The following is a 56,885-nucleotide window of genomic DNA, read 5'->3' on the forward strand; positions in this document are numbered from 1 at the left end:
GTTACGCGTAACGCTGCGAAAATACGCTGGTAAACAGAGATAGTTACTATCGTTACGCGTAATGCTGCGAAAATACGCTGGTAAACAGAGATGGCTATTATCGTTACCCGTAACGCTGCGAAAATGCGCTGGTAAACACAGATAGCTATCATCGTTATGCGTAACGCTTCGGAAACATGTAGGTTGAGGTTGGTAGCACCTACTATTAGGCGGGACGTATGAGATTGGCATCCTGATTTCGAACGATTCCAATTGCACTGTCAATCTTGAACCATTCAAAAGCCTCCGTGGGTGTGCCTTGAAACAGCGCCATCTGCTCGGCACGTTCATCCGGCGTTTTTAGGTCTAACCATTCCCGATCCATTTCTGGCGAGAGCGTCACGGGACGCCTATCGTGGATGTCTACCATACCGTCGGCGCTGTCGGCGGTGATGATTACAAAGCCGTCGTGCTCGCCCTGGTCCGGGTTCGGCAGTTGTCCAATTGAGGCGAAGAGGATAGGGGAGTCGTCGCAGTGCCGGATGAGGTAGGGCTGTTTCTTGGACCCGCCCTCATCGACTCATTCGAACCAACTATCGATGGGGCAGATAGCACGGTGCGGCCAGATCTGCCGAAAGAATGGGCCATGGGCCACTTTCTCGACGCGCGCATTGACTGGTGCGGAGCGGTCGGTTGCCCAGTGTGGCCGCCATCCCCAGCGCACTGCATCGGCGTGTAGTTTGTCTTCGGCGATGTGGAAGAGGGCGAGCTGCATTGTTGGCGCTGCGTTGTAGCGCCCCAGGGGCTGGTCCCCGACCCTGTTAACCAGGGCCCCCGGCATGCTAAGGGCTGCAACAAAGTCGTGAATGCCGCTGTATTGTGAAAGTCGTCCGCACATAGTTCGCCCGCCTATCAGATTTCTCCTACATGAAATTGACCGCAAGCCATCCACAAAGTTAACTGTATATTCGTACAGTTATAAGAAGTCGTGCGTCATGTGCTATGTCATTTTAGGTGCTGTTTCCGAAGGCGGCCTCAAGCTGCCCCTTTGTCTATTCCAGGTGCCCGCTGGTTTTCCTTCTCCTGCAGCGGATCACATCGAGGCACATATCTCACTTGATGAGATCCTGAATATTCGTGCGCCGCACGTTTACCTGATCTCCCTCACTGGGGACAGCATGCAGGGAGCAGGCATTTTCGAAGGCGACCTGGCGGTGGTTGACCGTTCGATTGAACCTATCCATGGCCACATCGTTGTGGCGTTACTGAACAACGACCCGGTGTGCAAGCGACTGTGCAAGCGTGGGGCGGAGGTGGTCCTGCTGTCGGAAAACCCCAAGTACCCCGCCCGCTACATCCTTGAGGGTGATGAGCTGTCGATCTGGGGCGTGATCACCAGCACTGTACGCAGCCATGCCTAAACACAATGAGCCGGTGTTTGCCCTGATCGACTGCAATAGCTTCTATGCCAGTTGCGAGCGAGTGTTCCGCCCTGATCTGGCAAAGGTGCCGATTGTTGTTCTTAGCAATAACGACGGTTGTGTCATTGCGCGCAGCTACGACGCAAAGCCCTTCATCAAAATGGGAGAGCCGTATTTTCAGATCAAGAACAAGCTGAGGCAGAACGGCATCGTTCCGTTCTCATCGAACTACGCGCTTTATGGTGACATGAGTGAGCGAGTGATGACGCTGATCGAGTCGATGGTGCCGGCGGTCGAGGTCTACAGCATCGATGAGGCCTTCGCTGATCTTACGGGGATCAATAGCCTTGAGCAGTTCGGCCGGCAGATCCGGGCCCAAGTGCTGCGCTGTACGGGCATTCCGGTCGGTGTAGGAATCGCACCTACAAAGACACTCGCCAAGTTGGCAAACCATACTGCCAAGCGTCTACAGGCGCAGACTGGTGGGGTTGTAGACATCACCGATTCAGCTAAGCGGGATTGGGTGTTGCGAAACACTGATGTCGCCGAGGTGTGGGGTATCGGCCGGCGGATGAAGGTTCATCTGGATGGGATGGGAATCAAGTCTGCTATGGACCTGGCCAGGGCCGATCCGTGGACGTTGCGCAAAAGTTTCAGTGTCGTGATCGAGAAGACGGCGAGGGAACTGGCGGGCACACCGTGCCTGGAGCTGGACGAGCCTGATCCGCCGAAGCAGGAGATCTGCTGTAGCCGGATGTTTGGGAAGCGGCTAACCGAGTTGGCTCCTATCAAGGAAGCGGTTGCCACTTACATGATGAGAGCCTCGGAAAAACTACGGGCTCAGAACTCTTTGTGTAAGAAAATTCGCGTCAGCATTCGCACGGGTATGTTTAACCCCGAGGAAGCCAAGTATGCAAATGGTGTCCTGGTAGAACTGCCGTATCCAACCAACGACGTTAGGCTCATGACGAAAATGGCTGTGGAAGCGCTGGACCGTGTCTTCAGGCCGGGTTTCAAATACAGCAAGGCCGAGGTCATGTTGTTGAACCTGTGCCAGCCAGGCGAGTACACAGGCGATCTCTTCGCCGTGGCGCAACCATCGGAAACCGACAAGGTGATGAAGGTTCTGGACCAGATCAACAGTCGCTGGGGGAGGGGCACACTCCGTGCTGCCAGCGTCCCTACCAACCCCGATTGGGGTATGCGGCGGGAGATGATGAGCCAGAGCTACACGACGAAGCTTGATCAGCTTTGGAAGGTGTCCTGCAACTGAGGATGTCGTGGGGCAAAAATGGGTCAATCTCTACGTCAATCAATGCCATTTAATGCCAAGCAACCCTATACCCAGATGCGTCGAAAAAGCCCTGTAGCCCTTGTTCTTCTGGGCTGTGGGGCTTTGTTGCGTTAATACCCGAGCACAAGCGGTGTACGTTCGTCTCCTCTTTGCCCGAAACTGCTTTTTGCTAAGCCAGCTAACGGCCAATACCTACCTTTCATGAAATGCAGGTAGGCCTACACGACGCTGGTGTTGTGTTCTGTATTGTCATTTATGGACAGGAAGTCAATGCCCCAGTCCGAGGACAAGAATCCCGTAGCGCGACAGATACGCACTAAAATAGTGAGCCTTTAATGTGAAATAAATATCTAAATTCAAGTGCAATCATGCAGCAATATAGTCAGATCCTATAAGGTGCAAGAGAATAACTTGGCTATGAGGATCTCCATCCTCATCAAGACACTTAATTTCCAAAGATATCTCTTGGGGACGTTGATTCCCTCCGAATGCGAGGGTGAATGAATTTGAACCATGCCGATTTATGTCTTTCAACTCAATAGGTTGTGGCAGGATAGAGCCCGACACTGCAACATTAAACGCCTTGCCACCGCTGTTCGTAACTTTAAAGTCATGGTCTTTCACAGGTTTGTTTCCACCTGTAAAACTCATTCCTGTCTGTGTCAATGTGAAAGCTGGTATTTTCAGCTTATTTTTTTTGCTTTCAGACTCTAGTGTTTCGGGTGGTGATGCTACTTTTTTGAGATGCTCCGCCGTCATCTTTCGAGATTTTATTTTTTTGTATATAAAAGCCGATAATGAACCTATGAGTGTAATAACAAAAAGCCCCGCCCCACTGAACAGTACATCAAATTTGTCTATAACAAAGTTTACTATTTCATTTAGTAATTCCATCATTGCTTTTCTCGTCCATGTTTAACTTTGCTATCCGCGAGGCCTTTTGAGATAAGGAGGGGGTTCGAATCCCTATGCTGGCGGTAAGACTGAACAGTATATTGACCATGCATGGTCGAGGGGGCTCCATAGATCGCTTCGACCATCAGTTTAGAACAAGGCGCTCACCGCCTGATTTCAGGGGAGGAGAGCGCCTTTCTCGTTAATGCTCAAGGACAGTCAGAGTAAAAGGACCGACTCAGGAAAACATCTTTTCTAAACTGTCCCTAGACCAGATCAGTTGAGCGAGGTCCGAGTAAAATTTTGCACGACTCTCAAGAGCTGTGTCGTCTGTGTGAGGGGTAGGTTCATACTTGATGTTGTTATCTGCGGCAAATTTCCCCCAGTTTGGCTGATTTAAGTAGAATTCACTCGTTAGGGTTTGAGCAAGAACGTTTTCGCCTGCGTATCGTTGGCGTTTAACGCTGTAGGGCAGGTCTTTCATGGATCTGTTTCTACTGCGAGGCAGCAATATCAGGCCGGCAATCCTGTTGCGGGAAAGGAAAAACTCTGTGTGGTTACCAAAAGCTTTGCCACCATTTTTAATGATGTCATCATTAGTCTCTGCCATTTTATTTGGCATAAGATGTTCGATGTCAAAGGTCCGGGACTCACGCGCACGACTTGCATAGTCGGCGAAACCTACTCGGTTTGCAAAGTCTAGCGAGTGCTCTAAGAAATCAGAAAGACGTCCAAGGAGGTGCAGCAAATCTTGACGCTTCAATTGTAAGTATGAGCAGGATTTTATTTGGTCTACTTTGTCTTTTTCATTGTCAAAGCGCTTCAAAAGAGCCGTTTTTAAATCGGCGACAGATAAGTCTCTGACTTCTTTGGTGAGTTCGAATATGATGTCTCGTATATTGTCGTATGTGTTCTCCTTGCCATTTATCACGCGAGCTGTGGCAAGATGATCAAGGTAATATGAAATTGACTTGATCTTTCGATTTGCTTCTGAGTTTGTATCTGATGGTTTGATGGCGCTGAAAATTACCATCGATTGAAGCGTTAGGTCTCTAGCGCCGTTGTAGTAGACGTGAGGCAGACTGGATTGAAATGCTTTCTCGCTTCTCTTGACTTTGCAGTAAATTTCTACGTAGTAAGGTAGGGTGCCCGTTAATAAGTTGGTGAAGTCATCGCTTGTCTTTAAACCGAGAGTTTCTTTGTTGTCCATTACCCAGCGGTGGTAGCTATCGCCTATGACTTCAAAATCTCCCGGCGCATCGCCTCGCTTTTTGCCGCGACTAGTGTTTGCGTATTTTGCACGGATCCAAGTTTTAAAAAAGTTTGAATCTTCATCTGATCCTAGGGACTTTAGGTTGCTGATGCAAGTGTTCCAAGCAGTATGCGCAGACTTATTGTCCGCATCATTGGAAATACTCGAAAGCAAGAACCCTTTAAGTAGGTCGATAGGGCCGAGTTTAAGCCCGCGATCATTCATGGTCACAAATACTTTGTGTCCGTCTTGCTCGCGAGGTACACCAATTTCAAACATGTAAACGCAATCGGTAATGAAATCAAATAGGTGTGGTAGTAGTTTGTTATCTATAACTTCAGAGGCAAGAGCTGTCTCGATCTCTTGGTAGAGTTCCCATAGGCGTTCTGTCCCAGGGTCCTTATTTACAATGTCGTCAACCGCATTGGCAAGATCTAGCTCGTCTTCTGGGCCATCGATGAGGATGTTGAAAAAATCATGTCTCGAAGCATCGAGATCTAAGTTGTATTCGTTTTGTCCTGCTACCTGTCTTCTGATGGCTTGATCGACAGGTGAGATCTCAGGGTTTTTCTTTCGAAGTCTATGGATATAGGCAAAAATAAGAATTAACGTAGTGACTCGCTGCTGCCCATCAACAATTGCTTTGCCGCCTTGTGCAACTTGGGTGGTAATAATGGTTCCGAGGAAGTATGGGTCATACCCTAAGATATCTTTCCTGCCGTGAGTAGATCTCCAGCAGGAGAGAAAGGACTCTTGGATATCAGAAAGTAGCTCGTGGAGATGCTTGATTTCCCATTTATAGTCGCGCTGGTAAGTAGGTAAAACAAACTTTTGTTGAAGGCAGTTATTAACTGTTTTCCTGTCAAAAGTTATTTGCATCACACCGCTCCATCGGGTTTAAAGGCGGCTCACACAGCCGGCAAGGGCACAACGATATCATGGCGGTGCAATCGTTGGGGATGGGGGAGGGCACTTGTATCTGTAGGTGGATTGGCGGTTAAGCGGTTCAGGCCACGTTCCGACCTCAAAGAATGGCGGGCGTGGAGGGTGTGGTTGGTAAAAAAAATGGTACTGCCTGTTTTTTTGTGCTCGAAAGCCAGCGTTCTCGGGGTTTACAAGGAAAATATCTCCAATCCATCATCGGAGTGATACAGCAACTACTTCCGGCCAGTAGCTGCTGGCCGTAGCGTGTGGCAAGAATCGGCCATCCTGAGGTTAGCAAAATCCAGGACAGCACCCAGGTCGGACCACAGGTTTAGGTGTTCTGTCGGCAGGGTGCCGTAGGAGGGTGGTTGCGGAAACTAAAGAAATGATGCGGAAACGGCTAGGTGGGGACCGTAAGCAGCAGGAACAAAAAAGCCCTGATAAATCAGGGCTTTCTCGTTGAGATTTGGCGGAGGCGTAGAGATTCGAACTCTAGGACCTGTTACAGTCGGCGGTTTTCAAGACCGCTGCCTTAAACCACTCGGCCACACCTCCAGATCGCATTGCGGGCGCCATAATACCCGAATGAAACACACTGTCAAACTCTCTGCATCGCGAGTTACAGAGCCTCTGTTATCATCCTTGCCACTAAATGTTTCCCCCAACAGGAGTGTCGCCATGCGCGAACAGGATTACGCAGTTAACAACGGCGTGCAGGCCGAGCAGCTAGAGGTTAGCCGCGTCCTGCGCAACACTTATGGCTTGCTGGCCCTGACCCTCGCGTTCAGCGGTGTCATGGCTTATGTGGCGCAGCAGATGCGGGTCGGCTACCCGAACATCTTCGTGGTGCTGATCGGCTTTTACGGTCTGTTCTTCCTCACCAACAAACTCCGTGACTCGGCCTGGGGCCTGGTCTCGGCGTTCGCCCTGACCGGCTTCATGGGCTTTTTGCTCGGCCCGATCCTCAACCGTTACCTGGGCATGCAGGGCGGCGCTGAAGTCGTTAGCTCGGCCTTCGCCATGACGGCGCTGGTGTTTGGTGGTCTGTCGGCCTATGTGCTGATCACCCGCAAGGACATGAGCTTCCTCGGTGGTTTCATCACCGCTGGTTTCTTCGTGTTGATGGGCGCCGTGCTGGCCAGCCTGTTCTTCCAGATCAGCGGTCTGCAGTTGGCGATCAGCGCCGGTTTCGTGCTGTTCTCCTCGGTGTGCATCCTGTTCCAGACCAGCGCCATCATCCATGGCGGCGAACGCAACTACATCATGGCCACCATCAGCCTGTATGTATCGATCTACAACCTGTTCGTCAGCCTGCTGCAGCTGTTCGGCATCATGGGCCGCGATGACTGAATCCGGTTGTTGAGCCAATAAAAAAAGCCCGCTTCGGCGGGCTTTTTGTTGTCCAGGTTTCAAGCGTGACAAGGTTTCAAGGGCTGTGCAGCTGCAAGCGTGCGCTGGCCATGGCGTCCTTGTTGACCTCGATGGAGAACGACAGCACGGCGACTTGCTGCTGCTCCAACTGGTCGATCCAGGTGATCAGGCCATTGAGAGGCCCCTCCAGACTGAGGTTGACCCGTCCTTCATCCTCCTGGTCCATGCGTTCCAGGTTGAGCCCGGCCTGGCTGCTGGAGCGTGCCAGCATGCCCGGCAGGGCATCACCGGAAATGACTGGGCCACGAAGTGCGGAAGTGCTGACGGGCAGCCGTTGTAGATCTAAAAGCAATTGCGTTTCCTCGGTATAGCGTTGCTCGGCCAGGGCCAGAGCCTGTTGTTGCGGTTGCCAGAGTAGATAGAGGCTGGTCAGGCCAGCGAAGACCACGAGGGCTTGTACCGCCCGTTGTTCGCGCTTTGCCAGACGCTGCCAGCGTTGTCGGAGTGGGGTCGCCAGGGCGGTCCTGGTCGGAGTCGTGGCGCTGGATGGGTTCACGTCTTACTCCTTGATTTGAAAACGCGCGGAGACGCCTTGAGCGTCCCGCACGGATGAGTCGGTGCTGACGCTCAGGCCCTGGTTGATCAGGCCCTCGCGCAGCATTTGCAGATCGGCAAAGGCCGGGGCGCTCACTTGCAGGCTCCAGCCTTCCTCGGCCTGGTAATCCAGACGCTGGATCATCGACAGCGCGCCGCCACTGGCGACCCATTGCTCCGCCAGTTGCGACAGACGCAGGGCTACGCCCGGTGTTTCCTGCACCTGTTGGCGTTGCTTGAGCCGCACCTGACGCGCCAGATCGGCGGTAACCGGTTCATCGGCAAAGCGCTCTTGCCACAGACTCTGGCTGGCGGCGTGCAACTGGTCGCTGCGTTGCTCCAGGTACAGCCGGTGCCCGATGTTCTGCAGCAGATGGGCGCCGCCGGCAATCGCCAGCACCAGTAGCGTCAGGCGCCAGGGCTTCGCTTTACGGGTGCGGCGCTGGAATTGGCCCTGGCACAGGTCGATTGCCTGCAGGCTGCCCTGGCTGAGCACTTGCCAAGGCTGCTCTTCGACCTGCCAGTGCTGCGGTTCCAGGCCGTCGATGCCCGGGGCCTGGGCGCCTTGCCACAGCAGCCCGTCCGGCACCAACCGGCTCAGGTCGCCGAGCTCCTGGTCGCTGAGGGTCAGGCGCAGTGGGGCGCTGCCGCCCAACAGCCAGCGGCCGTCCCAGGCCAGGGCTCGTGGCCGGTCTTGGGGCAGGCAGTCGGCATCGATGTGCATGCGCGCCGGGTGCAGTCCGTGTTCGGCCAGGCGCTTGAGGCAACGCTGCAGGCGCTCGCGATTGATGACCAGCACCGAGCAGTGACGTCGCTCGCGCAATGGGCCATGGGCCATGTGCAAGTGCTCGACGTCGTCGATCAGGTGTTCTTCCAGGGCACTGTGCAGCGCCTGGCGCAACCAGCGACCGCTGCGGGCCGGGACGCTGACTTGATGAAAACTGGCCATTTCCATCGGCAGCAGCAGGACAAATCCATGCTCGCGAAGCTGTTCGGCGGCCTGTTCCAGGCTGCCTTGCTGGGGCGTGCTGCCGGCTGACCACCAGTGGCAACGCCACGGGGTGTCGCCGGTGGTATGGGGCGAAAGGTAAAGCCAATGGCTCATCAATGGTTACTCGGTAAGCAGATGGGCGTTGGACGGTCCGGGGAGCAGCGTGCGCTGTTGCACTCGGACCTGTTCAGCGTTCATGACGCGCAGGTCGCTGACCAGGCGCAGGCGTCGGCCATGCAGTTCAACGTCGATGGTGGCGCGGAACTGGCGACTGTTGACGCTCAGCCCGCGAGGGGTAATGTCCCGGCCCTGGAGCATGGGGTTGGCGAGGAACGCGGCGACCGTGGGATAGCCCTTGCTCGGGCGCGATTGGGCCAGGGTCTGGGCGGTCGGCAGGTCGATGCCTTCGATGCTGGCCAGCACCAGGGCGCTGGCGGTATTGAGGTTGATGTGGGCTTGTTCATAGGCCGCGACCAGTGGCGACAGGCGTAGCAGGGTGGCGCGATCGACTTCCGGCAATTGTCGCAGCTCGCTGATGTCGCTCAGGGGTAATGGGCGGCCCAGGCGATCAAGAGGGCGCGACAGCGCCGCCGGGTCGTGGGGCTTGATCTGGGCCAGGGCCAGCAGCCGCTGGTAGCGGGCACGGGGGATGACATCGTCCTGCACCAGCGCGCTGTTGAGATTGAAGCGCGCGCCCAGATCGACGATCTGGATCGCCATCCTGCCCCCTTCGATCGGGAACGCCGGGGCCGGTCGGGCCCAATGCTGGCCCAGATGGGTCACCAGCAGGCCGCCTTCGCTGCGGGCATCTTCCTGCAACTGGCTACGGGCCCAGCTTTCGCCACTCAGGGCCAGTTGCCAGAGCTGCTGGTGTTGCACCAGGTGGCTGCTGCTGGCGAGGCTGAGCCGCTGACGGGCGAGCATATTGCTCACCACCAGGGTCACCAGCGCGGTGATCAGCAACACGCTGAGCAAGGCAACGCCGCGCTGTGCACGAGGCTTATTCACGGGGGGCGTCCTCGTCCACTTCGGCGCCGCCGGGCAGCAGAATGACCCGGCGGATATGCGGGAAGCCGGGCGCGCTCAGCTCAATGTCCACGGCGGCCGGCAGGCTCAGGGCCTCGCTGCCGATGGGCCAGCTGTCATGGGGCAGGCCCAGGGCGTCGATGAAGCGCAAGTGGACCAGCTCGACCCCACTGAGCAAGGGTTGCACCTGGCTAGGGCTGTCTCGTTCCAGGCCCTGGGTTTCGCGAATCCACTCGCCGTCGCTCAAGCGATGGTTGACCTGCAACAGATCGCTGCGCGGAGCGTCCAGGGGGTTGCGCCAGCCGCCGCGCAGCAGGCGCAGCCCCTGGTGCTGGCTGATCAGCGCCTGGCTATGGCTGTGGTCGTCCTTGAGGGCGTGACGCTGCACTTGCACCAGATCACGCTCCAGCAGACTCAGGGCCCGTTGCAGGTGGCGCAACTGCTGTTCCTGGGTCTGGATGCGCTGGTCGCTGCGCATCACCCGATCCAGCAACTGATAGGTCGCCAACCCCAGGAGGCTGAAGATGGCGATGGCCACCACCACTTCCAGCAAGGTGAAGCCGCGCTGGTTCATGGGTTGGCCTCGATGTAACCCAGCAGCTGCGCGCGGCTGTATTGCCGGGCCCGTTGCGGGTCCTGCTCGGCCGAGACCCGCAGGCTGACCTTGAGCAACCGCGAGTCCGGGGCCGCCTCGATCTCGCTGAACAGCCACCAGTTGCGTCCGCCAAACTCGACCTGCCGTTGCTGGCGCCCAAGGGTGCGCGGCTGCATGCCGCTGCGCAGTTCATTGAGGTAGTTGTCGGCAATCCAAGTGGCTTGGGTGCGTTCGGCCAGATTGCCGCTGTTGATGGCCACATGCTGGATCGCACTGAACAGCGCAATCGACACCGTGGCGAAAATCGCCAGCGCCACCATCACTTCCAGCAGGGTAAAACCCCGCTCAGTTCGCGGTTTCAAGTCGGGGCTCCTGTATGCCATTGCTGGACAGGGTCAGCAACGGAGTGTTGCGGTGCTCGATCCACAGGGTGAAGGCGCTGGTTTCATCGCTGGACAGCACCAGCAGTTGGGGCAGGGCCCTGCGACTAACCGCCTGGCCCAGGGCCGGGCCGGCTTCGGCAACCTCAAGGCGCAGGCGCAGGTTGTCGGGCAGGCTCTGGGGCCGCCAGTCGCGGTCGGCCAGCCACTGTCCCTGTTCATCCAGGCGCAGCACGGAGTAGGCGTCGGGTTCGATGCGCAGTCCGTAGTCGCTGTTGCTCAACACCGCCTGCTGGCGCAGCAGTTGCAGCAGCGCCAGCAGACGATCGCCTTCACGGCGCGCCTGGCGGCTGGCGGAGTCGGGGTTGATCAGGCCGATCATGCCCGCGGACAGGGCGATGATCAGCACCACCACCAGTACTTCGACCAGAGTGAAGCCCTTGGCGTGGGAGCGTTGCACCGCTCAGCGGTCCCAGTTGCCGATCTCGGCGTTCAGGCCGTCGCCGCCGAGCTTGCCGTCGGCGCCGAAGGAGAACAGGTCATAGCCCGTGCCGCGGGCGCCTGGCACGCGGTATTGGTAGGCATTGCCCCAGGGATCGATGGGCAGGCGCTTGAGGTAGCCGTCGGGGTTCCAGTTGCGTGCCGGCGGGTTGCCGCTGGGCTTGCTGACCAGGGCTTCGAGCCCTTGCTGGCTGCTGGGGTACTGATGGTTGTCGAGCTTGTAGATGTCCAGGGCCATGGCAATGGCCTTGATATCGCTCTGGGCGGCGGCGCCCTTGGCCTGGTCGGGACGGCTCATGATCTGGGGCACCACCAGGGCCGCGAGGACCCCGAGAATGACCACCACCACCATGATTTCAATCAGGGTAAAACCGCGTTGTTTGTTCTGAGTCTGCACGTAGGGGGTTCCGCATTCAGGTAATCAATTGGTTCAGGCTGAGGATCGGCATCAGGATCGCCAGCACGATGATCAGCACCGAGGCGCCCATGAACACCAGCATCGCCGGTTCGAACAGGCCCACCAGCAAGGCAATGCGGTTGGCCAGTTGTTCTTCCTGCTGCTTGGCGGCGCGTTCGAGCATGCTGTCCAGCTCGCCGGAGCGTTCACCGCTGGCGATCATGTAGAGCATCATCGGCGGGAAACTGCCGTTGAGTTCCAGGGCTCGGGTGAGGCTGATACCTTCGCGCACCCCCCGGACGATGTCTTTCAGACCGGTACGAATTTTCTGATTGGCCACCACTTCGCTGGCGATGGACAGGGCGTCCAGCAGTGGCACGCCGCTGCGTCCAAGAATCGCCAGGGTGCTGACAAACCGCGTGCAGTTGCTGGCCCGGATCAGCCGGCCCAGCAGCGGCAGTTGCAGCACCAGGGCATGCCAGCGCTCGCGGGTGGCCGGGTTGCGGACGGCGGCGCGGGCGGCCAGTACCAGGGCCGCCACCAGCAGCAGCAGGAGCAGGCCATAGTCCTGCAGGAAGGCGCTGCTGGCGATCAGGCCCCGGGTCAGCAGCGGCAGTTCCTGGCCACTGTCGATGAACACCTTGACCACGTCGGGCACCACGAAGCCCAGCAGGAAGCCGACGATGCTGACGGCCGCCAGCATCAGGATGCTCGGGTAGAGCATGGCCAGCTGGATCTGCTGACGGGCCGCTTGTTGGGCTTCGGTGTAGTCGGCCAGGTTCATCAGCACCTGACCCAGGTGTCCGGAGCGTTCGCCGGCGGCCACCGTGGCCCGGTACAGATCCGGGAAGGCCCGCGGGTAGGCCGCCAGGGCCACCGCCAGGCTATAGCCCTCCAGGACCCGGGAGCGGATGGCCAGGAGCATGCTCTTGATCCGCTGTTTCTCGCACTGCGCGGCGACCGCGGCCAGCACCTCCTCCAGGGGCAGGGCGGCTTGGACCAGGGTCGACAACTGGCGGGTGAGCAAGGCCAGTTCGGCGCTGCTCAAGCCGCCTCCGGACACCTGCAGCAAGCCTTTGCCACGCACGCGCTTGCTCTGCGCGGCGCTGACCTTGAGGATCACCAGCTGGCGCTCGCGCAACAGTTGCCGGGCATGGCGCGGGCTGTCGGCTTCCACCACGCCGGTGGATTTTTTGCCGGCGGCGCACATGGCCAGGTATTCGTAAGCGGCCATGATCAGTCCCTCTGGGTCACGCGTAGCAGTTCTTCCAGGCTGGTCTGCCCCTGCAACACCATGGCCTGGCCGTCGTCGAACAGGCTGGCGCTGTGCTGGCGCGCATGCTCCAGCAGTTGGTGCTCGCCGGCGCCGGTGTGGATCAGCTGGCGCAAGGTGTCGTCGAACAGCACCAGTTCATAGATGCCCCGGCGCCCGCGATACCCCGAGTGCTGGCAGGCGCTGCAGCCTTTGGGCCGGTACAGCTGCGGCGCTACGTCGGCGCTCAGGCCCAGGCGTTCGCAGGCGGCGGCATCGGCGCTGTGGGGCTCCTTGCACTCCGGGCACAGCAGGCGCACCAGGCGCTGGGACAACACCCCCAGCAGCGAGGTACAGAGCAGGAAGGGTTCGATGCCCATGTCCACCAGCCGGGTCACCGCGCCGATGGCGCTGTTGGTGTGCAGGGTCGAGAGCACCAGGTGTCCGGTGAGGGAGGCCTGCACGGCGATTTCCGCGGTTTCGCGGTCGCGGATCTCGCCCACCATCACCACGTCCGGGTCCTGACGCAGGATGGCCCGCAAGCCCCGGGCGAAAGTCATGTCGACCTTGGCGTTGACCTGGGTCTGACCGATCCCGGTCAGGTGGTACTCCACCGGGTCCTCGATGGTCAGGATGTTGCGTTCCAGGCTGTTGAGGCTGGCCAGCCCGGCATACAGCGTGGTGGTCTTGCCGGAGCCGGTGGGGCCGGTGACCAGGAGAATACCGTGGGGTTTGTGCAGGGCGATTTCCAGGCGCTGGCGCACCGTCTCATTCATCCCCAGGTGGCTCAGGTCGAGGCGCCCGGCCTGTTTGTCCAGGAGGCGCATCACCACCCGTTCGCCATGACTGGAGGGCAGGGTCGAAACCCGTACATCCACCTCATGACCGGCGATGCGCAAGGCAATCCGCCCGTCCTGGGGAATGCGCTTCTCGGCAATGTCCAGTTTGGCCATGACCTTGATCCGCGACACCAGCAGGGTCGCCAGCTCGCGGCGCGGGCGCAGGACTTCACGCAGCAGGCCGTCGACCCGCAGGCGCACCGACAGGTGTTCTTCGAAGGCTTCCAGGTGCACGTCGGAGGCCTTGCTCTTGACCGCCTCGCTGAGGATCGCGTTGATCAGGCGGATGATCGGCGCGTCATCCTCCTGTTCCAGCAGGTCAGTGGTCTTGGGCAGTTGCTCGGCCAGGCTGTTGAGATCGAACTCTTCGTCGAACTGCTCGCCCAGGCCGTCGGCCACCTGCTTGGCGCCGTTCTGTCCGTCGCGGTAGTGAGCGGCCAGGCGCTGGGCGAAGGCTTCGTCGTCCAGCACCTCGCTGCGCAGCAACGCGCCGTTGAAACGGCGCACTTCGGCCACCACCGACAGCGGCGTACTGGCGCGGCAATACAGCACCGCGCCGTCTGCCTGATGGTCCAGCACCACGCCGTGGCGGCGTGCGTAGGCAAAGGCCAGACGCGCGTCTTCGTGGGTGGCGATCATGGCTGGCGCTGGGCGCCGGGGGCGCGCATGTCGATCAGGCCTGCATCGCCATCGCGCTGGGCGTCGAACAGGCGGTGGGCGTCGGCAGGCAACTGGCCGCCGGTCTTGCCATCCGGGCTGCGCAGCGAGCGCATGTTGTTGTACTTGTGCTGGCTCATCTGCTCGGTGCTGGCGGCGTTGCGCAGCAGGGTCGGACGCAGGAACACCATCAGGTTGGTCTTCTCGTTGACTTCCTTGCTGCTGCTGAACAGACGGCCGACCCAGGGAATGTCCCCCAGCAGCGGCACCTTGCTGACCTGGACCTTGACGTTGTCCTTGATCAGCCCGCCGAGGACGATGATCTGCCCGTCGTTGGCCAGGATGGTGCTCTTGACCGAGCGCTTGTTGGTGATCACATCGCTGGTGTTGATGCCCGGCGGCGCGGCGGCCAGCTCGGAGCTTTCCTGTTCGACATTCAGGCGCAGGAAGTTGCCTTCATTGATATGCGGCGTGACCTTGAGGGTAATCCCCACATCCTTGCGCTCCACCGTGGTGAAGGGGTTGCTGGCGCCGGCGGTGTCGGTGGTGTAGGAGCCGGTCTGGAACGGCACGTTCTGGCCGACGAGGATTTCCGCCGCTTCGTTGTCCAGGGTCAGCAGGCTCGGGGTGGACAGCAGGTTGTTGTTGGAGTCGCTGGACAGGGCGGTGATCAGCGCGCCGAAGTTGCTGCCGCCGATGCCGATGATCGCGCCATCGGGCAGGTTCGGGCGCTTTTCGTCCTGCAGGCTGTTGAGCAGGGTGCCGATGGACAGGCCGGCGCTATTGAAGTTGGCGGCGGCGGACAGCTTGCCGCGGTTGCCGGCCCATTGCACGCCGAGGGCCTGGTTGATGTCGCCGCTGACTTCGACGATCGCCGCTTCCACCAGCACCTGGGCCCGGGGCCGGTCCAGCTCGTTGATGATGCTTTCGAAGGTCGCCAGCTGGGCCGGCGAGGCCATCAGCACCAGGGCGTTCTGGCTGGTGTCGGCGCTGACCAGCACCGGGCTGTCGGGTTTCTGGCTGTCGCCGCCACGGTTGCCGGACTCCATGCGCTTGCCAATGCCGCTGAGCAGTTCTTCGAGCTTCTTCGCATCGCTGTGGTTGAGCCGACGCACCCGCGCGGTGTCGCCGACATTGGTCGGCACATCCAGGCTCTGCGCCAGACGCTGCATCTGCTGGCGGACCGGCGCCGGGCCCACCAGGATCAGGCGGTTGCTGCGCGAGTCGCCAATGGCCTTGGCGCTGGTCATGGCACTGTTGCTGTCGGCCAGGCTGTCGGTCAGGGTCTTGGCCACTTCGGTGGCCCAGGCGTGCTTGAGCTGCACGATGCTGAACTGCCGGCCACCGGCGTTATCCAGCTCGTTGATCACCAGGCGCACCCGCTCGACGTTGTTGGCGCTGTCGGAAATCACCAGGGCGTTGGAGGTGGTGGAAGGTGCCATGTAGGCGTCCGCGGCCACCAGCGGGCGCACCGCGCTGGCCACTTCGCTGGCGTTGGCGTTGTTCAGTTCGATGACCTGGGTCACGAACTCTTCACTGGCGCCGCTGGGCTCGGCGTGGGCCTTGGTCTTGGCTTCGGCCACCGGCAGGATCAGCACCCGATCGCCCTGGTCCATGGCGACAAAACCCTGGCTGCGCAGGGCGGTGAGAAACAGCGAGTAGATGCCCTGCTGATCCATGGCGGTGCTCGATTGCACCGTGACCTTGCCGTTCAGGCGAGGGTCCAGAATCATCGTCTTGCCGGTGATCTGGCCCACTTCGTTGACCAGGTCGCGCAGCTCGGCGTCCTTCATGTTCAGGGTCCATTGCTGGGCCGCGGCGGTTTTTTCCGTGGCGTACACGGGATTGATCAGGGTGCCCAGGGTCAGCAGGGACCCGGCGATAAAGGCTCGATTCATGATGCTCCAGGGGATTGCACAGACGGTTGCAGCAGGCTCCCGCTGCCTGGCTGTGGATGGGGTTGGGCCGCGGCGGCGTCCTCTGCCTGCGGGGTCAGCAACGGCGTTGCGTGCTGGGGCAGGCTCAGGATCAGTTCCTCGCCAAAGCGTTGCACTCGCACTTGGTCGGTGCCGATCTGGCGCAGGCTGCCCCCGCCCGGCAGGGGCTCGCCGATGCCATAGAAGCGGCTGCCTTCCGGCGATTCGATCAGGGCCCGGGACTGCTCCGGGTGAGCGGCCACCAGGCTGGCCAGCAGGCTCAGCGGCACCCGGGGCAGGTCGCTTGGGTGCTCTTGCAACTGGACGCCGAACAGCCGGGCGATGGCTTGCGGGTCGGGCTGGGACCGGGGGGCCGCCGGCACCACGGCGGGCGCCTGCAGGCTCGCCGGGTTCAGGCTTTGCCGGAACTGCCAGCTGCCGTACGCCAGCCAGGCCGCCAGAAACGACAAGGCGCCGACCAGCAGGCCAGCGCGAAGCGAGGGGCGAAGGGCGCTCATAAGCACAGGCGCCTCGGCAGGTTTTCACCCTGCCGGAGCAGGGTTCTTGAATAGGGGGTTGAGCTCATGGGGGGCTTGACCGCTAACAAGGAGCGTGGCGCCGTGGCGCCACGCTCGGGTGGTTGACGCTATGGCTTACTTGGCGTTCCAGGCCGACTGCCAGGCGAAACCTACGCCCGGCTCGTAGGCGTTGGAGCCGCTGGTCCACTGGGTGCACCAGCCGGCGACGGCGCCAGGCTTGCACTCATAGGTCTTGCCGTCCTTGGGTTGCAGGACCACGGTGCCGGCCTTGTAGGATTTCAGGCCATTGGGGAACACGTAGTCGTACTTGGCGCCGCCTTCACCGCCGTTGCCGCCTTCGTTGCCACCTTCACCACCGCCGGCTTCGGCCTTGAGGGTGAAGCGGGCGGACTTTTGCAGCACTTCGCCTTTCTTCGAGGTGGCCACGACCACCAGGTCGTAGACCCCGGGGCTGACATTGTTCAGCGGCATGGAGAAGTGCGGGGTGTTGCCGGCCGGCGCTTGCTGGAAGGTCACGCTTTCGCCTTTGGCGTTGAACACGGTGGCCTTCACGGTGTAGTCGCCGTTCTTGGCGATGGCGTTGAAGTGCAGTTCGGTCTTGCCGTCTTTCAGGGTGTATTCGGACTGCATGCCGGTGATGGACAGCTCGCCCGGTTTGGCGGCCTGTTCCTTGTCGATCATCACGTTGACGATGTCGCTGCCTTTCTTGACCAGGATTTCGTTCCTGCCGAAGTTCGGCACCACTTCGTCCTTGTCGTTGAGCAGGCCCATCTGGTAGCCCTGCTTGGCGGCATTGACCTTCTTCGCCAGCTCGCGCGGCCAGACGTCGGCCTTGGCCAGTTCGGCGCTATCGATGTTCAGCACCACTTGCTTGGCGTGGAGCTCGCCCTGTGCGTTGAAGACGCGAGTCTTGACCTTGTCGCCGATGCTCAGGGCTTCAGGTTGTACCGCGCCCACGGTGTTCCAGTTCGACGGGATGATCGCGCCATTGTCGATGTTCAGGTCGACCACGCTGTAGAAGGTGGCGTCGGTGTCGTTGACTTTCCAGGTGGCCAGCAGCACGTGGTAACCGGAGCGATCAGACGGGATGTCCACGGTGTGATGGGTTTTGCCTTCGGACGGGGCTGGGACGGTGCCGGACGGCCATGGCTGATCCAGCAGCGGGGTCATCTCGAACGAGTCGCGGGTCAGTGGCTGGTTCGGGTTCCAGTCTTTTTTGGTGATGTAGAACTGCCAGTAGCGAGTGGCGTGACCGGCTTTGTAGTGCCAGGTGAAGTTCTGCGGGCCCGGCTTGATGGTGGTCTTGGCCCAGCGGGTAGCACTCTGCTCGTTGATCGGGGAGAAACGCACCAGGCCGCCGGCGGCGATGGTGCCGTTAGCCGGGCCGCATACCTTGAAGTCGCCGGTGCAGGCCTGGGCGTTGCTTGGAAAGTGCTCGAGATCGTTACGGCCAGGCACGCCGATGTACTCGGTGCTTTGTGGCTCGTACATCACTGGACCGCAGTTGACGTTCAGTCTGCCGCCATCGGAACTGCACATGAAGGCGCGGGACTTGGGGCTTTCGATGTAACCGTGGGCCGAGGCTTGCTGGGCGGCCAGTCCCGCCGTCGCCATGGCGATGACGACCGGCAGTTTGAGGAAGGAGCGAGTCCGGTTGGAGTTGATCATGCTGTATGCCTTGAGCAATTGAAAAATGAGTGTTGAAGCGCTGCGAGGAGCCGGTGATGGGGGAATGGGACACCTTGGAGGTCCGCTGTTCCGGCAGCCTTGCCAGCGAGCACAGGCTACGTGCTGCTTCCGGGTGTTCCCATGGGACGAGTACGAGAGTCAAAGGGCTCTAGAACAAGCTTTTGCTGGACTCTTGGCGGATCGGCGCGACCCGTCTGACGGGCCTTTGCTGGCGTGCAAAAGCGCGCCGGCCGGATAAAAAAATGAGCGTGACGCTTGCGCGTCACGCCCCAAGGAGCAACTGGGGAGTTGCCGGATTACTTGAGGATCCAGGCCATCTGCCAGTGAGAGCCGGTGCCGGGTTCGTACTGGGTCACGCCGGCCTTCCACTGCACGCAGTAGCCGCTGTACGGGAACGGCTTGCACTGGTAGGTCTTGCCGTTCTTGGGCTGCAGCACCAGGGTGCCGGCCTTGTAGGACTTCAGGCCTTCAGGGAACACGTGGTCGTACTTGGCCGGCGTCTCGGGAGTGGTGCCGCCCTCGTTGCCACCGCCGCCCGGGGTTTCCTCAACCTCTGGCTCGGCCTTGAGCTTGAAGCTGATGGTCTCTTGCAGCAGCTCGCCTTTCTTCGACTTGGCCACCACCACCAGATCGTATTGGCCCGCTGTCACGCCTTTGAGCGCGAGGCTGAAGTGCGGCGCATTGTTGCCACTGTCGGCTTGCTGGTGAGCAACGGTTTCGCCCTTGGCATTGACCACGCTGGCGGTGATGGTGAAGTCGCCGTTCAGAGCGATGGCGTTGAAGTGCAGGTCGACCTTGCCGTCCTTCAGGCTGTACTCGGACTGCATGCCGGAGACCTTGAGTTCAGCTGGCTTGGCGGCTTGTTCCTTGGCGATCAGCACGCTGTTGATATCGCTGTTCTTGTTGACAAAGATGCTGTTCTTGCCGAACTGCGGCACCACCTGGTCCTTGTCGTTGAGTTCGCCGATCTGGTAGCCGAGCTTGGCCTGGTTGACCTTTTCCGCCAGCGCCTTGGGCCAGTTGCTTTCCTTGGCCAGTTCCGCGCTGTCGATGTTCAGGGTGACCTGCTTGGCCGACAGTTCGCCCTGGTCGTTGAACACCCGGGTCATGACCTTGTCGCCGATGCTCAGGGCCTCGGGTTGAACGGCACCGATGTTCTTCCAGCTCGACGGCGCGACTTCGCTGTTCTCGATGTTCACGTCCACCACCTGATAGAAGGTGTTGGTGTTGTCGCTCACCATCCAGGTGGCCAGGACGATGTGGTAGCCGCTGCGGTCGGCCGGAATGTTGACCTTGTGGCTGGTGAGGCCGCCGGTCTTGGTCGGCAGGGTGTTGTTCCAGTTGTCGGTCAGCAGCGGCGCCGCTTCGAACGAATCACGGGTCAGTGGCTGGTTGGGGTTCCAGTCTTTCTTGGTGATGTAGAACTGCCAGTTGCGAGTGGCGTGTACCGCGGTGTAGCGCCAGTCGAAGGTGTTCAGCCCGGGCTTGATGCTCATCTTGGTCCAGCGGCTGGCGGTCTGTTCGTTGAGTTTGGCGAAATGGCGCAGGCCACCGGCGGCAATGGTGCCGTTGGCTGGGCCACAGCGGGTGAACTCACCGTGGCAGGCTTGGGCGGTGCTGGGGAAACCGTCGCGGCTGGCGTTGGCCAGGTATTCGACGCTCTGTGGCTCGTAGGCTACCGGGCCGCAGTTGGTGTTCAGGTTGCCGCCCTTGGCGCTACACATGTACGAGCGGGACTTGGGGTTTTCGATATAGCCGTGCGCGGCCGCTTGTTGTGCGCTGAGCGCGGCCATGCTGATGGCCATTGCCAGAGGAAGTTTGAGGAATGAACGGGCTTTGTGCAGCGTGATCATCGCTTAATCCTTGGTTGTGCGTTATTGGGGTCAACAGGCATCGATTGACAGTGCGGTTACTCGCAGTGAGCTAGGCGGGGGATGGTCAGTGCTCGATGGCCGTGGCCAGAGTAAGAGGCCGTCTTCGGCGCTTGAATGGGACCAGTACGAGAGTGTGCGGGCAGGACTGGGGCTACAGAGGGAGCAGAAAAACGTGGCGCCGGGGCGCCACGTTCAAGGGGTTGGCAATCAGTGTTTACTGGCGCGTCCAGCCCCATTCCCAGGCACTGCCGACGCCCGGCTCGAACACGTTCATGTTGCTCGTCCACTGCTTGCAGTAGCTGCTGGAAGGCAGCGGCTTGCATTCATAGACCTGGCCGTCCTTGGGTTGCAGAACCAGCGTTCCGGCCTGGTAGGACTGCAGTCCCTGAGGGAAGACGTAGTCATACTGGGCGCTGACGTCGGCCGGATTTTCCGGCTTCTGCTCGACGACCTCAGGCGTGACCTTGAAGCTGGCGGTTTTCTGCAACAGGCGGCCTTTCTTGGAGCTGGCCACAATGACCAGGTCGTATTGGCCGGGCTGGATGTCCTTCAGCGTGGTGGCGAAGTGGGGGGCGAGGTTGCCGACATCGCCGTATGCCTGCTGGATACGCTTGCCTGCTGCGTCATAGATTTCCAGGGACACGAAGTAACTGTCGTTCGGGTCGGTGTGTTCAAGCACGGCATTGAGGTGCAGCTCGACCTGGCCGTTCCTGATCGGGTACTCCTTATGCAGGCTCAGAACGCTCAGTTCAGTGGTGCGCTCGGCAAGGGTGCGGTCCACCAGGACGCTGGTGATGCCGCTGTCTTTCTTGGCGAAGATGGTGTTCTTGCCCAGTACCGCAACCACTTGGTCCTTGGCGTTCAAATCACCCATCTGGTAGCCGAGGTTGGCGGCGTTGACCTTCTTCGCCAGTTCCCGGGTCCAGGTGTTCTTGTCCGCCATGGCGGCCGAGGTAATGTCCAGGGTCACCTGTTTGGCCAGTTGTTCGCCTTGCGCGGTAAAGACCCGGGTCCTGACCTTGTCGCCGACTCCCAGTGCTTCGGGCTGCACCGAACCGATATCGGTCCAGATCGACTTCGCGACTTCGGCCTCGGGCTTGGCAGGCGCGCCGGCGTTATCGATGTTCAGGTCCACCACTTGATAGAAGGTGTTGCTGTTGTCAGCCACCATCCAGGTAGCCAGGACGATGTGATAGCCGCTGCGATCAGCCGGGATGTTCACCTTGTGGCTGGTTTTACCCCCGGCCTTGGCCGGCATGGTGTTGTTCCAGGTATCGGTGAGCAACGGCGTTGACTCGAACGAGTCGCGAGTCAATGGCTGGTTGGGGTTCCAGTTCTTCTTGGTGATGTAGAACTGCCAGTTGCGCGTGGCGTGTGCCGCGGTGTAGCGCCAGTCGAAGGTGTTCAGCCCAGGCTTGACGGTGACTTTTTTCCAGCGCGTGGAGGTTTGTTCGTTGAGCTTGGCAAAGGCGGCCAGTCCGCCCGCGGCGATGGTGCCGTTGGCTGGGCCGCATTGGGTAAAGGCGCCGTGGCAGGACTGCCCGGCGCGTGGGAAGTCCGCGCGGCTGCCGCCTGTCAGGTACTCGATGCTCTGCGGTTCATACGTTGCGCTGCCGCAGTCCTTGTTCAGGTTGCCACCGGCATTGCTGCACAGGAAGGCCCGGGATTTCGGGCTTTCGATGTAGCCGTGTGCACCTGCCTGTTGCGAAGCCAGAGCCGCCATGCCCATGGCGATGACCAGAGGCAGTTTAAGGTGGGTGCGAGCTCTTTGTGAGGTAACCATCTGGTATTGATCCTTACCTTGAAATAGTGGGTGTCACTGGGTAGTCAAAAAGGGGAGAGGTTGCTGTGCTGCCGCCTGGCCTGAACACGAGTGTCAGTTCCCATTGCGTTGGCGGCCGCTACAGCCGGTCAAGAGCAGGTGGCGCTTGCGCGCCACGCTCAAGGCTTTGAAGCACCGGGTTTAACGGCGTATCCAGCCCCATTCCCAGGAGCTGCCGACACCTGGTTCGAACACGTTCATGCCGGTCGTGAACTGCTTGCAGTAGCTGCTGAACGGCAGCGGCTTGCATTCATAGACCTGGCCGTCCTTGGGTTGCAGAACCAGCGTTCCGGCCTTGTAGGACTGCAGCCCCTGAGGGAAGACGTAGTCATACTGGGCGCTGACATCCGCCGGATTTTCCGGCTTCTGCTCGACGACCTCAGGCGTGACCTTGAAGCTGGCGGTCTTCTGCAACAGGTGGCCTTTCTTGGAGCTGGACACGATGACCAGGTCGTATTGGTCGGGGTTGATGTCTTTGAGCGTCGTCGAGAACTGCGGGTTGAGGCTGCCGACATCGCCGTATGCCACCTGGACGCGCTTGCCTGCTGCGTCATAAATCTCCATGGACAGGAAGTAGCTGTCGCTTGGGTCCGTGGCCTCAAGGCTGGCCTTCACTTGCAGCTCGACCTGGCCATCCTTGATCGGGTACTGCGCTTGCAGTCCGGCGATTTTCAGTTCGGTTGGGCTGACGGCCAGGGTCCTGTCGATCAGCACGCTGGTGATGCCGCTGTCTTTCTTGGCAAAGATGGTGTTCTTGCCCAGTACGGCAACCACTTGGTCCTTGGCGTTCAAATCACCCATCTGGTAGCCGAGGTTGGCGGCGTTGACCTTCTTCGCCAGTTCCCGGGTCCAGGTGTTCTTGTCCGCCATGGCGGCCGAGGTAATGTCCAGGGTCACCTGTTTGGCCAGTTGTTCGCCTTGCGCGGTAAAGACCCGGGTCCTGACCTTGTCGCCGACTCCCAGTGCTTCGGGCTGCACCGAACCGATATCGGTCCAGGCCGACTCCGCGACGGGGTCCGGCTGGCTAGCCGCCCCCGGGTTGTCGATGTTCAGGTCCACCACCTGGTAGAAGGAGTTGCGGTTGTCATCGACTTTCCAGACAGCGAGCAATACGTGATAGCCGCTACGGTCGGCAGGGATATTCACGGTGTGTCGGGTTTTTGCGTTCGGCATGCGACCGCCCCACGGTTCGTCGAGAAGAGGTGTCATCTCGAAGGAGTCGCGGGTCAGCGGCTGGTTCGGGTTCCAGTCCTTTTTGGTGATGTAGAACTGGTAATTGCGGGTCTTGTGATAGGCGGTGTAGTGCCAAGTGAAGGTGTTCGGGCCGGGTTTGATGGTGTTCTTCTTCCAGCGACTGGTGGTTTGCTCGTCCAGTTTGCCGAAGCTGCCCAGGCCGGCAGACGCGATTCGGCCGTTGGCCGGACCGCAGGTGCGGAAGTCGCCATCACAGGCTTGTGCGTTGCTCGGGTAGCTGGTGTGGCCGTACCCAGTGGAGGCGAAGTACTCGATGCCCTGAGGCACGTAGGTGGCAACGCCGCAACCTGTGTTTTGGCCTTTGTTGCACAGGAACACGCGCGATGCCGGACTCTCAATGTAGCCGTGAGCAGCGGCTTGCTGAGCCGTGATCGAGGCCAGGCCGATGGCTAGAGCCAGGGGCAGCTTGAGAAAGGTACGCGCACGCTGTAGCGAGATCATCTCTTGATCCTTAGTTGGTTTTTTAATGGATTCAACAGGCAATCAAGTGAGGGGGGAGCCACTTTCGGTCGTACTGGCGCCTCTGCCTGGCACCCCCCTCTCCGAAAGCAACGGGCAGGATAGGGTGCGCTGTGTCAGGGCTATATGGGACGGGTACTAGATTGCGTTTGGAGCGCCTCGGGCGGTGTATCGGTGGGCTGTGGCGGCGGCTCGCGCAGGCTGGCGAGCTGCTGCCTGGCTTGTTGGTAAACCTGCTCCATGGCGCTGAGCAGCGCTTGCTGGCAGTTGCGCACGGACGGCAGATGGGTCACGTCGACCTTTCTCAGGGCCTCGCAGGTTCTGGCCATTTCCTGGGCGTTGATCAGGCAGGCCACGCCGCTCAGGCGATGGGTCAGGTCGTTGATCAGATGCGGGGTATTGGCCAGGACGCAGGTGCGCAGTTCGGCGATTTCCTGCTGCAGGTTCTTGGTCAGTTCGTTGAGGATGCGCCGATGCAGGGTCGGACTGTTTTCCCCCAGGTCCCTGAGGTGGTCGATGTCGAAGGCGCGCACCCGCTCTTCGCCGGCACCGCTGTGACTGCCCAGGACTTCCTGCAGCCGTGCCAGGGTCACCGGCTTGATCATCAGATCGTTCATCCCGGCGTTGGAGCATTGGGTCGCTTCGTTGCTCAGGGCGCTGGCGGTATAGCCGACGATCAGCCGCGGCTTGGCACCGCTCTGTTGTTCGGCTTCACGCACCGCACGGGCCAGGCTGTAGCCGTCCATGCCCGGCATGTTGCAGTCGCTGATCAACACGTCGTAGTGGCGGTGGCGCAGCAGCTGCAGGGCTTCTTCGCCACTGCTGACGTGTTCGGCCACGTGACCGATGCGCTCCAGTTGCAGGGTCAGTACCAGGCCGTTGGTGGAGACGTCGTCCACCACCAGCACCCGCAAGGCTTTGCCGGTGATCGGTGGCACTTCCGGCTTTTCCGCCACTTCCGCGTTTGCTGTCTGCCAGCTCACCGGCAGTTCGACGTGGATGCAGCAGCCTTGTCCGGGTTCGCTTTCCAGCCAGATGCGGCCGCCCATCAGTTGCACCAGCTGGTGGCAGATGCTCAGGCCCAGGCCCGATCCGCCGTACAGGTGGGCGGTGCGCGCGGTGGCCTGGCGATAGGGCTCGAAAATCCCCGCCTGGTTGGCCAGGGGAATGCCGATGCCGGTATCGCGCACGCTCAGGGTCAGCAGGCTGTTGCTGTCCTGCACATGGGTTTCGCGCAGGGTGACCTGGATGTGGCCGCGGTCGGTGAACTTCAAGGCATTGCTCAAGAGGTTGTGCAGGATCTGCTGCAGGCGTAGCGAGTCGACCCAGTACAGCCGGTTGGGGCTGGCCTGATAGTCGAAGTTCAGTTGCAGGCGTTTCTCCCGGGCTTGCACGGCAAACAGTCCCAGGCCGTTGGCGAGCAGGGGTTCCAGGGCGGTGGGGTGGGGTGCCAGTTGCATCAGGCCACTCTCTATTTTGTCCAGATCCAGAATGTTGCCGATCAGGTCGATCATCGAGGTCGCCGATTGCTGGGCCACCCGCAGGTTGTGCGACGGCGCCTGGCTGGCGCTGGTCTCCAGTTCCAGCAGACCGACCAGGGCATTGAGCGGGGTGCGCAGTTCGTGGCTCATGGAGGCGAGGAACTCGCTTTTGGCGGCACTGGCTTTTTGCGCAACCTGCTTGGCTTCGCGCAATTTGAGTTCCAGGTTCTTGCGCTCGGAGATGTCCAGCCAGCCCCCCAGCAGCCCCTGCAGGACCCCGCGGGCGTTGTAGAACGGCACCAGCCACTGATAGAGGCAATACTGCTGCTCCTTGATCCACAGGCTGGTGTCGAGAAAGCGTGGCCGGTGATTGGCCAGCAGCAGTTGATGCTCCTCTTGCAGCACCTCGGCGAAGTCGCGCGGCATGTTCGGCTGCTCGGTAGGCAGGCAGCCCTCGACCTGCTCCTGGGAGGTGGCGAAGAACTCCTCATAGGCGCGGTTGCAGGTGCTCAACCGGCCATTCAGGTCGCAGACATACAGCGGCGTCGGCAGGCCGTTGAGCAGGGAGAACTGGAAGGCCAGCTTGTCCTGCAGTCGGGTCTGCACGCAGATGGTTTCCCGCACCTGGATCTTCAGGCGCCAGTTCCAGATCAGCGACAGTACGAAGATGATCAGGATCACCACGCCCACATGCCAGGCCTGCTCGGCGACCCAGCTCCAGAGCGCGGCGCTGGAATGTTGTTCGGCGATCAGCTGGATGTCGCTTTGCGGGTTCCTGGCCATGGAGTCCAGCAGCTTGTCGAGCACGCTCAGCAACTCCCTGGCACCTGGGGCCGCGGCAAAGCGGTGGGGCGTGGGCAGGGCGTCGAAGGCCAGGCCGAACTGCAGTCCTGAACCGGACAGCGCCTCGGTGCCCACCGGGGTGTCCAGGGTGGCGTCGACCTGACGTTGCAGCACCAGGTTCAGGGCCTGGCGATGATCCTCGGTGAGCACCAGATGGATGTCCGGGTAGCGCTGTTTCAGGTGTTCGAGCAGCGGGTGGTTGCGCGGTAGCGCCAGGTGTCGCCCGAGCATGGCGTCCAGGGAACTGGGAGAACTGTCGCCATGGCGCACCACAAAGGCCCAGTTGCGAGTGCCGTAGCTCTGGCTCAGGCCGATGCCCCTGGCATTGCCGGGCAGACCCAGGTCGCGGGTGGTCAGGTCGGCGTTGCCGGCGGCCAGTTGTTCCAGGTCATCGGTCCTGGAGCGACTGGGCTGAATGTTGAGCTGCAGGCGGAACGAGTCGGCCAGGGTGCGCAGGATATCGATGCTCAGTCCGGCCCACTGGCCCTCGGCATTGCGGTAGATGTAGGGCGGCGCTTCCTCCGCCAGCAGATTGATCTGCCGGTGCGCGGTGAGCCAGTTCAGTTCGCTGGGGGTCAGGGAAAACGACTCGGTCGGCGCGAAGGGAAAGGGCTCCTGGCTCGACTGGTTCTGGATCCGCCGCTTGTGCTCCTCGGGAATGGCGTTGAGCACGTAGTCGATCAGCGCTCGCAGGGTGGCATCCTCGCGCCGCACGGCAAAGGCGAAGCCGGCGTCGGGCAACTGTGGATAGAACTTGCTGTGCAACCGCAGGTCGGGGCGGGCCTGCATGTACAGGGTGGTGCGGAAACGGTCGCTGATAAAGGCGTCGGCCTGTTTGCCGGCCAGTTGCTCAAGGGCCAGGGCGGTGGTGTGCACGCCGCTGACGTCGGCACGTGGATAGGTCTTGCGGACGATCTTGAGGTCCAAGTAGTTGTCCAGCACCAGCACCCGCTTGTCTTCCAGGTCCGGTGGCAGGCTCTGGTCGTTGATGCGCCCGACGATGATCGGCTGGTTGTTCAGGTACGGACGGCTGAGGGACAGGCCGGGGGTCTGTGCTTCAAGCGCGGTGGCCCGGGGCAGCAGGTCGATACGGTGTTCGAGCAGGGCGCGGATCGCGTCCTGGGGCGAGGCCAGCTCGACGAACTCGAAGCGCAGGCCCAGCTGCTTGCCGATGAGCTTGAGGTATTCGTCGGAGATCACCTTGAGCACCTGGTTGCCGGCGCTTTCCAGGGGCCGCTCGGGGGGCACGATGGTCGCTACCCGCAGCACCTTGTGGGGCAGGGTGCTGCGCATGTCCAGCAGCCGGGCCAATGACGGATTACCCGGCTCTTGCGACTCGGCGCAGTGGGCGGGCAGGCTGAAAAACAGGCTGACCAGGACCATGAAGCTGAACAGCAGGCAGACACGGATCAGCCTCCAGAACTGGGGGGGGCGGGAAATCAGGGGCATAGGGGGGAAGCTCCGGAGTTTTGAGGACCGCTCAGCTCAGGCCGTGTTCCTGGATGTACAGGAACAGGCTGGCCGAGGTGTCCAGGCCAAGCTTGCGCATGGCGCTGCTCTTTTGCGTGCTGATGGTCTGTTTGCTGCGGCACAGGTGCTGGGCGATGGCGCCGATGCTCATGCCGGTGCCGTACAGACGCAGCACCTCGATCTCTCTGGCCGACAACTGCTCGGGCTGCAGCAGCGGCTTGCCATGCAAGGCGGTGCTGGTGTCCAGCAGATGCTGGATCGACGGCGACACGAAAGGTGCCCGCGAGTGGGCGGCAATCGCCTTGGGCAGGTCGTTGAGCAAGCCGCGCTTGCTCACCAGGCCCTGGATTCCGAGTTTGAGCAGGCTGCTGATCAGCGCCGGGTTGTCGAGCATGGTGATCACCACGATGGCCAGCTCCGGGTAGCGTGAGCGCAGGCGTCTGATCAGACGAATCCCATCCACCTGATCGCCACCGGGCATCATCAGGTCGGTCAGCAGCAGGTCGCAGGGCTGGCGCTGCAGGTTTTCCAACAAGGCTTCCACGCTGTGGGCCTGGGCAACGATTTCCAGTTCGGCGCGGTTTTCCAGCAGGGTATGAATCCCAATCAGGGTCAAGGGATGGTCATCGGCTATCTGCACGCGGATCGGCATGGGTTCTTGTACTCGGCTTTTCGACAGGCATGAGCCCACAACAATGCGCAGCTTCCGCAAAGGAGCAGGCATTTTGCTAGTGGGGTCGTCAGAGGATTCGCAGGGTATCACTGAAATTGACGCCAAAAAGACGTCTGGGGGATTTTAAGAATCGTCTTATGCCTAAGGGGAAACTTTCTGAAAAGAGCTCGAGAAGTCAGCTGGTTTTTTGTAAGAAACGCCTCTGGAACGGCCTTTTCACCCCACAGTTGCAGGCCGTTTTCAGGGGCTTTTTCGACGGTGAAAAAGCCCATTTCACGGGGTCAGTTCATGGGCGGCAACCGCCGCTTGATCGGCGATTTCTTGATGATCGCGGTGTTGGTTTCGGCGAAATGGTTGAGGCGGTCCAGCAGGCTGTCCAGCTGTTCCATGGAGCGCACTTGAAGGCGGGCGATAAAGCAGTCGTCACCGGTGACCTTGTCGCATTCGGTGAACTCGGCAATCGCCAGGATCTGCCGTTCCACTTCCTGCAGTTTGCCCGGCAAGGGGCGAATGCGGACGATGGCCTGCAACTGGTAGCCCAGAAGTTTTGCATCGATCTCCAGGGTATAAGCGCTGATCACGCCGCGTTCTTCCAATCTTTTCAAGCGTTCGGCAACGCTGGGGGCGGACAGCCCACTGATCTGCGCCAGGGCCTTGAGGGAGCGGCGGGAGTCCTGCATCAGGGCACTGATCAGTGCCTGGTCGATGGCATCAAGCATGGTGATCTCGTTAGGTAGGATGGCTGTTTTGCCTTGATAAAAAAGGTCTTGATTGAGTCTAGCCTAGGTTTTGAACTGGCGATGGGCAGGTTGCGCTGGGCATAATTTGGCCACTGTTAGAGGAGATTGATGATGGATGCACTGACACGCCGCGGATCGCTGGAAATGACCGCCGCCATGCTGATTTCCGGAACCATCGGCTGGTTCGTCCTGGTGTCCGGGCAGCCGGTGCTGGACGTGGTGTTCTGGCGTTGCCTGTTCGGCGCCGGGACTTTGCTACTTATTTGTGGCTCTTTCGGTTTTCTTCGTAAGAACATTCTGACCAAGCGCGCGCTGATCCTGGCGGTGCTCAGCGGCGTGGCCATTGTCGGTAACTGGGTGCTGTTGTTCGGCTCCTATTCCCGAGCCTCGATCGCCATCGGCACCGCGGTGTACAACGTCCAGCCTTTTATCCTGGTGGCCCTGGGGGCGCTGTTCCTGGGGGAGAAGATCACCCCGCAGAAGCTGTTCTGGCTGTGCCTGTCCTTTGCCGGGATGCTGGCCATCGTCAGCGCCCACGGCACCCAGGGCGAAACCGGCAACGACTACCTGCTGGGCATCGCCCTGGCCCTGGGCGCGGCATTGCTCTATGCCTTCGCCGCGTTGCTGATCAAGCGCCTGAGCGGTACGCCGCCGCACCTGATCGCGCTGATCCAGGTCTGCACCGGGGTCCTGCTGCTGGCGCCCTGGGCCAACCTCGCCGAGCCACCCCAGCAGGCCACGGCCTGGGCCAGCCTGCTGACCCTGGGCATCGTGCATACCGGGGTGATGTATGTGCTGTTGTACGGGGCGATCCAGAAGCTGCCGACTGCGCTGACCGGCGCCTTGTCCTTCATCTATCCGATCGCGGCGATCTTCGTCGACTGGCTGGCCTTCGGGCATCGCCTGGGACTGCTGCAATGGGTGGGCGTCGGCGCGATTCTGCTGGCCGCCGCCGGCATGCAGCAGGGCTGGACCCTGAAGCGTCGGCGCAGCGTTTTGCAATGAGCGCGGGGGGGGGGGCGCTGGGCGGGGACCTGCAAAGGGTTTCACGCCAGCCTTCCAGCGGCAGCAAGCGCCCTCGCCACGGCCACAATCTGCTATTTTCCTGTCGGTGATTTTTCCGACCGCAGCCTGTGGAAACCATAATGACCCAGCCTTACTCCCTGGCCGAGCGCAAGCCCGAGCCACAAGCCATCTGCAACCCCATCACCCGCAGTGCAATTTTCATCGTCGCCACCCTGGCCCCCGGCGCCGCTGCCGCGCACACCCTGCGCGAGTGGTGCGCCGACGTCGCCGCGCTGACTCGCTCGGTGGGCAAGCGCGTGCCGGGGGGCAATCTGTCCTGTGTCTGCGGTTTTGGCTCCAGTGCCTGGGACCGGCTGTTCGGCGGCCCGCGTCCGGCTGCGTTGCACGACTTTCGTGAAGTGGGCGTGGAAGGGCGCCGCGCGCCATCCACCCCGGGCGACCTGCTGCTGCACATCCGTGCCGAGCAGATGGACCTGTGCTTCGAACTGGCCACGCAACTGCTCAAGCCCCTGGGGGATGCGGTCAAGGTGGTGGACGAGGTCCAGGGCTTTCGTTATTTCGACATGCGCAGCATGGTCGGCTTCGTCGACGGCACCGAGAACCCGGAAGGTCGCGAGGCGGTGGATTTCACCCTGATCGGCGACGAAGACCCGTCGTTCTGCAACGGCAGCTACGTGCTGGTGCAGAAGTACCTGCACAACATGGCGGCCTGGAACGAGCTGACGGTGGAGGCTCAGGAACGCATCATCGGCCGCACCAAGCTGTCGGATATCGAGCTGGATGATTCAGTCAAACCCAGCTGTTCCCACAGCTCCCTGACCACCCTGGAAGAGAACGGCGAGGAGGTGAAGATCCTGCGCGACAACATGCCCTTTGGTCGTCCGGGCGCCGGGGAGTTCGGCACCTACTTCATCGGCTACGCCCGTTCGCCACGGCCGGTGGAGCAGATGCTGGAGAACATGTTCGTCGGTCGCCCGGCGGGCAACTACGATCGCCTGCTGGATTTCAGTACGGCGGTCACCGGCGGGCTGTTCTTCGTGCCATCTGCCGATCTGCTGGAAGACCTGGCCGAGCGCGCTGCCGCCGGCCCGTAAACGGCAAAACCCCGGCCCGCTGCTGCGGGCCGGGGTTCCAGGCGTTATACCCATCCTCAGTGGCTGTGCATTCCGGCGGCCTGCATCAGCAACCGCAACAGGCCGGCCACCAGTCCCAGACCGATCACACTGGCCAGCCAGATGCCGAGCATCCACAGCAGGCGCTGCCAGCCGGGTGCTGCTTGAGTCGTGACCTTATCCATGAGCCAGCTCCAGCATCAGTGCGCCGCTGCAGGCGAGCATCAGCAGCGCGCCGATGAACAGCAGGCTCAGGTGCGCCACTTGCCGGTGCCAGGGCTGGGGGGCCAGGGTCTGCGCTCGATCAATGGTAGCCATCGCCAATCCTCACTTTGCCGCGGAACACGTAGTAGCTCCAGCAGGTGTACATCAGGATGATCGGCAGGATGAACAGGGTGCCGATCAGGATGAACAGCTGGCTGGTCAGAGGCGATGCCGCGTCCCACAGGCTGATGGACGGCGGCACGATGTTTGGCCAGATACTGAATGCCAGGCCGATGTAGCCGAGGAACACCAGCACCAGGGTGAACACGAACGGCCAGTGGGAATGATGCTGGCGCAAAGTGCCCAGCAGCCCGCATAACGCCAGCAGACCCAGCACCAGCAGCACACCGAAGATCACGATATGGGCATGGCTGAACCAGCGGGTGGCAATCTCCGGGTGCAGCAGCGGGGTCCAGATGCACAACACCGCCACCACCGCCATCAGCGCGAACGCCAGGGGCCGGGTGTAGTGGCGCATGCGCGCTTCGAGCATGCCCTCGGTCTTGACCAGCAGCCAGGTGCTGCCCAGCAGCGCGTAGGCCACGATCAGCCCCAGGCCGCAGAACAGCGGGAACGGCGCCAGCCAGTCCAGGGAACCGCCGGCGAACTGCCGGTTGAGCACCGGGATGCCGGAAATGTAAGTGCCGATCACGATGCCCTGGCACAGGGTCGCCAGCAGCGAGCCGCCGATAAAGGCCCAGTCCCAGATGTGGCGCTGCTGCGGGCTGGCCTTGAAGCGGAACTCGAAGGCCACGCCGCGGAAGATCAGCCCCGCCAGCATGAAGATCAGCGGCAGGTACAGGGCTTCGAGAATCACCGAGTAGGCCAGGGGAAAGGCCCCGTACAGCGCTGCGCCGCCGAGGATCAGCCAGGTCTCGTTACCGTCCCAGACCGGGGCCACGGTGTTCATCATCACGTCCCGTTCCCGGGCATCGGGGATCAGCGGGAAGAGAATCCCCAGCCCCAGGTCGAAGCCGTCCATGATCACGTACATCATCACCCCGAAGGCAATGATCACGCCCCAGATCAACGACAGGTCTATGCCTTGAATCGTCATGTCGATATCCCTTGTTTCAGTGGTGGTGGTCGCTGGACGCAAAGGTCTCGGCGATGGCGGACAGAGGACGGCGCGGCGTTGGCTCCTGGCCGACAGGGTGGGTCGGCGGGTGCTCGTGGTGGGGCTGCGGGCCCTTGCGCACCAGCTTCATCATGTAGCCGATGCCCACCGCGAACACCGAGAAGTAGATCACCACGAACAGCGCCAGGGAGATGCTCAGTTGGGTCACGCTGTGGTTGGACGCGGCGTCGCTGGTGCGCAGCAGGCCGTACACCACCCAGGGCTGGCGCCCGACTTCGGTGGTGATCCAGCCCGCCAGCATGGCGATCAGGCCGGTGGGGCCCATCCACAGCACCAGGCGCAGGAACAGGCGGTTGCGGTACAGCGCGCCGTTACGCCGCAACAGCAGGCCCAGCACCCCGGTGAGGATCATCAACATGCCCAGCCCGGCCATGATGCGGAAACTGAAAAACACGATGGCCGAGTTGGGACGGTCTTCCTTGGGGAAGCTCTTGAGCGCAGGGATCTGCTTGTCCAGGCTGTGGGTCAGGATCAGGCTGCCCAGGTAGGGCACTTCCACGGCGTAGTCGGTTTTTTCGCCGTCCATGTTGGGAATGCCGAACAGCACCAGGGGCGAGGGTTCGCTGCCGTGGTTTTCCCAGTGGCCTTCGATGGCGGCGATTTTTGCCGGTTGATGTTCCAGGGTGTTGAGGCCGTGGGCGTCACCGACCACCGCCTGGATCGGCGCCACGATCAGCGCCATCCACAGCGCCATGGACAACATCTTGCGCACTGGCGGCGTGTTGTTGCCCCGCAGCAGGTGCCAGGCGGCGCTTGATCCGACGAAGAACGCCGTGGCGACGAACGCGGCAATCGCCATGTGCGCCAGGCGGAAGGGGAACGACGGGTTGAAGACGATTGCCAGCCAGTCCATGGGCATGATCCGCCCATCGACGATGGAGAAGCCCTGGGGCGTCTGCATCCAGCTGTTGGAGGCGAGAATCCAGAAGGTCGAGATCAGGGTGCCGATGGCCACCATCACCGTGGCGAAGAAGTGCAGCCCGCGGCCGACCCGGTTCCAGCCGAACAGCATGACCCCGAGAAAGCCCGCTTCAAGGAAGAACGCGGTCAGCACCTCATAGGTCAGCAGCGGCCCGGTGATGCTCCCGGCAAAGTCCGAAAAGCGGCTCCAGTTGGTGCCGAACTCATAAGCCATGACCAGCCCGGAGACCACGCCCATGCCGAAGTTGACGGCAAAGATCTTCGACCAGAAGTGATACAGGTCCTTGTAAGTGCTGTTGTGGGTCTTGAGCCACAGCCCTTCGAGCACCGCCAGGAAACTGGCCAGGCCGATGGTGATGGCGGGAAAGATGATGTGGAACGAGACCGTGAACGCGAACTGGATGCGTGCAAGGTCGAGCGCCTGTAGATGAAACATGACGATACCCTCGTAATGGCTTGATGCCCGAGCAGGCACTGCGCGGCCGTCGCGAACCCGTGGGCTCGCGGCGGGGGCAGGGGCACTGCACAGGTAAAGGCTGGGGTGGCGATCGCACCGCCCCAGGCTGGGTCACACGCCAACGGACTGGATCAGGTTGCTGGCCGCAGCCGGCTCCAGGCGGATGGCGATGAACTTGGAGGTCGGCGTGTAGGTGCGGTCGCCATAGCTTTCCAGGGGCACCAGGGGGTTGGTCTCCGGGTAGTAGGCGGCAGACTGGCCGGCGGGAATGTCATAGGCAATCAGGGTGAAACCGCTGACCCGACGCTCCCGGCCGTCGTCCCACAGCGACACGATGTCGACCTTCTGCCCCGGCTCGAAGCCCAGCTGGCGAATGTCCTGCTCGTTGGCGAACAGCACCTCGCGCATGCCGTAGACCCCGCGATAGCGGTCGTCCAGGCCATACAGGGTGGTGTTGTACTGGTCGTGGGAACGCATGGTCTGCAGGATCAGGTCCGGCTTGACCTTGAGCTTGCGCACCCCGGCGCTGACCAGGTGCTCCGGCAGCACGCTGGGAATGAAGCGCGCCTTGCCGGTGGCGGTGTTCCAGCGCCGCTGGGTGGCGTCGTTGCCCAGGTGGAAACCGCCGGGGTGCAGCAGCTTGAGATTGAAGTCCTCGAACCCCGGGATGGTGTCGGCGATCAGGTCGCGGATGCGTCCGTAGTCTTCGATGGTCCACAGCCAGTCGATGGGGTGCTGGCCCAGGGTGGCGTTGGCGATGCCGGCGATGATTGCCGGTTCCGAGCGCAGGTGCGGCGACTTGGGTTTCAGTTGGCCATGGGAGATGTGCACCATGCTGAAGGTGTCTTCCACGGTGATGCCTTGGGGGCCATTGGCCTGGATATCGATATCGGTGCGGCCCAGGCACGGCAGGATCAGCGCCTCGCGACCGGTCACCAGATGGCTGCGGTTGAGCTTGGTGGCAATGTGCACAGTGAGCTCGCAGTTGCGCAGGGCGGCGTGGGTGCGCGGGGTGTCCGGGGTGGCCTGGGCGAAGTTGCCCCCCAGGCCGATGAACACTTTGGCCCGGCCCTGTTCCATGGCCGAGATCGCCATCACTGTGTTGTGCCCGTGCTCCCGTGGCGGCTTGAAGCCAAAGCGCGTTTCCAGGGCATCCAGCAGCTCGGTGGGCGCCAGTTCGTTGATGCCCATGGTGCGGTCGCCCTGCACGTTGCTGTGGCCGCGCACCGGCGACAGGCCGGCGCCGGGGCGGCCGATGTTGCCCCGCAGCAACAGCACGTTGATCACTTCCTGGATGGTCGGCACCGAATGGGTGTGCTGGGTCAGGCCCATGGCCCAGCACATGATTGCGCGCTTGGCCTTGCGGTACATGCGCGCCGCCAGCTCGATGTCGGCCAGCGTCAGCCCGGACTGCTCGACGATGTGGTTCCAGGACGTGGCATCGACCTCGGCCAGGTAGCTGTCCAGGCCCGAGGTGTGCTCGGCGATAAAGGCCCGGTCGAACACCGCTTCGCCATTGTTGGCCAGGGCCTCGCGCTCCCAGCGCAGGAGGAACTTGGCGATGCCGCGAAAGGCCGCCATGTCGCCGCCCAGGGCCGGGCGGAAGTAGGCCGAGGAGGTGGGTTCGGAGCCGTTGGTGAGCATCTCCAGCGGGTGCTGCGGATGCTGGAAGCGTTCCAGGCCACGCTCCTTGAGCGGGTTGAAGCAGATCACCTGGGCACCGCGTTTCACCGCCTCGCGCAGCGGCTCCAGCATCCGTGGGTGGTTGGTGCCGGGGTTCTGGCCGATGACGAAGATCGCGTCGGCTTCTTCCAGGTCATGGAACACCACCGTGCCCTTGCCCACGCCGACGCTTTCGAACATGCCCACGGCGCTGGCCTCGTGGCACATGTTCGAGCAGTCGGGAAAGTTGTTGGTGCCATAGGCGCGCACGAACAGCTGATACAGGTACGCCGCCTCGTTGCTGGCCCGGCCCGAGGTGTAGAACTCCGCCTGGTTCGGCGAGTCCAGCCCTTTGAGGTGGCTGGCGATCAGCTCGAAGGCCTCGTCCCAGGTGGTTTCCACATAGCGGTCCTGGGTGGCGTCGTAGCGCATCGGGTGGGTCAGGCGGCCCTGGTATTCAAGCCAGTAGTCGCTCTGCGCGGCCAGGGCCGAGACCGTGTATTTGTTGAAGAAGGCCGGGTTCACCAGGCGCCCGGTGGCTTCCCAGTTGACCGCCTTGGCGCCGTTCTCGCAGAACTTGACCATGCCGTTTTCCGGCGACTCGCCCCAGGCGCAGCCCGGGCAGTCGAAGCCGCCGTTCTGGTTGGTCTTGAGCATGGCGCGGATGTTCTTGAAGGCGTTTTCACTGCCCAGCCAGTTCCTGGTCACCGCGATCAGTGCCCCCCAACCGGCGGCCGCCCCCTTGTAGGGTTTATATCGATCAACTTCGCTCATGATATTTCTCCAATACAGCGCACGCAGGCAACCGCCCGACAAATAATCGATGTCAGTGATTGTTTAACTGCACAGGCTAAATGCGGTTTTGTGGTGACGCCGTTTAAGTTCGGATCTGTTTGGGGCAACGGAGTCACTTATAGGGCCCGTTTCATGGGCCACGAATAAAGCCTATTCGGCGCTTGTATGGGCTGTCTAATCGCAATTAATGACTGGCTGATCGAAAGCCTCTATCAAGAATTAAAAGCCATGATAATCAATGAGTTGAGTTGAATTCTTGTTGCTGATTGTGGGCGGTTTTTTCGTTGATAGAGTGCGTTGATCAATCAGTTGTAAATAGCGATTGGACGCAACTTTTAATCGCTCTTAGTCTTGCCGACAACAACTCCTTAACGGTCGTTTGTGGCCGCGAATTACAACTAAGACCTATAGGTCGCAAGCGTCGACAGAGGCTGTGATGTCAGATCAAGTATTGGTGGATGGCTTTGCTCGACGGGTCGACTATTTACGTATGTCGGTGACCGACCGTTGCGATTTTCGTTGCGTGTATTGCATGGCCGAGGACATGCAGTTCCTGCCGCGCCAACGCATCCTGACCCTGGAAGAGCTGTACCAGCTGGCGCAGCGTTTCGTCGCCCTGGGTACGCGCAAGATCCGCCTCACCGGTGGCGAGCCGCTGATCCGTCCCGGGGTGGTGCAACTGTGCGAGCGCATCGGGCAATTGCCGGGGCTGCGGGAGCTGTGCATGACTACCAATGGCTCGCAACTGGGCAAGCTGGCAGCGCCGCTGTTCGAGGCCGGGGTCAAGCGCCTGAACATCAGCCTCGACAGCCTGGACCCGACGCTGTTTCGTCAGCTGACCCGCACCGGTGACCTGTCCCAGGTCATCGCCGGCATCGACGCGGCGATTGCCGCGGGCTTCGAGCGCACCAAGCTCAACTGCGTGGTGATGAAAGGGCGCAACGACCGCGAGATCAACGAACTGGTGGCGTTCGCCATCGACCGCAGCCTGGACCTCTCGTTTATCGAGGAGATGCCCCTGGGCACCATCAGCGAGCACAGCCGCCGCGATGCATTCTTTTCCAGCGCCCAGGTCCGTGAGCGGATCGCCGAGCGCTACACCCTGATGGAGTCCGCCGAGTCGACCCAGGGGCCGTCGCGCTACTGGCGCCTGGCCGAGGCGCCGCAGATCCGCCTGGGCTTCATCTCGCCCCACAGCCACAACTTCTGCGGCACCTGCAACCGCGTACGGCTGACAGTGGAAGGGCGCTTGCTGCTGTGCCTGGGCAACGAACACTCGGTGGACCTCAAGGCCGTGCTGCGCGCCCACCCCGGTGACGCCGAGCGCCTGCAGCGGGCCATTGTCGAGGCGATGAAGCTCAAGCCCTATCGCCACCATTTCGAGCTCAACGATGAGCTCCAGGTGGTGCGTTTCATGAACATGACCGGCGGCTGAGCCGCCGCTCATTGCTCCCTTCTTATCGTGCAAAGGTTTCGCCCCGATGATCGTCAGATCCAAACCCAACCTGATCAGCGTGCTGATCTCCCTCAAGGGGTCGATCGCCAAGCGCATTGCTTTGCGCAGCCTGCTGGTGACCCTGCTGGCCTCGGCCATCGTGCTGATCGAAACCCTGCACCCGGCCTACTTTTCCAAGGTCAATGCCACGCCTTTCACCTTGCTCGGGCTGTCGCTGTCGATCTTCATGAGCTTTCGCAACAACGCCTGTTACGACCGCTGGTACGAAGGGCGCAAGGCCCTGGGCGCGGTGCTCACCGAGGTGCGCTCGCTAATCCGCGAAACCCAGGTGCTCGGCGATGCCCAGGCCCGCAGCAGCATCCTGCGGGACCTGTGCGGTTTCGCCCACGCCCTCAAGGCCCGGCTGCGCCAGGAAGACGAGCTCAGCGCGGCAGGCACCTGGCTCAGCCATTGGCCGGCGGCCCGGACGCCGAACCTGCCGGACAGCGTCCTGCGCCAGGTGTCGCGCCAGTGCTCGGCCCTGGCGACTTCGGGCGTGATCAGCGAGTGGCGCTACCTGCTGATCGCCAATCTGCTGTCCGGGATCACCGCCGCGCAAACCACCTGCGAGCGGATCAAGGGCACGCCGCTGCCGTTCCCCTACACCTTGCTGCTGCACCGCACCAGCTACATGTTCTGCATCCTCTTGCCCTTTGCCATGGCCGAGCCCCTGGGCTGGCTGACGCCGATCTTCACCGCCATCGTCAGTTACACCTTCTTTGGCCTGGACGCCATTGGCGACGAGCTGGAAGACCCCTTTGGCCACGACGAGAACGACCTGCCGATGGACGCCCTGGTGCGCACCCTCGAACGCGAGATTCTCGACGCCCTGGGGGCCACTGAACTGCCGCCGGCCCTGGTGCCGGTGGACTATGTCCTGAGCTGATCCACTGTCTTTATCCGAGGTTGCACATGAACGAACTCACTCACCTGGACGCCCAGGGCCGGGCCAGCATGGTGGATGTCACCTGTAAGGCCGTAACCGAGCGCGAAGCCCAGGCCCAGGCCTGGGTGCGCATGCTCCCGGCCACCCTGCAACTGATCCAGGACCAGGGGCACCCCAAGGGCGACGTGTTCGCCGTGGCGCGCATCGCCGGGATCATGGCGGCGAAGAAGACCCACGAACTGATCCCCCTGTGCCACCCGTTGCTGCTCAGCGGCATCCACGTCGAACTGCAAGCGCTGCCGCCAGATCGGGTGCAGATCACCACCTGCTGCCGACTCAATGGCGCCACCGGGGTCGAACTGGAAGCCATGACCGCCGCCAGCGTGGCGGCGCTGACGATCTACGACATGTGCAAGGCGGTGGACCGGGGCATGGTCATCGAGGGCCTGCAACTGCTGAAGAAGCAGGGCGGCAAATCAGGGCTGTTCATCGCTGGAGAAACGCAATGATTCTGGTCAATTACTTTGCCCGCTACCGCGAACAGCTGGGCAGCGGCGGCGAGAAACTGCCCCTGGACGCCGACCTGCACACCGTCGATGACGTGCGCCAGTTGCTGATGGCCCGGGGTGAAACCTGGGCCACGGTGCTGGGGGAAAGCAGCCTGATGTGCGCGCTGAACCAGGACCTGTGCAAGCTCGATGCGGTCATCGAGGACTTCGATGAAATCGCCTTCTTTCCTCAAGTGACCGGGGGCTGAGGCATGAGCATTCAGGTGCAGACCCAGGCCTTCAACCTTGATCAACTCAACGCCGGCCTGCAGGCCGGCGATAGCCGTGTCGGCGCGGTGGTGACCTTTGTCGGTTATGTGCGCGACCTCAACCTGGGGGAGGCGGTACAGAGCCTGTACCTGGAACACTACCCGGGCATGACCGAGCGCTCGCTGCAGGGCATCGTGCAACAGGCCCGGGAGCGTTGGCCGCTGAACCGGGTGAGCCTGGTGCATCGGGTGGGGTTGTTGCAGGTGGGCGAGCCCATCGTTTTTGTCGGCGTGGCCAGTGCCCACCGGCAAGCCGCCTTCGAGGCCTGCGCCTTCATCATGGATTACCTCAAGACCCGCGCACCGTTCTGGAAGCGCGAAGTCACCCCCGGTGGCGAACGCTGGATCGACGGACGTGAGAGCGACCGGCAGGCTGCCGAACGTTGGGCTGCCGAACGTTGGGTTGCAGAACGTTGAGCAGCAGAACATTGAGCTGATGCCGGTGAGTGAGGTTTGAGGGAAGGTGGGGAACAACGCCGGATGCCTGTCTTCCGGCGTTGTGCATTTACACCGGGCTGTAGATCCGCGGGGCGTTGCGATGGGGCACGTGGATCAGGTTCAGGTGGTGCTTGTTGGCCCATTGCACGGTCAGTGCGGTGGGCGCCGACAGGCTGACCAGGGTGCCGAGGCGGGCGCGCACGGCTTTGTGGATCAGTTCCAGGCTGCAGCGGCTGGTGACCACGGTGAAGCCCTGGCGGCCATCGATCCCGGCGTTCAGCAGGGCGCCGATCAGCTTGTCCAGGGCGTTGTGGCGGCCGATGTCTTCCTGGCACAGGCGCACCTCGCCCTGTTCGTCGAAGTACAGCGCCGCGTGCAGGGCGCCGCTGCTGCGGGCCATGTGCTGGGCCTGTTCGATGCGCTCGCGCAGGCCCTGCAGATGCTCGGCGGGGGGCAGCGGCGAAGGTTCGAGGCTCTGCAGTTGCGGCAGCGCCTGTTCCAGGGCTTCCACGCCGCATAACCCGCAGCCGCTGGTCCCGGCCATTTGCCGGCGATGGTCCTTGAGGGCCCAGAAGGCCCGGCTGGAAATCTGCACATCGGCCTGGCAGGCCTGGGGAAAGTGGCTCAGGCGGATGTCGTAGATTTCGCTGAGGTCGCTGACGATGTCGTTGGTGATGCTGAAGCCGCGAATGAAATCCTCCAGGTTGCCGGGAGACACCATCATCACCGCCTGGCTCAGACCGTTGTAGGTGATGGCCAGAGCAATCTCGGCGGCCAGCGGCGCCTCGGCCACTCCGCCCTCGGAGCTGTATTCGCGATAGGTCACGCGCTGCGGCGCGGGGGCCGGTGCATTGGCCTCGGGCTGTTGCTCCGATTGTTCGATACGGCAAACCATGACGACACCTCAATACAGTCGATTCACTCCGGGGCACGCTGGCTCCGGGGGCGTTCATTCGCCCTTGATGGCAAAGAGTTTCCTGGCTTCGGCGAAGCACTTTTCGGCAATCGCCGAGCGCGGTTCGGTCTTGCGCATCACCAGGCCCAGGGGCGCCAGCACGCTGGCATCCGGCAGCTGGATAAAGGCCAGGTTGTCGATGGGCGAATCCAGGCCGCTGTCCAGGGGCATGATCGAGCAGCAGAAGCCCTCGTGGATCGCCTGGAACAGCTGGTAGGTGGAATCGCTCTCCAGGATCGGCGTCGGGTTCAGGCCGCGGCTGCGAAAGCTCAGGTCGATGGACTTGCGATAGTGCATGCCGGTGCTGAGCATGCCCAGGGGCAGCTCGGCGGCGTCCTCCCAACTCATCTCGCTGCCTTCGAAATGAAAGTGCCGGGTGTCGTAGAGCAGGCCGACCCGGGTCTCGCCGATCTCGAAGAAGTCCAGGTAGTTGGGGTTGACGTGGTCCAGGTAGCAGACCCCCAGGTCCAGCTGGTTGTTGCCGATGTCCTCGATGATCCGGTCGGAGCTGGCGGACGACAGGCTGAACTTGAGCTCGGGAAAGCTCGCCGAGAGCTTCTGCACATAGCTGATGGGATTGAAGCCGCTCAGCGGCACCAGGCCCAGGCGCAGGTTACCCACCAGTTGCCCGCGGCAGGCGGCGGCCTCGGCGAACAGCCCGTCATGGGCCGCCAGCAGGGTCTTGGCCCAGGCCAGGACCCGCTCGCCGGCCTCGGTGAAGCCTTCGAAGCGCTGGCCTCGGGTCACCAGGATCAGGTCCAGCTCATCCTCCAGGTTGCGCAGGCGCATGGACAGGGTCGGCTGGGTAATGTGGCAGCGCGCGGCAGCCTGGCCGAAGTGCCGGGTCTGCTCCAGGGCGATCAGAAACTTGAGTTGCTTGATGTCCACAATGGCACCTGTGGTGAAGGGAATCGGAGTCAGTATTAACGCAGGTGTCCGGTTCGTGGAAAGACGTTCAGTCTTCCCGGGCCGAACCCTCGGGGCACACCGTCGGCGTTCAGGCCACGGGCCCGGGGTCTGTTTCAGACAGTAGTTCAGGGGTGTTGAAGTTGCTCAGCCGCGGATCGTCGGCGGCGCAAGGCAAAGGCTTCAGGCCATGGGCGGCGAGGGCCCGCAGCAGGCTGCGCTCGCCGCGCTCCCAGGCGGCGCGCAAGCGGGCTGCCAGGGCCGTGGGTATCAGGCTGAACATGGGTTGCCACTGTCCGTCCTGCTGCACCATCAACGGGCTGAGGGTGTCCGCCGGGCGGGCATCCAGCAGCGTCTGGATCAGCGCGCCGTCGATCCGCGGCGCGTCGCAGGCCAGTACCAGCAGCCAGGGGTGCCGGGCCACTGCCAGGCCCGCCAGCACGCCGGCCATGGGGCCGAGAAAGTCTGCCTGCTCATCCGCCACCAGGCGATCGGCATAGGGCCGGTACTGCTCGGCGTTGCGGTTGCAGGAAATGATCAGGTCGTCGCTGAAGGGCCGCACCGTGGCCTGTACATGGGCAATCAAGGGCCGGCCCTGCCAGGTCACCAGGCCCTTGTCGCGACCGCCCATGCGCGAGCCGCGGCCACCGGCCAGCAGCAGGATCGAGCAGGGCGGGGAGGCAGTTGGGGCAGAGCGGGTCGGGGTCATGGTCTGGCGCATGTCAGGTGGGTGGCGCAAACGATGGCATTGTCCTTCGGGCACGTCCAATCGGAAGTGTTGAATGGACGATTGATGGGCTTTATCAACCGCCACACCAAACCGCGGTTGACGATAGAGCGCCTCGATAATCCGGTCAGCCAGAACGATTAGACAGCCGCGGTTTCGGGCCTTTAGCCTGCATCCATGATTTTTATCTTGCCGGTCGGAGAATGACATGAGCGTGAAGTCGGATGCGTTGTTTGTACCCTTGAACATAGCCGTGCTGACAGTCAGCGATACCCGGGAATACGCCACGGACACCTCCGGGCAACTGCTGGTCAGTCGCCTGCTGGAAGCCGGCCACACCCTGAGCGAACGCAACCTGCTCAAGGACGATCTGTACAAGATCCGCGCCCAGGTGGCGGCCTGGATCGCCGACGAGCGCATCCAGGTGGTGTTGATCACCGGCGGCACCGGCTTCACCGGTCGCGACAGCACCCCCGAAGCCGTGAGTTGCCTGCTGGACAAGCACATCGACGGTTTCGGCGAGCTGTTTCGCGCCATCTCGATCCTCGATATCGGCACCTCCACGGTACAGAGCCGGGCCCTGGCCGGGCTGGCCAATGGCACCCTGGTGTGTTGCCTGCCGGGCTCCACCGGGGCCTGCCGCACCGCCTGGGAAGGCATCCTCGCCGAGCAACTGGATGCCCGCCATCGGCCGTGCAATTTCGTGCCGCACCTCAAGCCGGTGCAGGCCTGCGAGTCCCGGGGATGAGCCAGGGCCACTTGATGCCGCTGGAAGAAGCACTGGCCAGCCTGCTGGCCATGGCCGATACCCAACGTCTGACGCAAAGCGAAACCCTGGCCCTGGACCATGCCCGGCAACGGGTGCTGGCCACTGACCTGGTGGCGACCCTGGACCTGCCGCCCTGGGCCAACAGCGCCATGGACGGTTACGCCCTCAACCTGCAGCACTGGGACGGCCAGCCACTGGCGGTGTCACAGACGATCTTTGCCGGTCAGCCCGGCGACCCCTTGCAGCCGGGCACCTGTGCGCGGATCTTCACCGGCGCCCCGGTGCCTGCCGGCGCTGACTGCGTGGAGATGCAGGAGAACGTCGAGTTGCTGGAGGATGGCCGGGCGCGCTTCACCCAGGCGCTGAAACCGGGACAGAACATCCGCCCTCAAGGCCAGGAGAACCGGGCTGGTGATGTGCTGTTGCAAGCCGGCAAGCGCCTGGGGCCTTTCGAACTGGCGGTGGCCGCCGCTCAGGGCTGCACCGAGCTGCAAGTGGTGCGCCGTCCGCGGGTGGCGTTGCTGTCCACCGGCGATGAGTTGCTGGAACCGGGCATGCCTATGCGCCCGGGTTGCATCTACAACAGCAACCGCACCTTGCTCCGCCACTGGCTCGACAGCCTGGGCTGCGAGGTCATCGACGCCGGGATTCTTCCCGACCAGCCACAGCAGACCCGGCTCAGGCTGGAACAGTTGCAGCATGGCGCGGACCTGATCCTGACCACTGGCGGGGTCTCGGCGGGGGATGCCGATTGCCTGGGCCAGGTGCTGAGGAACAACGGCCGACCGCTGTTCTGGAAGCTCGCCATCAAACCCGGAAAACCGCTGACGGTGGGCCACTTCGGCCAGGTGCCGGTGATCGGCCTGCCGGGCAATCCGGCCTCGGCCCTGGTGACCTTCGGCCTGCTGGCCCGGGCCTACCTGTTGCGGATTCAGGGAGTGGAGCAGGTTGCGCCCTTGAGTGTGCCGGTCAGCGTGGCCTTCAACTGGCCCAAGGCCGGCAGCCGCCGGGAATACCTGCGGGCGCGCCTGGAAAACGGCCGCGCCGTGCTCTACCCGAATCAGAGCTCGGGGGTATTGCTGGGAGCCTCCTGGGCCGATGGCCTGGTGGAGATCCTTGAAGGCCACACCCTGCAGGTGGGCGAGGCGGCGCGTTTCATTCCCTTTAGCGAGTTGTTTTAAATCTTCCAGTGCCGGGCGCTCTTGGCCAGTCGCTGGCGCATTTCGCCCAGGGTCGCGGCCAACTGCCGGGTGAGCAGCCGGTAACCGTCAAGGGGCGAATACACCGGCGCCTCCAGGGCCTTGTCGGCATGGCCTTCCAGGGGTTTGTCCAGGCGCTGGGTGCCCCCCGTTTGCAGGGCCCGGGCCATGCCGATCAACTGCACGCGGATCTGCCGGTGCTCGGCCTTGAGTGCCAGTTGCATCTGTGCCATGGCCTGCCGGTCGCTGGCATCGGGGCGGGTGTTGCCGAGGATCTCCAGGGTGCTGATGCACATCCGCAGATTGCGCTGGATGGCGTCCAGTTCGGTCATGGAGATGCGCACTTCCTTGGACACCGACGGCATCAGCGAACGCAGTTGCAGCATGGCGGCGTTGACCCGGCCCAGGAGCTTGAGGTGTTCGTCGTCGGTCACCGACTGGCCCTGGATGATCCGTCCGTACAACTGGGCGCAGTCGCGCAGGGCGCTGGCCAGGGTGTAGCGCCAGGAATACACCGCGTACAGCGGAATGGCGAAGGAAAACGCCAGGGCCAGGGCAATGCCGATGAGGATGTCCACCGCGCGCCACAGGCCGTCGCTGATCTGGTTGTCGCCATGGCCGGCGACGATGAACACGGTGATCGCCGCCAGCAGCGCGGTATACCCGCCCTTGCCGATGGCGTGGTAGGAAAAGTAGCCGCACACCGCCGACATGCCCAGGTAGGTCAGCCAGGGATGGCCGAAGTACGCCTGCTGCACCACCAGCACCAGGCCGACCCCGGCGCCCACCAGGGTGCCGATGGCCCGCTCGGCGGCCTTCTTGCCGATGTTGCCGTGGTGCTGCAGGCCGCCGATCACCACCAACATGGTCACCGACGCCCACTCGCCGTGGGGCAGGTTGAGGCCGGTGGTCAGGAGAATGGTGGCGATCAGGCCGAGGGCGACCCGCACCGCGTGGATCAGGCGGGCGTGACGGTAGCGCCGGTACGGGTCCAGCAGGGGACGCAGCAGGCGCTGCAGCAAGGGCGGCAGGTGGATGCCCCGCAGGTGTTTGAACGGGCCCAGACCGGTTTCTCCAATAGCTGATGAGTGGCTGAATCAGTAGCCGCGACTCGCCGCGTGGCGAGCCCCGGCCAGGCGCTCTTAGAAAATGTAGTCGGTGGTCAGGAAGCTGGAGTCGCGGTTGCGGATGATGTCACTGATCAGCTCCTTGTTGCGCTTCTGGAACTTGGTCGCCACCAGGGTGCGGATCGAGAAGGTGCGCAACGCATCATGCACCGACAGCGTGCCCTCGGCGGAGTTCTTGCGACCGTTGAAGGGGAAGGTGTCCGGGCCGCGCTGGCACTGGGCGTTGATGTTGATCCGCCCGACCTGGTTGGCGAAGGTGTCCACCAGCCGGCCGATCACCGCCGGGTCGCTGCCGAACAGGCTCAGTTGCTGGCCGAAGTCCGACTCCAGGACGTAGTCGATCACCGTGTCCAGGTCGCGGTAGGGCACGATGGGCACCACCGGGCCGAACTGTTCCTCGTGGTAGACGCGCATCTGCGGGTTCACCGGGTACAGCACCGCCGGGTAGAAGAACGACGCCCGCGACTCGCCGCCATGGGGGTTCACCACCTGGGCGCCGTGGGCCTGGGCATCGGCCACCAGGGCGTGCAGGTAATCGACCTTGGTGTTTTCCGGCAGTGGCGTCAGGGCCACGCCCGGCTCCCAGGGCATGCCCGGCTTGAGGCCTTGCAGCTTGGCGTTGAACTGCTGGATAAAGCGCTCCACCACGCTTTCATGGACGAACAGGATCTTCAGCGCGGTGCAGCGCTGGCCGTTGAACGACAGCGCGCCGGTAACGGCCTCGCTGACCGCGTTGTCCAGGTCGGCATCGGGCAGCACGATTCCCGGGTTCTTCGCGTCCAGGCCCAGGGCCGCGCGCAGGCGGTGCGGCTTGGGGTGGAGTTTCTTCAGGTCGCTGGCGGCCTTGTTGGTGCCGATGAAGGCGAAGATGTCGATCTTGCCGCTGGCCATCAGCGCGCTGACGGTCTCGCGGCCGCTGCCGTAGATGACGTTGATCACCCCGGCCGGGAAGCTGTCGCGGAAGGCTTCGAGCAGCGGGCGGATCAGCAGCACGCCGAGCTTGGCCGGCTTGAACACCACGGTGTTGCCCATGATCAGTGCCGGGATCAGGGTGGTGAAGGTTTCGTTCAGCGGGTAGTTGTAGGGGCCCATGCACAGGGCCACGCCCAGGGGCACGCGGCGGATCTGGCCGAGGGTGTCCTGCTCCAGTTCGAAGCGGCTGGAGCGCCGGTCCAGTTCCTTGAGCGCGCCGATGGTGTCGACGATGTAGTCGCAGGTGCGGTCGAACTCTTTCTCCGAGTCCTTGAGGTTCTTGCCGATTTCCCACATCAGCAACTTGACCACTGCTGTGCGCTGTTCGCGCATGCGCGCCAGGAAAGCTTCCACGTGCTGGATGCGCTCAGCCACGCGCATCGTTGGCCAGGCGCCCTGGCCGCGGTCGTAGGCGCGCACGGCGGCGTCCAGGGCGGTGAGGGCGGTATCAGCGTCCAGCAGCGGCGTGCTGCCGAGAATCACTTGCTGGTCGCCGTCGGCGCCGCTCAAGTAGATCGGGCTGCGGACCTGGGCCAGGGGGCCGTTCCAGGTGCGCAGTTCACCGTCTACCAGGTAGTCGCGCTGCTCCACCGGATCGGGCAGGCGATAGGCTTCGGGGATGTCGGCGGCAGCAGGAAACAGGTTGTTGAGGACATTGGCTGTGGTCATGACTCTACCCCGTGTTGGAAATGGCTCCGGCGCGGATGACAGTGGCGCCATCGCTCCAAGGTTTATACGCCTGAATGGCCTGCGGCTTTAGCGCTTTGTGCAGTTGGCACACCCGCGGTCATGGTTCGAGGTTAAACGTTTCAGCTGTCGCCCAGCAACTGCCGGATCAGGGTTGGGGTGCTGCCGGTCCAGCGCTTGAAGGAGCGGCGGAAGTTGGCCGGGTCATTGAAGTTCAGGTACTCGGCCACTGCCTCGTTGCTCCAGCCCCTGATCTGGTACAGGTACAGCGCCACCTGCTTGCGCACCCGGTCCACCTGCTGCTGGTAGCCGCTGTGGTGCTTGCTCAACTTGCGCTTGAGGGTCGCCGGGCTCATGGCGAAGGCCTGGGCGGTCTGTTCCAGGCTCGGCGCATGCCGCACGTTGGCTTGCAGGTAGCGGTCTAGGGCATCGAGAAAACTCCCGGAAAAACCCAGCTGGCGCAGGTGTTCGTCGGCTTCCAGGCGCGCCACCTGGCCGGCGGTGGCCGAGGCCCCGGGCCAGGGCCGGGTCAGGTATGTCCGTGGGATGCGCATCAGGTCCAGGGGCCGCTGGAACTGGGTCTGTTCCCCCAGGTGCACCCAGTACTGCTCGACGTAGCGCGGCTCGGCATGGCTGAAGCTGCATTCCCAGGGCAGGCGCTGGCCGCTGAGCCACTGACTCATGGCCACCAGCGAAGTCATGCTGGCTTCCAGCAGGAAGCGCCCGTGCTCGCCGGCGCCGCAGCTGTCCAGCCAGTAGCAATAGGCATGCTGCTCATCCAGCACCAGGCGTAGGCTCAGCAGGGGGCTGAGCAGGGCCTGCTGCTGCACCAGGGTGTCCAGGGCCTGATGCAGGTTCTGGGCATGGCGCAAGGCATGGCTGGCGGCGCCGTAGTGCCCGGGCAGCAGGCGCTGGCCAAACAGGAAACTGCTGTCGTCGGCGTCCAGCAGGCGCCGGCTGTTGCCGATCAGCGCCAGGAACTGCTGCGGGCTGAGACGGGTCTGTCCGGCCAGGATGTCCTCGTGGAACAGCCCGGTGCCGCGCAGCAGGCGATGGCTGTCGATGTCCCGCGACAGCGCCAGGTCGATTAGCGCCGCCGGTTGATAGTGCCCGGGGATGAAGCGGGTATCGGCTTCGTACCAGTGGGTCTTCACGGTCATGACGGCGCCTCAGGCGGTTTTCGCCAGGGGCTGCTTGGCCCGGGCCAGGGCCAGGTTGAGGCGTTTGAGCAGGACCTCCGGGGTCTCCTCCAGGGCCATCACCACCGCGGTGCTGGCCGCCAGGTGCAGGCGCTCGCCGTGTTGCCGGGTCTTGTGCGCCAGGCCCTGCACCGCCTGTTGCAGTTCCAGGGCCAGCAGTCGGGCCTGGCTCTCGCCGGTGTTGGGCAAGAGCACCACGAAGCGGTCGCCGGCCAGTCGGCACAGCAGGTCCTGGCGCCGCAGGTTGAGCAGCAGCACATGGCTCAGGGCCTGCAGCACCGCATCCCCTTCGGCGTGGCCGTAGTGCTGGTTGATCGCGGCGAAATGGTCCAGGTCCAGGGCCAGCAACGACAACGGCTGCTGCTGGCGGCGACTGTCCTCCAGGCTGGCGGCCAGCTCGCGCTTGAGGTAGTCGGCGCCGGCCAGGGGCGTGAGCTTGTCGAACTGCCGGTGCTCGCGAAACAGCCGTTCCTTCTTTTCCATCTGCGCGCTGATGGCCAGCTGTTCGCGGTGCCAGTGGTAGATGCCGATGGTCAGCAGGATCATGCCGATGGGCATCGGCCCGGACTCCAGCCAGTGGTCCCAGGTGATGCTGGCGGGCAGGCGGATGAACTCGTCGAGGCTGTCGATCCACCAGGAAAAGAAAATGCAGCTCAGGCCCAGGGCCAGGTAGTTGGTGACCCGGCCGGCGGGGCGGCTCTTGAGCACCAGTGCGAGCCAGACCAGGGCCAGCAGTGCCGAGCCGCCTTCGCCGATGATGTCCAGCCATTGCCACTCGCTGACTGATTTCAGGCTGCCGCAAGCCAGGTGCAGCAACAGCCCGGCATTGGCCGCCAGCAACAGCGCGGCGAGTTTCCAGCGGTGGGGTTTGAGCACGCAGAACATGGCCGCGATCCTTTTTGCCAGGAGTGAGAGGGCGCCAGCACAGCAGATGTTTGTGACGGTGGGGTGACAGCGGAAAAAACCGTCGAGGGGTCGAATCAGCTCAGGGTTCAGGCGTTTTTTTTTGCTGGATGGGGTCGCCTCGAGGGCCTCTTCGCGGGCAAGCCCGCTCCTACGGGGCGTCGGGGGCGCCACGGATGTGTAGGAGCCGGCTTGCCGGCAATGGGGCCCGCAAGACCTGCGCCCGACGGGTGATGGCTTTTGCCGGCAAGCCCGCTCCCGCAGGGGTCAATTCAGCTCATTTGCCGGGGCGAAACCCGGGGAAACGGCTGTTTTGGCGACCTGCCGACCAGGCCTGTCACAGAACCGTCATTCGCCAACCCTAGCGTGCCCTCCCAGTTGCCGGGCCCCTTGCCCGGCGTTGGCGGACTCTTGGGGAGGAACCTCATGTACAAGCGCAGCAGTCCCGGGCTGGTCAGCTTTACCTTGACCGCGCTGGCCATGGCCATCGCCAGTGAACGCTTGAGCGCCGCCGAAACGGCCGCCACCGAGCACGTCCAAGTGGTGGGCCAGGCGGCCAGCATCGATCAGGCGCTCAAGGAACAACGGCGTTCGGACAGCATCCAGAGCGTGGTACACGCCGACGGCGTGGCCCAGTTGCCGGACCAGAACGCCGCCGAAGCGGCGCAGCGCCTGCCGGGCATCAGCATCGAGCGCGACCAGGGCGAAGGGCGCTTTGTCAGCGTCCGCGGCCTGGGCCCGGACCTCAACAGCGTGACCATCAACGGCACCCTGGTGCCGTCCCCGGAAAGCGCGCGCCGCGCCGTGGCCCTGGATGTGCTGCCCTCGGAGCTGGTGCAGTCGCTGTCGGTGATCAAGACCCTGACCCCGGACATGGACGCCAACTCCCTGGGCGGCACCGTGGACGTGAAAAGCCTCTCGGCCTTCGACCACAAGGGCCTGTTCTACAGCGGCAGCAGCGAGGCCAGCTACGACCAGAACACCCACCAGACCAGCCCGAAATTCTCCGGCGCGGCGAGCAACCGCTTCAGCCTCGGCGACGGCATCGACAACTTCGGCGTGGCCGCGGCCCTGAGCTGGCAGAAGCGCGATTTCGGCTCCGACAACGTCGAGACCGGCGGCGCCTGGGACTTCGAGCGCGGCGCCAGGCTGCTGGAGTTCGAGCAGCGCGACTACGCCATCAGCCGCGAGCGGGCCGGCGGCGGCCTGAACTTCGACTACAAGCCTGACGACAGCAGCAGCTACTACCTGCGCACCCTCTACAGCCGCTACAAGGACAGCGAGACGCGCAACTCCACCAGCATCGAGTTCGCCGACCCGCTGGCGGCCGGGGAGCGCGGCGACGCCGAGGCCAAGCGCAAGCTCAAGCAGCGCGAGGAAACCCAGGAGATCCAGTCCTACGTGTTCGGCGGCGAGCGCCAGCTGGGCCTGTGGACCCTCAGCGGCCAGACCGGCTACAGCCGCTCCAGCGAAGACAGCCCGGCGCATATCGCCGGGGCCACCTTCAAGGGCAACAGCGACTTTTCCGACAGCGGCTTCTACGACAACGGCAAGCCGCGCCCGGTGATTGGCTCAGGCTTCTTTGACGCGGCCAACTTCACCCTGGACAAGGTCGACTGGGAAAAGCAGAACACCACCGACACCGAGAAGAACCTGCGCCTGGACCTGGCCCGGGACTATGACCTCAGTGGCTACGCCGCGCAGTTCAAGTTCGGTGGCAAAGTCAGCCGGCGCAACAAGGACAACGACCTGGAAGCCTGGGTCTACAAGGACTTCGACACCCTGGGCTTCACCGACCAGCAGCTCAACCTCGGGCAGTTCCAGAAGGGCCGCGTGGACTATTCCCTGGGCCGCTTCGGCCCGGGCATCAGCGGCAGCGCCATCAAGCAACTGATCGGCGGCCTGAATCCGGCGGCCTTCTACGACGAGGAAGAATCCCGGGTCAACGACTTCAAGATCCGCGAAGACATCAACGCCGGCTACTTCATGAACACCCTGGACATCGACGACTGGCGCTTCATTGCCGGCCTGCGCTACGAGGGCACCGAGTTCGAGGCCAAGGGCACCGGGGTCACCGACGGCGCCTTCACCGCCACCGACACCAAGCGCCGCTACCAGCACTGGCTGCCGGGGCTGCACGCGCGCTACCAGTTGGACAAGAACACCCAACTGCGCGCGGCCTGGACCAAGAGCGTGGTGCGCCCGACCTTCGGCCAGCTGGCCCCGGGCTTTGTCATCGACGGCGACGAGGCGACCTTCGGCAACCCGGACCTCAAGCCCCTGGAGTCGAGCAACCTGGATCTGGGCATCGAGCACTACATGGGCCGCGCCGGCAGCGTCTCGGCCTTCGTGTTCTACAAGGACATCCAGAACTTCGTCTACAACACCGACCTGGCCGGCACCGGCGCCTGGAGCGGGTTCTCCGAGGCGCACACCTTCGCCAACGGCGACAGCGCCAAGCTGTATGGCCTGGAGCTGGCCTACTCGCAGAAGTTCGACTGGCTGCCGGCGCCGTGGAACGGCCTGCTGCTGGGCGCCAACAGCACCTTCAGCCGCTCCAGCGCGAGCATCGAAGGCTTCGACCAGAAGGCCGGGGTCAACCGCAAGCGCGACATCGACCTGCCCAACCAGTCGGACACCGTGGGCAACCTGATGCTCGGTTGGGAAGACGACAAGCTCAGTCTGCGCCTGTCGGCCAACTACAAGTCGGCCTACCTCTATGAGCTGGCCTCGATCGGCGACAAGGCCCACGACCTGCACGTGGACGCCCAGACCTTCGTCGATTTCAGCGCCAAGTATTCCCTGAGCAAGAACCTGCAACTGAGCTTCGAGGCGCAGAACCTCACCGACCAGCCGTACTTCGTCTACACCGGCAACCGCTCCTACAACGCCCAGTACGAGGAATACGGCCCGACCTACAAGCTCGGCCTGACCTTCACCCATTTCTAAGTACCGGGCCGCTGCCCGACTGCACCTCCAAGGATTGTGATGAGCACTGTATCGATCGCGAAAGCCACTCTGCTGGCGCTGTGCATTGGCCTGGCCAGCAGTGCTGCCCAGGCCGCCCCCAGCGTGCCGGGCCTGACCCTCAAACCCTGGGCCGAGCAGACCCCGGGCGTCACCGGGCTGGGCTTCGTGCCCGCCGGCACAGGCGCCGACCGGCTGCTGGCCAGCGAGCGCGAAGGCCTGTTGCTGCTGGATGAACAGGGCCGCCAGCTGGCCCGCTTCAAGGGCTCGTTCAACGGCCTGGACAGCCGCGCCGCCGGCCAGCAACTGCTGGTGGCCAGCCTGGACAACGAACGCCAGCAGGCACTGCTGCTGAGCCTCGACCCGAAGGCCCGGCATTGGGGCCAGCCGCTGTACCTGCCGCCCCGCGACTTCCCGGTCAACGGCCTGTGCCTGTACCGCGACGAGGCCAGCAACCTGTTCCTGTTCCTGGTGGGCGAGGAGGGCAAGGGCGAGCAGTGGCTGGTGGGCCACGGGGCACAACTGAGCGCCGAGCCGCGACGGGTGCGTGGCCTGCCGCTGCCGCCGGAGGCCAAGTTCTGCCAGGTGGATGACGCCGCCCAGCAACTGCTGGTCAATGAACAGAACGTCGGCTGGTGGGCCTACCCGGCCCACGCCGAAGCCGACACTGCACGCCAGCCGGTGGCCCTGCGCGCGCCCTTTGGCGAGATCAGGAAAAGCGCCGGGGCCATGGCCCTGGTGCCGGGCGGGGTACTGGGCCTGGACCCGAAAGCCGCGCAACTGCATCTCTATCAGCAGCAGGAGCAGGGCTGGTCGGCCCAGGCCACCTTGCCCCTGAGCGGCCTCAAGGAACCGGAAAACATCGCCCTGCGCGCCAGCGCCAAGGGCCTGCAAGTGTTGCTGCGCGATGACGAGGATGGCCGCCTGTACCAGGGCCAGCTGGACTGGCAGGCCCACGCGCCGGCCCTGCCGCCGGTATTGCCCAACGTGCAGGCGGCGGTGCAGAGCGAACCGGTGGGGCGCCAGGGCGATGCCGCCGATGACCCGGCGATCTGGGTCCACCCGCAGCAGCCGTCCCTGAGCCGGGTGCTGGGCACCAACAAGAAGCAGGGCCTGCTGGCCTACGACCTGCAGGGCAAGCTGTTGCAGGAACTGGCGGTGGGGCGCCTGAACAACGTCGACGTGCGCCCCAACTTCAAGCTGGGCCAGCAGACCGTGGACCTGGCCGTGGCCAGCAACCGCGACCGCAACAGCCTCAGCCTGTTCGCCATCGACCGTGCCAGCGGCGAGCTGCGCGAGGCCGGGGAGATCCCCACGCCGCTCAAGGCGATCTACGGCCTGTGCCTGTTCCAGCCCGCCAGCGGCGAGGTCTATGCGATTGCCAACGACAAGGACGGCACCTTCGTCCAGTACCGCCTGAGTGCGCCGTCCGGCAGTGCCCAGGGCGAGCTGGTGCGCCAGTTCAAGGTGGCCAGCCAGCCCGAGGGTTGCGTCGCCGACGACCAGCGCCAGCGGCTGTTCCTGGGGGAAGAGGACGTCGGGGTCTGGGCCCTGGACGCCCGCCCCGAACAACCGGCGACCCTGCACAGCGTGATCAAGGTCGGCGGCCTGTTGCAGGCCGATGTCGAGGGCCTGGCCCTGTACCAGAGCAACGCCCGCGACTACCTGGTGATTTCCAGCCAGGGCAACGACAGCTATCTGGTGCTGGACGCCGAGCCGCCGTTCGCTTCCCACGGTGCCTTCCGGGTCGGCCTCAACGCCGCGGCGGGGATCGACGGCGCCTCGGAAACCGACGGCCTGGAAGTCACCTCGGCCAACCTCGGCGGGCCCTGGAGCCAGGGCCTGCTGGTGGTCCAGGACGGGCGCAAGCGCATGCCCGAGCAGACCCAGAACTTCAAGTTCGTGCCCTGGGCCGACGTCACCCGGGCCCTGAAGCTGCCCTGAGCGGCTGTCATCACCCGGTCATCGGCATGTCATCGAATAGCCCCGCCGGCACGGCTCAGGCCCCGGCGGGCACCCGCGAAGGAGTTTCACCATGCAAGCCACACTCGAACACATGAGCATCTGGGGGCTGATCAGCGATGCCAGCCTGTTGGTCAAGGCGGTGATGCTGACCCTGCTCCTGGCATCCCTGCTCAGCTGGTACCTGATCATCCAGCGCGGCGCCGTGCTGCGCGGCCGTGAGCGCCGTTGCAACGCCTTCATCCAGCGCTTTCGCGCCGCCCCCGAACTCTTGCCGCTGTACCGCGAAGTGGCCCGCAAGGCCGACGGCGAAGGCGGCGTGGAGCCGATCTTTGTCGCCGGCTATGAGGAATTCGGCCACCTGCACGGCGCGGCCGGCGGCGCCGCTGAAGGCGTGCTGGAGGGCGTGGAACGGGCCTTGTACGTGGCCATCAGCGAGCAGGAAACCCGCCTGGAAAAGGGCCTGCAGTTTCTTGCCACCGTGGGCTCGGTCAGCCCCTATATCGGCCTGTTCGGCACCGTGTGGGGGATCATGAACTCCTTCCTCGGCCTGTCCCAGGTGCAGCAGGCGACCCTGTCCACCGTGGCCCCGGGCATCGCCGAGGCGCTGATCGCCACCGCCATCGGCCTGTTCGCGGCGATTCCCGCGGTGATCGCCTACAACCGCTTCTCGGCCCGCAGCCAGACCCTGCTGACCCGCTACTACGCCTTTGGCAACGAACTGCAGGTGCGCCTGCACCGCACCTTGCAGGGCACCCCGAGCCACCTGGCCGTGGCCGCCTGAGAGAAGGAGCAAGCCGATGTTAGTCAGGCCGCAACGCAAGCACGGACCCAAGGCGGAAATGAACGTGGTGCCCTACATCGACGTGATGCTGGTGCTGCTGGTGATCTTCATGGTCACCGCGCCGATGCTCACCCAGGGGGTGAAGATCCAATTGCCCAAGGTCGCCAGCCAGGCCCTGGCCACCGACAGCCGCCAGCAGATCCTCACCCTGTCGGTGAAGGCCGAGGGCGGCTACTACTGGAACCTGGGCAGCGAACTCGACACCCGGCACCAGACCGACAGCGCCGTGGACCTGGAGCAGATGCGCGCCAAGGTGGCCCAGGTGATTGCCCAGCGCGGCGACACCCAGGTGTACATCCGTGCCGACCAGGATGCCGCCTACGCCAGCGTGGTGGCGGCCATGGCCGCGTTGCAGCAGGGCGGGGTGCACAACCTGGGGCTGGTGACCGAGGCCCCGCAATGACGGCGATGATCATCCACAGCCCCACAGTGCTGCCCATGGGGCCCGAAGCCTCCGGCTTCTGGCGCAACAGCCTGGCGGCGACCCTGGCCCTGGCCCTGCACGCCGGGGTGCTGGCGGCGCTGGTGCTGGGCTGGTCGGTGGACAAACCCCAGGTCGAGGCGCCGGCGGTGCTGACCACCCAACTGGTGATGCTGGCGCCTCCCGCCGCCCCCGCCGAACCCCTGCCGGCGGTGGCCGAGGTGGCACCGCCACCACCGCCCGCGCCAGCGGCTCCGCCGCCGAGTCAAGCCCAGGTAGACCCCCAGGTGCAGGCGCAGAAGCTGGAACAGGCGGCCCTGGCGCGCAAGCGTGTGGACGACAAGAAGCGTGAGCAGGCGCAGGAGCAGCAACGCCAGCAGCGCGAGCGCCTGGACGCCGAACAGCGCCAGCGCGACGCCGAGCAACGCCTGGCCCAGGAACAAGCCCAGGCCCAGCGCGCCGAACAGTCGCGGCTGGCCGCCGAGCGCGCGCGTCAGCAGGCGGCCCAGGCGGCGGCCGACAGCCGCCAGTACCAGCCCCTGAGTAAGGAGGCCCCGGACTACCCGCAGCGGGCCCTGGACAAGAACCTGGAAGGCGACTGCACCGTGGAATACAGCGTCAATCCCCAGGGCCGGGTGGAGAACCCCAAGGTCATCGACGGCTGCCACCCGCTGTTCATGCGCCCATCCCTGGCGGCGGTGGCGACCTTCCGCTACCAGCCTCGGCTGATCGACGGTCGGGCGGTGACGGTGCCGGCGGTGCGCAACACCTTTCACTATCGGATCCACTAGGGGCGCCCCGGCTTCGCCCGCCAGCGGCTGCTGGGCGGGCCGGGCAGCCCCTTGGCGCAGGCCGGAGCTGTGCTGTTGCCGCCGGTTGCCAATCCGTTGCGCAACGGCACTGACGCCTGCGCCGCACAGCGGTAAACTCCCCGCCTTTATTCAGGAGTTCCCATGAGTTACTACCAGCCCGGCATCCTCGCTGCACCCGTTCCGTCCCAGGCCCGTCATTTGTTCTTTGCCCTTGAGTCCCTTGAGGCGTTGCCCCAGGCCCTCGACCAGTTGCTGGCGCGGGTGGACGGCGCAACGGCGGTGGCAGGCTTTGGCGCA

The 56,885-nt window shown here is 63.0% G+C and carries 50 protein-coding genes, 1 tRNA gene and 1 pseudogene (1 of these 52 running past the window's edge); 18 read left to right on the forward strand and 34 right to left on the reverse strand.

Annotated elements, in window-relative coordinates; translation table 11 throughout:
• Positions 1–205: 205 nt before the first annotated feature.
• Positions 206–877: pseudogene (locus Q8O96_RS28125) on the reverse strand (SOS response-associated peptidase family protein).
• Positions 878–974: 97 nt separating this feature from the next.
• On the opposite strand from Q8O96_RS28125, the gene Q8O96_RS28130 reads away from it, so the two are divergent.
• Both Q8O96_RS28130 and umuC read left to right on the forward strand, forming a co-directional pair.
• Entirely contained in the window at positions 975–1,400 is a 426-nt protein-coding gene (locus Q8O96_RS28130; protein ID WP_305949836.1) for a LexA family transcriptional regulator, read from the forward strand.
• Positions 1,393–2,673, forward strand: coding sequence for a translesion error-prone DNA polymerase V subunit UmuC (umuC, locus tag Q8O96_RS28135; RefSeq protein WP_305949837.1), 1,281 nt, complete (start codon positions 1,393–1,395; stop codon positions 2,671–2,673). The genes Q8O96_RS28130 and umuC overlap by 8 nt, the downstream gene beginning before the upstream one ends.
• A gap of 387 nt (positions 2,674–3,060) precedes the next feature.
• Here umuC and Q8O96_RS28140 read toward each other — a convergent pair whose 3' ends face one another.
• The 3 genes from Q8O96_RS28140 to Q8O96_RS28150 all read right to left on the reverse strand — a co-directional run bounded on the left by Q8O96_RS28140 (position 3,061) and on the right by Q8O96_RS28150 (position 6,319).
• Positions 3,061–3,591 carry a hypothetical protein gene (locus Q8O96_RS28140; RefSeq protein WP_305949838.1) on the reverse strand — a complete coding sequence of 177 codons (531 nt, stop codon included), beginning with the start codon at positions 3,589–3,591 and terminating at the stop codon, positions 3,061–3,063.
• A gap of 235 nt (positions 3,592–3,826) precedes the next feature.
• On the reverse strand, positions 3,827–5,719 hold the full coding sequence (locus Q8O96_RS28145; protein ID WP_305949839.1) for a DUF262 domain-containing protein: 1,893 nt from the start codon (positions 5,717–5,719) through the stop codon (positions 3,827–3,829).
• A 512-nt stretch (positions 5,720–6,231) separates the two neighbouring features.
• Positions 6,232–6,319 (reverse strand) — tRNA-Ser (locus tag Q8O96_RS28150).
• A 123-nt stretch (positions 6,320–6,442) separates the two neighbouring features.
• Here Q8O96_RS28150 and Q8O96_RS28155 point away from each other — a divergent pair.
• Entirely contained in the window at positions 6,443–7,114 is a 672-nt protein-coding gene (locus tag Q8O96_RS28155; RefSeq protein WP_011062013.1) for a Bax inhibitor-1/YccA family protein, read from the forward strand.
• Positions 7,115–7,190: 76 nt separating this feature from the next.
• Here the strand turns inward: Q8O96_RS28155 and gspM are convergent, their stop codons facing one another.
• The 18 genes from gspM to Q8O96_RS28245 all read right to left on the reverse strand — a co-directional run bounded on the left by gspM (position 7,191) and on the right by Q8O96_RS28245 (position 29,106).
• Positions 7,191–7,691: a type II secretion system protein GspM gene (gene gspM, locus Q8O96_RS28160; RefSeq protein WP_240322029.1), complete on the reverse strand. Its 501-nt coding sequence runs from the start codon at positions 7,689–7,691 to the stop codon at positions 7,191–7,193.
• Positions 7,692–7,694: 3 nt separating this feature from the next.
• On the reverse strand, positions 7,695–8,834 hold the full coding sequence (gene gspL / locus Q8O96_RS28165) for a type II secretion system protein GspL (protein ID WP_102864801.1): 1,140 nt from the start codon (positions 8,832–8,834) through the stop codon (positions 7,695–7,697).
• A gap of 6 nt (positions 8,835–8,840) precedes the next feature.
• Positions 8,841–9,728 (reverse strand): type II secretion system minor pseudopilin GspK, encoded by an 888-nt coding sequence (gene gspK, locus Q8O96_RS28170; protein WP_305949840.1) that lies wholly within the window; start codon positions 9,726–9,728, stop codon positions 8,841–8,843.
• Entirely contained in the window at positions 9,721–10,320 is a 600-nt protein-coding gene (gene gspJ, locus Q8O96_RS28175; RefSeq protein WP_305949841.1) for a type II secretion system minor pseudopilin GspJ, read from the reverse strand. Before gspJ ends, gspK begins: the two co-directional genes overlap by 8 nt.
• Positions 10,317–10,703 carry a type II secretion system minor pseudopilin GspI gene (gene gspI, locus Q8O96_RS28180; RefSeq protein WP_305949842.1) on the reverse strand — a complete coding sequence of 129 codons (387 nt, stop codon included), beginning with the start codon at positions 10,701–10,703 and terminating at the stop codon, positions 10,317–10,319. Before gspI ends, gspJ begins: the two co-directional genes overlap by 4 nt.
• On the reverse strand, positions 10,687–11,181 hold the full coding sequence (gene gspH / locus Q8O96_RS28185; protein ID WP_305949843.1) for a type II secretion system minor pseudopilin GspH: 495 nt from the start codon (positions 11,179–11,181) through the stop codon (positions 10,687–10,689). Before gspH ends, gspI begins: the two co-directional genes overlap by 17 nt.
• Before the next feature lie 3 nt (positions 11,182–11,184).
• Entirely contained in the window at positions 11,185–11,619 is a 435-nt protein-coding gene (gene gspG, locus Q8O96_RS28190) for a type II secretion system major pseudopilin GspG (RefSeq protein ID WP_102864804.1), read from the reverse strand.
• Positions 11,620–11,635: 16 nt separating this feature from the next.
• On the reverse strand, positions 11,636–12,853 hold the full coding sequence (gene gspF / locus Q8O96_RS28195) for a type II secretion system inner membrane protein GspF (RefSeq protein WP_102864805.1): 1,218 nt from the start codon (positions 12,851–12,853) through the stop codon (positions 11,636–11,638).
• Between the two features lie 2 nt (positions 12,854–12,855).
• Positions 12,856–14,349: a type II secretion system ATPase GspE gene (gspE, locus tag Q8O96_RS28200; protein ID WP_305949844.1), complete on the reverse strand. Its 1,494-nt coding sequence runs from the start codon at positions 14,347–14,349 to the stop codon at positions 12,856–12,858.
• Complete coding sequence (gene gspD / locus Q8O96_RS28205; RefSeq protein WP_060844044.1) at positions 14,346–16,265, reverse strand: type II secretion system secretin GspD; 1,920 nt, start codon at positions 16,263–16,265, stop codon at positions 14,346–14,348. The genes gspE and gspD overlap by 4 nt, the downstream gene beginning before the upstream one ends.
• Entirely contained in the window at positions 16,262–16,801 is a 540-nt protein-coding gene (locus Q8O96_RS28210) for a type II secretion system protein N (RefSeq protein WP_305949845.1), read from the reverse strand. The genes gspD and Q8O96_RS28210 overlap by 4 nt, the downstream gene beginning before the upstream one ends.
• Before the next feature lie 135 nt (positions 16,802–16,936).
• A complete protein-coding gene (gene gbpA, locus Q8O96_RS28215) occupies positions 16,937–18,490 on the reverse strand; it encodes an N-acetylglucosamine-binding protein GbpA (protein ID WP_305949846.1) in 1,554 nt (517 codons plus the stop codon).
• A gap of 317 nt (positions 18,491–18,807) precedes the next feature.
• Positions 18,808–20,364 carry an N-acetylglucosamine-binding protein GbpA gene (gene gbpA, locus Q8O96_RS28220; RefSeq protein WP_305949847.1) on the reverse strand — a complete coding sequence of 519 codons (1,557 nt, stop codon included), beginning with the start codon at positions 20,362–20,364 and terminating at the stop codon, positions 18,808–18,810.
• Positions 20,365–20,599: 235 nt separating this feature from the next.
• On the reverse strand, positions 20,600–22,168 hold the full coding sequence (gene gbpA / locus Q8O96_RS28225) for an N-acetylglucosamine-binding protein GbpA (protein ID WP_305949848.1): 1,569 nt from the start codon (positions 22,166–22,168) through the stop codon (positions 20,600–20,602).
• 180 nt (positions 22,169–22,348) lie between these two features.
• Positions 22,349–23,902, reverse strand: a complete 1,554-nt coding sequence (gene gbpA, locus Q8O96_RS28230) for an N-acetylglucosamine-binding protein GbpA (RefSeq protein ID WP_305949849.1) — start codon at positions 23,900–23,902, stop codon at positions 22,349–22,351.
• A 140-nt stretch (positions 23,903–24,042) separates the two neighbouring features.
• Entirely contained in the window at positions 24,043–27,693 is a 3,651-nt protein-coding gene (locus tag Q8O96_RS28235; RefSeq protein WP_207166171.1) for an ATP-binding protein, read from the reverse strand.
• A 31-nt stretch (positions 27,694–27,724) separates the two neighbouring features.
• Positions 27,725–28,366, reverse strand: a complete 642-nt coding sequence (locus Q8O96_RS28240; RefSeq protein ID WP_102864813.1) for a response regulator transcription factor — start codon at positions 28,364–28,366, stop codon at positions 27,725–27,727.
• 302 nt (positions 28,367–28,668) lie between these two features.
• Entirely contained in the window at positions 28,669–29,106 is a 438-nt protein-coding gene (locus Q8O96_RS28245; RefSeq protein ID WP_102864814.1) for an Lrp/AsnC family transcriptional regulator, read from the reverse strand.
• 132 nt (positions 29,107–29,238) lie between these two features.
• Between Q8O96_RS28245 and Q8O96_RS28250 the strand changes: the two genes are divergently transcribed.
• Positions 29,239–30,132 (forward strand): DMT family transporter, encoded by an 894-nt coding sequence (locus tag Q8O96_RS28250; RefSeq protein WP_305949850.1) that lies wholly within the window; start codon positions 29,239–29,241, stop codon positions 30,130–30,132.
• 140 nt (positions 30,133–30,272) lie between these two features.
• A complete protein-coding gene (locus Q8O96_RS28255) occupies positions 30,273–31,247 on the forward strand; it encodes a Dyp-type peroxidase (protein ID WP_305949851.1) in 975 nt (324 codons plus the stop codon).
• Between the two features lie 56 nt (positions 31,248–31,303).
• Here the strand turns inward: Q8O96_RS28255 and Q8O96_RS28260 are convergent, their stop codons facing one another.
• The 5 genes from Q8O96_RS28260 to Q8O96_RS28280 all read right to left on the reverse strand — a co-directional run bounded on the left by Q8O96_RS28260 (position 31,304) and on the right by Q8O96_RS28280 (position 36,481).
• The gene (locus tag Q8O96_RS28260; protein WP_102864817.1) at positions 31,304–31,450 is read right to left on the reverse strand and encodes a DUF2474 domain-containing protein; all 147 of its coding nucleotides are present in this window, start codon (positions 31,448–31,450) and stop codon (positions 31,304–31,306) included.
• The gene (locus Q8O96_RS28265) at positions 31,443–31,583 is read right to left on the reverse strand and encodes a hypothetical protein (RefSeq protein WP_180988618.1); all 141 of its coding nucleotides are present in this window, start codon (positions 31,581–31,583) and stop codon (positions 31,443–31,445) included. Before Q8O96_RS28265 ends, Q8O96_RS28260 begins: the two co-directional genes overlap by 8 nt.
• Positions 31,570–32,586 carry a cytochrome d ubiquinol oxidase subunit II gene (gene cydB / locus Q8O96_RS28270; protein ID WP_305949852.1) on the reverse strand — a complete coding sequence of 339 codons (1,017 nt, stop codon included), beginning with the start codon at positions 32,584–32,586 and terminating at the stop codon, positions 31,570–31,572. Before cydB ends, Q8O96_RS28265 begins: the two co-directional genes overlap by 14 nt.
• Positions 32,587–32,602: 16 nt before the next feature.
• Complete coding sequence (locus Q8O96_RS28275; RefSeq protein ID WP_170003139.1) at positions 32,603–34,024, reverse strand: cytochrome ubiquinol oxidase subunit I; 1,422 nt, start codon at positions 34,022–34,024, stop codon at positions 32,603–32,605.
• A 132-nt stretch (positions 34,025–34,156) separates the two neighbouring features.
• Entirely contained in the window at positions 34,157–36,481 is a 2,325-nt protein-coding gene (locus Q8O96_RS28280; protein WP_305949853.1) for an FdhF/YdeP family oxidoreductase, read from the reverse strand.
• A 457-nt stretch (positions 36,482–36,938) separates the two neighbouring features.
• Between Q8O96_RS28280 and moaA the strand changes: the two genes are divergently transcribed.
• From moaA to moaE, 5 genes are read left to right on the forward strand one after another with little or no spacing between them, the layout of a single operon-like run.
• Positions 36,939–37,937: a GTP 3',8-cyclase MoaA gene (gene moaA, locus Q8O96_RS28285; protein ID WP_102864821.1), complete on the forward strand. Its 999-nt coding sequence runs from the start codon at positions 36,939–36,941 to the stop codon at positions 37,935–37,937.
• 46 nt (positions 37,938–37,983) lie between these two features.
• On the forward strand, positions 37,984–38,883 hold the full coding sequence (locus Q8O96_RS28290) for a bestrophin family protein (protein ID WP_115580426.1): 900 nt from the start codon (positions 37,984–37,986) through the stop codon (positions 38,881–38,883).
• A 26-nt stretch (positions 38,884–38,909) separates the two neighbouring features.
• On the forward strand, positions 38,910–39,392 hold the full coding sequence (gene moaC / locus Q8O96_RS28295; protein WP_115580425.1) for a cyclic pyranopterin monophosphate synthase MoaC: 483 nt from the start codon (positions 38,910–38,912) through the stop codon (positions 39,390–39,392).
• Positions 39,389–39,640 carry a MoaD/ThiS family protein gene (locus Q8O96_RS28300; protein WP_102864824.1) on the forward strand — a complete coding sequence of 84 codons (252 nt, stop codon included), beginning with the start codon at positions 39,389–39,391 and terminating at the stop codon, positions 39,638–39,640. The genes moaC and Q8O96_RS28300 overlap by 4 nt, the downstream gene beginning before the upstream one ends.
• 3 nt (positions 39,641–39,643) lie before the next feature.
• Positions 39,644–40,117: a molybdopterin synthase catalytic subunit MoaE gene (gene moaE / locus Q8O96_RS28305; RefSeq protein ID WP_305949854.1), complete on the forward strand. Its 474-nt coding sequence runs from the start codon at positions 39,644–39,646 to the stop codon at positions 40,115–40,117.
• An 88-nt stretch (positions 40,118–40,205) separates the two neighbouring features.
• On the opposite strand, the gene fdhD is transcribed toward moaE, so the two are convergent.
• The 3 genes from fdhD to mobA form a co-directional block, all read right to left on the reverse strand.
• The gene (gene fdhD / locus Q8O96_RS28310) at positions 40,206–41,033 is read right to left on the reverse strand and encodes a formate dehydrogenase accessory sulfurtransferase FdhD (protein WP_305949855.1); all 828 of its coding nucleotides are present in this window, start codon (positions 41,031–41,033) and stop codon (positions 40,206–40,208) included.
• 54 nt (positions 41,034–41,087) lie between these two features.
• Complete coding sequence (locus Q8O96_RS28315; RefSeq protein WP_102864827.1) at positions 41,088–41,981, reverse strand: LysR family transcriptional regulator; 894 nt, start codon at positions 41,979–41,981, stop codon at positions 41,088–41,090.
• A 109-nt stretch (positions 41,982–42,090) separates the two neighbouring features.
• Positions 42,091–42,708, reverse strand: a complete 618-nt coding sequence (gene mobA / locus Q8O96_RS28320) for a molybdenum cofactor guanylyltransferase MobA (RefSeq protein ID WP_305949921.1) — start codon at positions 42,706–42,708, stop codon at positions 42,091–42,093.
• Between the two features lie 226 nt (positions 42,709–42,934).
• Here mobA and moaB point away from each other — a divergent pair, with 226 nt between their 5' ends.
• Both moaB and glp read left to right on the forward strand, forming a co-directional pair.
• Positions 42,935–43,474, forward strand: coding sequence for a molybdenum cofactor biosynthesis protein B (gene moaB / locus Q8O96_RS28325; protein ID WP_060840020.1), 540 nt, complete (start codon positions 42,935–42,937; stop codon positions 43,472–43,474).
• Complete coding sequence (gene glp, locus Q8O96_RS28330; RefSeq protein WP_207166164.1) at positions 43,471–44,676, forward strand: gephyrin-like molybdotransferase Glp; 1,206 nt, start codon at positions 43,471–43,473, stop codon at positions 44,674–44,676. The genes moaB and glp overlap by 4 nt, the downstream gene beginning before the upstream one ends.
• Here the strand turns inward: glp and Q8O96_RS28335 are convergent.
• The 4 genes from Q8O96_RS28335 to Q8O96_RS28350 form a co-directional block, all read right to left on the reverse strand.
• Positions 44,673–45,713, reverse strand: a complete 1,041-nt coding sequence (locus Q8O96_RS28335) for an FUSC family protein (RefSeq protein ID WP_180988475.1) — start codon at positions 45,711–45,713, stop codon at positions 44,673–44,675. The genes glp and Q8O96_RS28335 overlap by 4 nt on opposite strands.
• A 123-nt stretch (positions 45,714–45,836) precedes the next feature.
• A complete protein-coding gene (locus Q8O96_RS28340; RefSeq protein WP_305949856.1) occupies positions 45,837–47,462 on the reverse strand; it encodes an NADP-dependent glyceraldehyde-3-phosphate dehydrogenase in 1,626 nt (541 codons plus the stop codon).
• Between the two features lie 140 nt (positions 47,463–47,602).
• Entirely contained in the window at positions 47,603–48,640 is a 1,038-nt protein-coding gene (locus tag Q8O96_RS28345) for an AraC family transcriptional regulator (protein WP_305949857.1), read from the reverse strand.
• A gap of 9 nt (positions 48,641–48,649) precedes the next feature.
• Positions 48,650–49,564, reverse strand: coding sequence for a GGDEF domain-containing protein (locus Q8O96_RS28350; protein ID WP_250330132.1), 915 nt, complete (start codon positions 49,562–49,564; stop codon positions 48,650–48,652).
• Positions 49,565–50,008: 444 nt separating this feature from the next.
• Between Q8O96_RS28350 and Q8O96_RS28355 the strand changes: the two genes are divergently transcribed.
• The 6 genes from Q8O96_RS28355 to Q8O96_RS28380 form a co-directional block, all read left to right on the forward strand.
• Complete coding sequence (locus Q8O96_RS28355; protein WP_305949858.1) at positions 50,009–52,531, forward strand: TonB-dependent receptor; 2,523 nt, start codon at positions 50,009–50,011, stop codon at positions 52,529–52,531.
• Positions 52,532–52,570: 39 nt separating this feature from the next.
• Positions 52,571–54,493, forward strand: a complete 1,923-nt coding sequence (locus Q8O96_RS28360) for a phytase (RefSeq protein ID WP_305949859.1) — start codon at positions 52,571–52,573, stop codon at positions 54,491–54,493.
• A gap of 91 nt (positions 54,494–54,584) precedes the next feature.
• Positions 54,585–55,295, forward strand: a complete 711-nt coding sequence (tolQ, locus tag Q8O96_RS28365; RefSeq protein WP_108545627.1) for a protein TolQ — start codon at positions 54,585–54,587, stop codon at positions 55,293–55,295.
• Between the two features lie 16 nt (positions 55,296–55,311).
• Complete coding sequence (tolR, locus tag Q8O96_RS28370) at positions 55,312–55,758, forward strand: protein TolR (RefSeq protein ID WP_060840012.1); 447 nt, start codon at positions 55,312–55,314, stop codon at positions 55,756–55,758.
• Positions 55,755–56,567: an energy transducer TonB gene (locus Q8O96_RS28375; RefSeq protein WP_305949860.1), complete on the forward strand. Its 813-nt coding sequence runs from the start codon at positions 55,755–55,757 to the stop codon at positions 56,565–56,567. Before tolR ends, Q8O96_RS28375 begins: the two co-directional genes overlap by 4 nt.
• 162 nt (positions 56,568–56,729) lie before the next feature.
• Positions 56,730–56,885, forward strand: partial view of a Dyp-type peroxidase gene (locus Q8O96_RS28380; protein WP_060840010.1) — the 5' end (the start) only. 732 nt of this gene lie beyond the right edge of the window; 156 of the gene's 888 nt are visible here — the first part of the coding sequence; it begins with the start codon at positions 56,730–56,732; its stop codon lies beyond the right edge, outside the window.

Origin of the sequence: Pseudomonas sp. LPH60, assembly GCF_030718165.1 — a bacterium.
Classification (GTDB): Bacteria; Pseudomonadota; Gammaproteobacteria; order Pseudomonadales; family Pseudomonadaceae; genus Aquipseudomonas; species Aquipseudomonas danubii.

Bases quoted from the DNA above. Each gene is read 5' to 3' on its own strand.
- Q8O96_RS28130 (WP_305949836.1), top strand. From the start codon at position 975: ATGTGCTATGTCATTTTAGGTGCTGTTTCCGAAGGCGGCCTCAAGCTG.
- umuC (WP_305949837.1), top strand. From the start codon at position 1,393: ATGCCTAAACACAATGAGCCGGTGTTTGCCCTGATCGACTGCAATAGC.
- Q8O96_RS28140 (WP_305949838.1), bottom strand. From the start codon at position 3,591: ATGATGGAATTACTAAATGAAATAGTAAACTTTGTTATAGACAAATTT.
- Q8O96_RS28145 (WP_305949839.1), bottom strand. From the start codon at position 5,719: ATGCAAATAACTTTTGACAGGAAAACAGTTAATAACTGCCTTCAACAA.
- Q8O96_RS28155 (WP_011062013.1), top strand. From the start codon at position 6,443: ATGCGCGAACAGGATTACGCAGTTAACAACGGCGTGCAGGCCGAGCAG.
- gspL (WP_102864801.1), bottom strand. From the start codon at position 8,834: ATGAGCCATTGGCTTTACCTTTCGCCCCATACCACCGGCGACACCCCG.
- gspJ (WP_305949841.1), bottom strand. From the start codon at position 10,320: ATGAACCAGCGCGGCTTCACCTTGCTGGAAGTGGTGGTGGCCATCGCC.
- gspF (WP_102864805.1), bottom strand. From the start codon at position 12,853: ATGGCCGCTTACGAATACCTGGCCATGTGCGCCGCCGGCAAAAAATCC.
- gspE (WP_305949844.1), bottom strand. From the start codon at position 14,349: ATGATCGCCACCCACGAAGACGCGCGTCTGGCCTTTGCCTACGCACGC.
- gspD (WP_060844044.1), bottom strand. From the start codon at position 16,265: ATGAATCGAGCCTTTATCGCCGGGTCCCTGCTGACCCTGGGCACCCTG.
- Q8O96_RS28210 (WP_305949845.1), bottom strand. From the start codon at position 16,801: ATGAGCGCCCTTCGCCCCTCGCTTCGCGCTGGCCTGCTGGTCGGCGCC.
- gbpA (WP_305949846.1), bottom strand. From the start codon at position 18,490: ATGATCAACTCCAACCGGACTCGCTCCTTCCTCAAACTGCCGGTCGTC.
- gbpA (WP_305949847.1), bottom strand. From the start codon at position 20,364: ATGATCACGCTGCACAAAGCCCGTTCATTCCTCAAACTTCCTCTGGCA.
- gbpA (WP_305949848.1), bottom strand. From the start codon at position 22,168: ATGGTTACCTCACAAAGAGCTCGCACCCACCTTAAACTGCCTCTGGTC.
- gbpA (WP_305949849.1), bottom strand. From the start codon at position 23,902: ATGATCTCGCTACAGCGTGCGCGTACCTTTCTCAAGCTGCCCCTGGCT.
- Q8O96_RS28235 (WP_207166171.1), bottom strand. From the start codon at position 27,693: ATGCCCCTGATTTCCCGCCCCCCCCAGTTCTGGAGGCTGATCCGTGTC.
- Q8O96_RS28240 (WP_102864813.1), bottom strand. From the start codon at position 28,366: ATGCCGATCCGCGTGCAGATAGCCGATGACCATCCCTTGACCCTGATT.
- Q8O96_RS28245 (WP_102864814.1), bottom strand. From the start codon at position 29,106: ATGCTTGATGCCATCGACCAGGCACTGATCAGTGCCCTGATGCAGGAC.
- Q8O96_RS28250 (WP_305949850.1), top strand. From the start codon at position 29,239: ATGGATGCACTGACACGCCGCGGATCGCTGGAAATGACCGCCGCCATG.
- Q8O96_RS28255 (WP_305949851.1), top strand. From the start codon at position 30,273: ATGACCCAGCCTTACTCCCTGGCCGAGCGCAAGCCCGAGCCACAAGCC.
- Q8O96_RS28260 (WP_102864817.1), bottom strand. From the start codon at position 31,450: ATGGATAAGGTCACGACTCAAGCAGCACCCGGCTGGCAGCGCCTGCTG.
- Q8O96_RS28265 (WP_180988618.1), bottom strand. From the start codon at position 31,583: ATGGCTACCATTGATCGAGCGCAGACCCTGGCCCCCCAGCCCTGGCAC.
- cydB (WP_305949852.1), bottom strand. From the start codon at position 32,586: ATGACGATTCAAGGCATAGACCTGTCGTTGATCTGGGGCGTGATCATT.
- Q8O96_RS28275 (WP_170003139.1), bottom strand. From the start codon at position 34,024: ATGTTTCATCTACAGGCGCTCGACCTTGCACGCATCCAGTTCGCGTTC.
- Q8O96_RS28280 (WP_305949853.1), bottom strand. From the start codon at position 36,481: ATGAGCGAAGTTGATCGATATAAACCCTACAAGGGGGCGGCCGCCGGT.
- moaA (WP_102864821.1), top strand. From the start codon at position 36,939: ATGTCAGATCAAGTATTGGTGGATGGCTTTGCTCGACGGGTCGACTAT.
- Q8O96_RS28290 (WP_115580426.1), top strand. From the start codon at position 37,984: ATGATCGTCAGATCCAAACCCAACCTGATCAGCGTGCTGATCTCCCTC.
- moaC (WP_115580425.1), top strand. From the start codon at position 38,910: ATGAACGAACTCACTCACCTGGACGCCCAGGGCCGGGCCAGCATGGTG.
- Q8O96_RS28300 (WP_102864824.1), top strand. From the start codon at position 39,389: ATGATTCTGGTCAATTACTTTGCCCGCTACCGCGAACAGCTGGGCAGC.
- moaE (WP_305949854.1), top strand. From the start codon at position 39,644: ATGAGCATTCAGGTGCAGACCCAGGCCTTCAACCTTGATCAACTCAAC.
- fdhD (WP_305949855.1), bottom strand. From the start codon at position 41,033: ATGGTTTGCCGTATCGAACAATCGGAGCAACAGCCCGAGGCCAATGCA.
- mobA (WP_305949921.1), bottom strand. From the start codon at position 42,708: ATGACCCCGACCCGCTCTGCCCCAACTGCCTCCCCGCCCTGCTCGATC.
- moaB (WP_060840020.1), top strand. From the start codon at position 42,935: ATGAGCGTGAAGTCGGATGCGTTGTTTGTACCCTTGAACATAGCCGTG.
- glp (WP_207166164.1), top strand. From the start codon at position 43,471: ATGAGCCAGGGCCACTTGATGCCGCTGGAAGAAGCACTGGCCAGCCTG.
- Q8O96_RS28340 (WP_305949856.1), bottom strand. From the start codon at position 47,462: ATGACCACAGCCAATGTCCTCAACAACCTGTTTCCTGCTGCCGCCGAC.
- Q8O96_RS28345 (WP_305949857.1), bottom strand. From the start codon at position 48,640: ATGACCGTGAAGACCCACTGGTACGAAGCCGATACCCGCTTCATCCCC.
- Q8O96_RS28350 (WP_250330132.1), bottom strand. From the start codon at position 49,564: ATGTTCTGCGTGCTCAAACCCCACCGCTGGAAACTCGCCGCGCTGTTG.
- Q8O96_RS28355 (WP_305949858.1), top strand. From the start codon at position 50,009: ATGTACAAGCGCAGCAGTCCCGGGCTGGTCAGCTTTACCTTGACCGCG.
- Q8O96_RS28360 (WP_305949859.1), top strand. From the start codon at position 52,571: ATGAGCACTGTATCGATCGCGAAAGCCACTCTGCTGGCGCTGTGCATT.
- tolQ (WP_108545627.1), top strand. From the start codon at position 54,585: ATGCAAGCCACACTCGAACACATGAGCATCTGGGGGCTGATCAGCGAT.
- tolR (WP_060840012.1), top strand. From the start codon at position 55,312: ATGTTAGTCAGGCCGCAACGCAAGCACGGACCCAAGGCGGAAATGAAC.
- Q8O96_RS28375 (WP_305949860.1), top strand. From the start codon at position 55,755: ATGACGGCGATGATCATCCACAGCCCCACAGTGCTGCCCATGGGGCCC.